Origin of the sequence: Hymenobacter jeongseonensis (assembly GCF_015694725.1) — a bacterium.
GTDB lineage: Bacteria > Bacteroidota > Bacteroidia > Cytophagales > Hymenobacteraceae > Hymenobacter > Hymenobacter jeongseonensis.
In genome coordinates this window covers 1-54,690 of sequence record NZ_JADQDQ010000006.1, presented here as the reverse complement: position 1 = coordinate 54,690, position 54,690 = coordinate 1, and the positions used below count along the sequence as shown (strand labels likewise).

The following is a 54,690-nucleotide window of genomic DNA, read 5'->3' as shown; positions in this document are numbered from 1 at the left end:
AAAGCTGCGTGAGCTGCGCCAGGGAGCGGAGGTTGACCTGCATGAGCAAGTCCCATTTTTCCAGGGGCAGGTCCACGAGGTGCTCGAAGGTCATCATCGCCGCGTCGCATATCAGTACGTCCACGCGGTGGTATTTCGTCACCACCTTCTTCACGGTCGCCGCAATGGCTTTGGGCTTGGCTAAGTCACAAGCTAGGAAAATGGCCGTGCCGCCGGCTTTGGTAATGGTGTCAACCGTTTCGTCCCCGTCGGCCGCATCGCGGCCCAGCACGACAACCGTGGCGCCTTCGGCGCCCAGCCGGATGCAGGTAGCGCGGCCAATGCCCGACGTCCCGCCCGTTACTAGGCATACTTTATCTGTAAATCGCATCGTAAATAAGGTTGGCAAAAAAGCCCCGTGCTCAATTTTCCACCTCTTACGGGAAGCAACTTGCCGAGGCTAGGTTTGCGCCACGCCTATTACCGGCGCCTGCATTTTTTCGCAAACCAATACCACTGGCCGGCCCCGCAGGTCCGTCGTGGCAAAGAGGTACACCTCGCCGCCCTCGCGAATGCCGGTATGTCGGCGGAAGTCTGCCACCGATTCGGGGAAATTCCGGGTTGTGACGTGCGCGCGGGCCTCGGGACCCAAGTGCGCTTTGAGGGTAGCGCCATCGGCTTTCTCCACAGCCTTGACCCGGAAAATACGCCCCGGAAAATCGGTCCGCAACACATCCGAAGTATACAGGTGGCTGTGCTGGTGCAGCTTCAGCAACTCGAATGCGGTGCCGATGCTGCGAAAGGCGCCCGCCTTGAGCACCGCCGCGTTGGGCTCGTAGAGAAACTGCTGGGCCTCGGCGTAGCGGGGCGTGGCCCGCGCTTCGCGGGCGCGGTTGAGACGAAATTCCTGCTGGCTGCCGTCGCGACGCAGGTTCAGGGCGTAGCGTTCGGGGTCGACGGCGGGCTCCTGGCCCAACTCGTACAGCACTTCTTTCACCTCGTTGTCCACGGCCAGCACCCACAGCCGCCGAACGTGGCCCAAGCCTTGAACGGCGTGCTCGATGTCGAGCATTGGTGAGGTTTTGAGCAGGATTTTGTCGGCCTTATGCAGCAGCAGCGGCAGCAGTTTCACCACGTCGGGCTCGCAGTCGCGTAGCAGGAAAATCTTGCGCGCGGCTGTGTCGCGCCGGGCCGGGTCGAGGTACAGCCAGTCGAAATGGTGGGGCGTGCTTTTGAGAAACGCCAGCGCATCTTCGGCGTGCACGGCCACGTTGGTCACGCCCAGTTGGGTCAGGTTATAGCCAACAATAGCGGCCAGCTTCGGGTCGCGCTCGACGTAGTCGACGTGCGCCACGCGGGCCGCAAAATGCGCCGTATCGGCCCCAAAGCCGCCGGTGAGGTCGGCCAGTCGCTGGCCTTCCACCAAGCTGGCTTTGAAGGCCGCCGTGCGGGCCGACGAGGCCTGCTCCACCGAAAGGGCGGGCGGAAAAACCAAATCGGGGTTATCGGCCCACTCGGGCAGCTTGGTTCGGGCCTTTTGGCGGGCCTGAATCTGGCGTACCAATTCGGGCACGGGCAAGCCGGGATGGCGGCGGGCTTGGAGAGCCAAGTGCGCGGGGTCGTCGTGCAGGTGCGCGGCCACGTAGCGCCTGGCCGCTTCGGGCAAGGGGTAGTCCATGAATAAACCTATACGGAAAAACGGAACCTTTAGCGCACCGTCCAGCGCAGGGCCAGCAACGGTTGCCCCGTAGGCGCGGTGCCCAAGCCAATGGAGGTTGGCCGCAGGCGCGGCAACAGCCTTATTTGGGCGCGGCCCGTGTTATAGGCCGTGACTGCGCGTTGCAAGTGCGTATTGGTGTTGCGGTTGATGAAGACCGTGGCCAGCACGCTCGTCGCAAATATGCCTATGGCAACTTTCTGAGTATTGTTGAAGTATTGCGCCTCCCCGTTGGCAAAAATTTGTTGGCCATACACCCCAAAAGAGCCCACCGCCACCAGCCGGTCAATCAGGAAAATGGTTTTCTGGCGGCGGTACTTATCCAAATAAGCCACGGATTCAGCGTTGCTGGCCAAGTAAGGCCGCAGCCGCTGACCGAAGAACCCAGCGGTTTGATAATTATACCCTTCCACCCCGGGAGCCAGAAAGTCGAAATTGTGCTGGTGACCGTTCAGGCCACGCGTGGCATCTTCGGGACTCAGGCGAATGGTGGCCGGTGCGTTCTGGGCCTGGGCCGCAGAAAAAATGCTACTGGACAAGGCCACTACTGCCACGACGCGGAGCCGCTGCTGTAAAAAACTCAAACTGGGATTCTGGTGCATGGGAGCAAAGGTAAGGCGGCCAGCGAAGCCGAGTTTGGCCGGATTTGTGCAACGATTTCTGGCCTTCGACTCAACAAAGCGAATGCATTACACGTTCAGGCCGGGCCGGCCGGGCATTTTTGGCCGGCATGCTTCACCCATAACCTCTATTTTCTATGAACACATCCTTCATCTTCCGCCGCGCTTTCCAAGCCCTCCTGCCGGCAACCTTGTTATTGGCTGCTTGCGGCAAGGACGACGTGGCCACCCCAATCGTAGACCAGGGCCGCATCAATGCCTACCACATGGCTGCGAGTGCCAACGTGCCCGTGAAAATATTGTTTGATGACGTAGAGAAAGCAACGCTTACTTACGGCCAAAGCTCAGGCTATCAAACTATAAATGCGGGTAGCCGCACCATCAAAGTGAACGTGGCTTCTTCGGGCGCCAGCGCATTTGCTCCTCAGACCGTGACGGTGGAGAAGGACCGCAGCTATTCCTACTTCGCTTATGCCAACACAGCCACCACGGTTGCCGGCTTGCTCGTTCCCGATGACCTGACGGCTCCTGCCGCTGGCAAAGCCAAAATCCGCTTGGTGCATTTGGGCTTGGATTCGCCCTCGCCGCTGAAGCTGTCCACGACGGCCGCCGCCATTTCGGACATCCCCAACACCACCACCAATTTTGCCAGCGCGTCAGCGTTTGTGGAAATTCAGCCCGGCCAGTACAACGTGGCGGTCACCAGCGGGGCCTTGTCGGTGCCGGTGGTGAACGTGGGTGATGGCAGCGGCTCGGGCGCCGGCACCAACAAAACCTACGAGGCCGGCAAAATTTACACCGTGGTGGTTCGCGGAAACAGCAGCCCCTTGGTGTCTGCTGATTTGCAGACCAAAGCCGTGCTCATCCAGAACAACTAGTTCGGCTTCATTTCTTGCTGAAACCTATGCGAAGAAGCCCGCCCCACTTGGGGCGGGCTTCTTCGTGTGATGGGGTGAACAAATCAAGTACCTTTGCAGTTGAACCACGAATACTATAACTAACCCGCATCATGGTGGAAACCACGACGAAAACGTACGTTCCGTACAAAGTAAAGGACATGAGCCTGGCCGAGTGGGGCCGCAAGGAAATCCGCCTCGCCGAAGCCGAAATGCCCGGCCTGATGAGCCTGCGCGAGGAGTTTGGCGCCGCGCAGCCCTTCAAAGGGGCCCGCATTGCCGGCTGCCTGCACATGACCATTCAAACTGCCGTCCTCATCGAAACACTCAAAGCCTTGGGCGCCGAGGTGACGTGGTCGTCGTGCAACATCTTCTCGACCCAGGACCACGCCGCCGCGGCCATTGCCGCCGCCGGCATTCCAGTGTACGCCTGGAAAGGAATGAACGAAGAGGAATTTAACTGGTGCATCGAGCAGACGCTGTATTTCGGCGAAGACCGTCAGCCCCTGAACATGATTCTTGACGACGGTGGCGACCTGACCAACATGGTGTTGGACAAGTACCCCGAGCTAGCCGCCGGCATCAAAGGCGTTTCGGAAGAGACGACAACCGGCGTGTTGCGGCTGTACGAGCGGGTCAAAAACGGCACTTTGTCGTTCCCCGCTATCAACGTAAACGACTCGGTAACAAAGTCGAAGTTCGACAACAAGTACGGCTGCAAAGAGTCGGCGGTAGACGCCATTCGCCGCGCCACTGACGTGATGATGGCCGGCAAAATTGCCGTGGTAGCCGGTTACGGCGACGTAGGAAAAGGCACCGCGGCTTCGCTGAGCGGCGCCGGTGCCCGCGTCATCGTAACCGAAATCGACCCCATCTGCGCGCTGCAGGCAGCCATGGACGGCTACGCCGTGAAAAAGCTGGTGAACGCCGTGAAAGAAGCCGACATCGTGGTGACGGCTACCGGCAACTGCGACATCCTCACCGAGGAGCATTTCCGCAGCCTGAAGGACAAAGCCATTGTCTGCAACATCGGTCACTTCGACGATGAGATTGACATGGCGTGGCTGAACGGCAACTACGGCCACACCAAAGACACGGTGAAGCCCCAGGTGGACATTTACACCATCGACGGCAAAGAGGTAATAATTCTGGCCGAAGGCCGCCTCGTGAACCTAGGCTGCGCCACCGGCCACCCTTCGTTTGTGATGTCGAACTCTTTCACCAACCAGACCCTGGCCCAACTCGAGCTGTGGCAGAACGCCAACCAGTACGACAACCAGGTGTATACCCTGCCCAAGCACTTGGACGAGAAAGTAGCTCGCCTGCACCTCGCCAAAATCGGCGTGGAGCTGGACGAGCTGACGCCCCGTCAGGCAGATTACATCAAGGTGCCGGTAGAAGGTCCGTTCAAATCGGACTTGTACCGCTACTAGTCGCGGACTGTTAACCATCAAAAACGCCGCTGAAGCATTGCTTCAGCGGCGTTTTTGCGTTTGGTGCGTTTGCGCTTAGCTGGAATGCGTGGCCGTAGTTTCCTTTTGTGGCACACCCAGCGCCGCCCGCACGGCGGGCGCTACCTGGGTGCCGAATAGCTCGACGGACCGCAGCACGCTTTGGTGCGGAATGCCCTCCAGCACCAGTTGGGCCAGGAAGCGGGTGTTGTTGAACAGGCCGTGCAGATTCAGCAGCTTTTTCGTGATTTCAGCCGCGGTGCCCACGAATAGCGGCCCTTCGGGACCCCGCAGGAAGTCGAAGTGCCGACGGTCCATCGGCGACCAGCCGCGCTCCCGGCCAATGCGGTTCATGAGCTGCGAATAAGGCGGAAAAAACTCATCAGCCGCTTGCTGCGACGTTTCGGCTACGTGGAAGTGGCAATTGAGGCACAGCGGCAGCTGAGCGGCATCGTGCCCAGCCTGTTGGGCCGATTCGCGATACAATTCGGCAAAGGGAACGTAGCGGTCGGGCGCCCCGCCGAGGACGGCAATGGTCAGGGGCAGGCCTAGCTTGCCCGCCCGCACCGCCGAAGCAGGCGTGCCCCCAATGCCTATCCAAATGGGTAGTTTCGGCTGCACGGGCCGCGGGTATACGCCTTGCCCGGCCAGGGCGGGGCGGTGCTTGCCCTGCCAAGAAACCACTTCACTTTCGTTGATTTTAAGCAGCAGCGTCAGCTTTTCAACGAACAGCTCGTCGTAATCCTTGAGGTCGTAGCCGAACAAAGGGTAGGATTCGATAAACGACCCGCGACCCGCCAGAATCTCGGCGCGGCCACCAGAAATCAGGTCCACCGTCGCAAAGTTCTGGAACACCCGCACCGGGTCGGCCGAACTCAGCACCGTAACAGCACTGGAGAGGCGAATGCGCTGGGTGACCGCCGCGACCGCCGCAAGAATAACCTCCGGCGCCGAAATAATGAAATCGGCCCGGTGGTGCTCGCCCAGAGCCAGCACGTCGAGGCCCACTTCATCGGCTCGCCGGGCCAGGGCCAGCAGTTCTTGCATGCGTTGTTGAGCGGTGCGGTCGTTGCCCGCTACGTGAGCCGGCGCGACTTCGCCGAAGGAGCTAATGCCTAGTTCCATAATGCGGGGGTAGTTGATTTGAGAGAATGAATAATGGGAGCGGGCAACTGATGGACTTTGGTAGGCTTCAGGGAGGGTAAATAGCTAGGCCCGATTAGCGTTTGGCAGGTACTGGTTTCTTTGGCGCTGCCGGTTGCGCTGTGGCAGCGGGCAAGCGGTCCAGGTACTGCTTGACGTACCGATTCTGGGGAAAGAATTTTAGCGTGCGTTGCCCGAAATGGCGACAGAGTTGCTCCTCACCCAAGTTGGCGAAACACTCCGTTTGGTATTGGAGAGCTTGCTCGTAAAGGGCCAGGTTCAACTCTTTGGTGTCAGGTAGAACCTGAAAAACCATCAGGGTTTGCGAAAGATTATACGCGGCACTGGCCCACTGTTCGTGGTCCATTTGCAAAGTGGCTAGCTTGTAGTAGGATTCCTGAAAAGGCAAATACAAGACTCCCGTTGAGCTACTTTCTCCGCCGTATTGATTGAGGAGCGCAACCAGCCGCTGATAGACGGAGTAGCTGCGCGCTTTGCCTCCAGCTACCCGGTACAGAGACCGGGCATACTGATTAAGCACCGCAGGAGCCGCCGATTCTTGGTTGGCTAGCAATTCAAGTTTTTCAGCTGCGACAGCGAAGGCTTCTTCAGCATAGGCTGTTTCCGATTGCGCTACGGCCGCGGCATATTGCCACGGGGCCTGCGGCAAATGCGGCAAATCCGGCATAGCCTCAGCAATGGGCTGGTCATCGGCTACGGTATTAAAGTAGCGTTTACTGGTCGGGTATGCGCAATCGGCGTTGAGCAGCGTCCATTGCGCATGGCCGGTACCAGGGACCAGAAGCAGTCCCAGCAAAGCGGCAATGAGTAGAATGGACGGAGGTAGACGTTTCCACATACCCAAAAGTAGGCGAGAACGTCAAGTTCAGTAGTTTGAAGTAAGTCCTCTGTTGGAACTGTTGCAGCCTAGCTACTTCATTTCCGGTGTCACGCCCATATTCGCGTAGCAGAAGCTCCACACGTCGGCCCATTCGGCTATTTGCAGCTGGGTGCTTTTGCCGGCGCCGTGGCCGGCGTTCACGTCCACGCGGATGAGGGTGGGGTTGGGGCCGTCGTTCACGGCTTGCAGGGCCGCGGCGAACTTGAAGGAGTGGGCGGGCACCACCCGGTCGTCGTGGTCGGCGGTGGTGATGAGGGTGGCGGGGTAGCTGGTATCGGGCTTGAGGTTGTGCAGGGGCGAGAACGTGAGCAGGTTCTTGAACTGCGCTTCGTTGTCGGAGGTGCCGTATTCGGGGGCCCAGTTCCAGCCGATGGTGAATTTCTGGTAGCGCAGCATGTCCAGCACGCCCACGGCGGGCAGGGCCACTTTGCACAGGTCGGGCCGTTGATTCATCACGGCGCCCACCAGCAGGCCGCCGTTCGACCCGCCGGCAATGGCGAGGTGGTCGTAATCGGTGTACTGATTGGTTTTGAGGTATTCGGCGGCGGCAATGAAGTCATCGAACACGTTTTGCTTGTTCGGCGTCATGCCGGCCTGGTGCCAGGCTTCGCCGTATTCGCCGCCGCCGCGCAGGTTGGGAATGGCCAGGATGCCGCCGTTTTCAAGCCACAGCATGCGGGCCACCGAGAAGCCGGGCGTGAGCGAGACATTGAAGCCGCCGTAGGCGTAGAGGTAGGTGGCGTTCTTGCCGTTGCGCTCCACGCCTTTTTTGTGCACGATGAACATGGGAATCTTCGTGCCGTCCTTGCTCGGGTAAAATACCTGCGTTGTCACGTAGTCCTGCGGGTTTACGTCCACTTTGGGGGCTCGGAATACGGTGCTGGTGTTGGTGGCCAGGTCGTATTTGTAAATCGTGGTGGGGTAGGTGAACGAGGTGAAAGCGTAGTACACCACTTTGTCGGTGCGCCGGCCGCCAAAGCCGCTGGCCGTGCCAATGGCCGGCAGTTTCACTTCGTGCCGAAACTGGCCCAGCTCGGAGTACACCTTTACCTGGGAGCTGGCATCGTGCAAATAATCCGCCACGAGGTTGCCGCCCACGTGGCTCACGCTCTCCAGCTTGTGCTTGGTTTCGGGCAGCACGTCGTGCCAGTTGGTTTCATGCGGCTTTTTGGGGTCGATGCGGACGACGCGGTAGTTGGGTGCCTTGTAGTTGGTATGCACCAGCACCTCACCGCCCACGTTGCCGACGACGGTGTTGTTGAATTCGTACGAGGAAATCAGCGTGGTCCAAGCAGTAGCTTGCTTGGGGTCGGTGAGGTCGCGCACTTGCAGGCGGTTGCCGTCCGACTTGCCATCGGTAAGGTAAAGCACGAGAAACCGCTCGTCCTCGGTGGCCCCGGCAATGCGAAAGCCCAGAGCCATTTTCGGGTTCTCGTATACCAGCTTGTCGGCGCTCTGCGGCGTGTTCAGCTGGTGGAAGTACACCTTGTGGAACTCGTTCATGCCAGCCAAGTTGTTTTCGCCCGCGGTGGGCGCATCGTAGCGGCTGTAGTAAAAGCCGTTCTTCGCCCACGAAGTCCCCGACACTTTTACCCAATTCAATTCTTCGGGCAGCAGCTTATTGGTTTTCAGGTCCATAATTCGCACCTTGTGCCAGTCGGAGCCGCCGCCGCTGGTGGCGTAGGCCAGGTAGCGGTGGTCGTTGCTGAACTCGGTGCCGGCCAAGGCCGTGGTGCCTTCTTTCGAGAAGGTATTGGGGTCGAGCAGCACTTGGGGCTCGCCGGCGCCGCGCTGGCGGTAGAGCACGGGCTGGTTTTGCAGGCCGTCGTTTTTGCTGAACATCAGCTCGTCTCCCACCTGCTCGGGCACGCCGTAGCGCTCGTAGTTCCAGATTTTGGTGAGCCGCTCCCGAATTTTGTCCCGAAACAGAATTTGGCTCAGGTAGCCAAACGTGACTTCGTTCTGGGCCGTCACCCAGGCTTTGGTCTCGGGCGAGTCGAGGGCTTCGAGCCAGCGGTAGGGGTCGGGAATGGTGGTGCCGAAGTAGTTGTCGGCAACGTCGGCGCGGCGGGTGTTGGGGTATTTCACGGGGGCGGGAACAAGGACGCCAAGCCCGGACTGGCGGCTGGGCTCGCCGCGTTCGGGACTCGTCATTTCAGTAAGGGGCTGGTTGCTGGGGAGCGTGTTGCGCTCGGGTTTCGTGGTGGCCCGGCAGGCTGCCATGGCGGCCAGAGCGGCCAGCAAAGGAAGGGCAGCTTTCATAACAGATAAGGAGGAATCGAGATAATGCTGGCTGGTGAAGAGACGCGCCAAATGCTGCCGGATTAAAAGCCTATCCAAGCTCCGCATGACGACCTTTTGTGAGAAGGCCATTTTTGGATGGTTTAAAAAAACCTTCTACGCAATTCCGTGCCAGTACCCGCGTCGCAGCGCACTACCGAAAACGGCGCGCTAGTCCAGCTGAACATCATCAGCCACCACTTTGCTTGGGCTGGCAGGGGCAGGCTCCTCAACGGGGGCCGCCGCCGCAGGTTGCGCAATGGCCGCGGCAATGAGTTCGGGCAGATTGGCCCGCAGCCACCGCAGCTCTTCGTCCACGCGCTGACTGACCAAGCGCTCCACCTCCAGGCGCTGGGCTGCGCTGAGGTTATCCGGAGTTTGAGTTGCGCGCGGAGCCGTGGGGTCCGGCGCCGCAGCCAGTACCAGGGCTTCGGCCCGTTTGATGCGGGCGGCCGAGTCGGCCACGGCGGCGCTGGTTTCGGCCGCGGCGGCTTGGGCGGCGGTTGCAGCCTGCTTGGCCGTGAGGGTTTCGCGGCGCTGCTGGCGGCGCCAGTGGCCCAGCGTCACGCGCAGCATGATGTAGAGCACCAAGCTCAGGATGCCCAGAATCAGCGCCAGCGGGGCGGCAAACTGATTCAGGAGGCTGCCCGCGCCCGTGGCGGGTCGCGCCGCTGCGCTGGTTTCGGTGGCGTCGCCTTCGGCAGCGGCCTGTGCTTCGGCGGCTTCGACGGGGCCCAGGGCCGTGCTGGCCGTGGCGATGGTATCGGCCGTTTCGGGCATCATGGCACTGGGCACGTCGCCGGGCGGGGTGCCGCTCACCACGTAGTTGGTGAGAGCGGTTTCGAGGGCGGCTACGCGTTCCATGCGCGCGGGGTCGCGGCGGCGAGCCGGCGAGCTTTTCAGCTTGCCGATAATGGCCTTGGTAAGGGCCGTAAGCCGGGCCTGGTTGTCTTTTTTGCCAGCGTAGATGCTGCCCCGGCCCTCAATAGGCTGGTACAGCACGCTGTACACCCGCAGGCTGTCGGGCCGAATGCTGGCGGCCAGCGCGTCGAGGTTGGCGCCTTCGCAGCGCACCGTGCTTTTGAGGTTGGGCCGGCCGGCGTCGTCGTACACGAAGCGCACGGTGGCGCACCAGATTTGCACCTTGGATTCGTCAATCGAAGGCTGGCCGAGGGGCGTTTGGGCGGAGGCCAGCAGGGGCAGGGCGGTGGCGCAGGCAAAAAGCAGGCGGCGGAAAATCATGCGCAGGGAAAGTGGTTGGAAACCGAAAAGTACGAAATTCACGCCCACTACCGCCGGGCCTAGCTATAATCAATCTCGGTATTGTCCCCGATGTTCAGCGAGTGGTTCATGCCCCGAAACGACGCGTCGGAGCCCACAATGCAGTCGTGCATAACCGCCGAACGCAGCTCCGAGTAGGTGCCGATGATGGAGTCGCTCAGGATGCAGTTTTTGATAATGGTTTTGTCGCCAATGGCCACGTTGGGGCCGATAATGGAGTGCGAAATCTGGCAGCCGCGCCCGATGCTGACCGGCGGAATAATCACCGCGTCCGGAAACTCGGAATAGTCGCGCGGCTCCAGAAACTCGGCCGTGTTGAGCAGCCGGGCGTTGGCTTCGAGCAGGGTATCCTTGCGGCCGCAGTCAAACCAGTTGTCCACCGGGCAGGTGGTCATTACCTCGCCTTCGTCGATGAGGTGCATGAGGGCATCGGTGAGTTGCAGTTCGCCGTGGGTGCGCACGTCGGTGTCGTAGAGCCACTCCAGGGCCTGAGCCAACTTTTCGGGGTAGGCCAGCTTGTAAAGGCCCACCATGGCGTAGTTCGATTTCGGAATTTTCGGCTTTTCCACCACCTTGCTCACCCGGCCGCCGGGCCCGGTTTCGACCAAGCCAAACATGCTAGGCGTTTTCACCTCCTTCACGGCCAGCACTGAGCCGGGCGTGGCAATGAGGGCGGGCAGGTCCACGTCCACAATGGTATCGCCGAGCAGGATGAGCACGCCTTCGGTTTCGTGGCGGAACTCCTCGCGGGCCAGCCACAGCGCGTGGCCGATGCCCTCACGGGGCTCTTGCACCACAAACGTGGCCTTGAGCTGGGGGTAGGTCCGGCGCACGTAGCGCACAATTTTATCGCCCAGGTAGCCCACAATGAAGACAAAATCGCTGATTCCGGCGTTTTGCAGCCGGTCGATGATGTGGCCCAGGATGGTGTTGCCGGCCACCGGCACCAAGCTTTTGGGCTGGGTGTGGGTGTGGGGGCGCAGGCGCGAACCAATGCCGGCGACGGGAATAACAGCTTTCATTGGGGTGGTTGGAAGCGAGGTGGTTTAGGGCGGCGATGGGCCCAGCTAAGTAGCAAGCTACAACCACTGGAGCCAAGCTGCGTACTTTGCGCCAAACCCGACCCAAACCGGCCCGGCCGCTTCAAGGTTTGGGGCCGTTGAAAAATCACCCCTTCTTCACTTCTTACCCTTTCACCTCATCACCCCATCATGAAACGCTTTCTTCTTTATTTCGTGGGCCTGGCCCTGTTGCTCACCCAATCCTCGTGCGGCTTTAACGCCATGACGGAGAAAGAGCAGGCCGTTAAAGGCCAGTGGGCCAACGTGCAAAGTGCCTACCAGCGCCGCGCCGACCTCATTCCGAACCTGGTGAACACCGTGAAAGGCGCCGCCAAGCAGGAGCAAGCCACCCTCACCAGCGTGATGGAAGCCCGGGCCAAAGCCACCAGCGTGCAGCTATCCGCTGACCAGCTCACGCCCGAAAACATCCAAAAATTTCAAGCGGCGCAAAGCCAACTGTCTTCGGGCCTGGGCCGGCTGCTGGCCGTTTCCGAAAACTACCCGGAGCTTAAAACCAACGCCAACTTCCAGGAGCTGCAAGCCCAGATTGAAGGCACTGAGAACCGCATCAACGTGGAACGCAACAAGTTCAACACCGTAACCAACGACTACAACGGCACGGTGAAGTCTTTCCCCAACAACCTGTTCGCCAAAATGTACGGCTTTGCAGAAAAGCCCTACTTCGAAGCCGACCCCGCCGCCAGCAAGGCGCCCACGGTTCAGTTTTAAGCAGCTTGCAGTCAAAACAGGCCGTCATGCCGAGCGCAGCGAAGCATGACGGCCTTTTAGCTTCACATGTACTGATAATGAAAGCTTTCCTCACTCCCGAACAAGATGCAGCTCTGGTTGCAGCCATTCGGAATGCCGAAGTCCAGACCTCGGGCGAAATCCGGGTGCACCTGGAAGACGTTTGCCCCACGCCCGAACCCCTGGACCGCGCGGCGCAGGTATTTGCCGAGCTCAACATGCACAAAACGGCGGCCCGCAACGGCGTGCTGTTTTACCTGGCCTGGGAGAGCCGGCAGTTTGCGGTGATAGGAGATGCGGCCATCAATGCGGCCGTGCCCGACGACTTCTGGGAAACCACCAAGGAGGCGGTGCTGGAGCAGTTTCGGCACGAGAAATACATGCTGGGCCTCGAGCGCGGCATCAACATGGTGGGCGAGCAGCTCCGGCACTATTTCCCCTATAATGCCCACACCGACCAGAACGAACTGGACGATTCTATCTCTTTCGGCGGCCCCAAGCCGTCTCCCGACGCATGAGAAATTCTGTGGCTAACGCCCAGCTGTCAGCGCCGCTTCGCTCGGGTTCCAACGTTACGCTAAGCCTGCGGGCGCGGTGGTGGCCATTGCTACTGGCGTTGCTGTGGCTGCTGCCGGCCGGGCTGGTGGCGGCCCAGGGCCTTCCGCCGCGGCCCAACCCGCCGCGCCTCGTAAACGACCTGGCCAACCTGATGCAGCCCGGCGAAGCCGAGGCGCTGGAACGCAAGCTGGTGGCCTACGACGACAGCACCTCCTCGCAAATTGCGGTGGTGATTGTGCCCAGCCTCGACGGCGAGGAAATAGCCGACTACGCCCAGAAGCTGTACGAAAGCTGGGGCATTGGCCGCAAAGGCAGCAACAACGGCATTCTGGTGCTGGTGGCGCAGCAGGAGCGGGTGGCCCGCATCCAAACCGGCTACGGCCTGGAAGGTGCCGTGCCCGATGCCATTGCCAAGCGCATCATCAGCAACACGCTGGTGCCGGCCTTCCGCCAAAACCAATACTACGCGGGTCTCGACCGGGCCACCGACCAACTCATTGCCCTGGCCAAAGGCGAGTACAAGGCCGACCCGGCGGATAACCAGCGCCGGGAACGGCGCGACACGTCTGGCTCGGGGCCTCCTTTCTGGCTCATCATCGGCATTTTGGTGCTCATCTTTCTCTTCCTGCGCAAGCGCGGCGGTGGGGGAGGGCGCGGCAACCGTGGGTTCGGCGGCGGGTTTGTGCCGCCCATCATCTTCGGCGGGGGCGGTTTTGGGGGCGGCGGAGGCGGTTTTGGTGGTGGATTTGGTGGCGGCGGGGGTGGCGGTTTCGGCGGCTTTGGCGGGGGCAGCAGCGGCGGCGGCGGCGCCAGCGGCAACTGGTAGCCGGAAGTTTGCCCACGTTGTACCCAATGCAAAAAGCCCGTCGTGCACAGCACGACGGGCTTTTTTGGGCTCTGCTTTAACCTTAGTGGTCGCTGCGCACTCCAACCGGAATGGCCACCGAAAGCCGGTTCTCGGCGGGTGGTACCGGGCACGAGTACCCGTGATTGTAAGCGCAGGAAGGATTGTAGGCGCGGTTGAAATCCAGCTGCATCACCGCGGTGCCTTTGGGCGGAATGCGTAGGTCCAGGTAGCGGCCGCCGCCGTAGCTGCCGTGGCCGTTGGTGAGGTCGGTGAAGGGCACAAACAAGTAGTCTTCAAAGCCGGGCCGTTTGAGCAGTGCGGCGCTTTGGTACACGTTCAGGCGCATGGCCCGGCCCTGAAGCACAAAGCGCAACTCCCCGTATTTGCGGTACAGCGGCCGGCGGTCGGTGCTGGTTTCCATGGCAAAAGGCTGCGAGGTGGAATCCCGCACCAGTTGCGCCGCCACGTAGTAGCTGTAGCGGCTAGGGTAGTACGGCAGCGATTTGAACGCCTGCCGCTCCGCCGCCGTCAGCGGCGACTCCTCGGGGTTGCTAAACTCCTTGTTCAGCTTTTGCTGAAATTCAAGTACTGTTTGCTGGTGAGCCAGGCTATCCAAGTGGCCGGGTGCTACTTGGGCTTGCCCGGCGCGGCTCAACAACACCAGAAGCAGGGCAAAGAGGATGGATTGATTCATGCCCTAAAATTACGCGCACCTGCCGCTTGGCCACGGAAAGCAGTTTGGGGTGGGAGCGCCGGCTTAACCTTTTGGGCGCGGCCTCAGTATCAGCAGGTATCCGGCAGTGCCCGCGCTGCTTGCCATTCTTTCATCCTTCGCTTCAAATCCATGAACACTTCCCGATTTACTCTTTTTCTTTTTCTCGGCGTCCTGGCTACTTCCCTCACGGGCTGCGAGGCCATTGGCACCATCTTTAAGGCTGGCGCCTACACGGGCATCATCGCGGTGGTGGTGATTCTGGCCTTGGTGTTCTTTATTTTCAATAAGGTGCGCGGCCCACGTCGCTAGTCAGCTTCCCAATAAGTGCAAAAGGGCGCCCTCGCAATGAGGGCGCCCTTTTTAGTTGGGTCGGATGCTGGGAAAGCTACTCGGCCTTCTTGCTGGGCATGGTGCCGATAATGTGGTCCCACAGCGTGCTCGATACGCCAAAAGCCACCTCGTCTTGCCGGTAGTGGTGCTGGCTGTGGTGCGTCCACCACACTTTCAGGAAGTTCTTGGGTGGTGCGTAGGCGTGAATGGCGTAGTGCACAAACAAATACATGGCGTAGCCAAACGTGAAGCCCGACAGCAAGCCAAATGCATACGAGCCGAAGCTGAAGCGGAAAATAAAGAACAGCAGCGACGCCACAAACACCGTGATGATGGGCGGCATGGCCAGGCGGGTTTTGTCCTTGGGGTACTCGTGGTGTACGCCGTGCATGGTGTACTGGAACTTGGCCCGGCCCGGCGTAGTGGCCGGAATGTGATACACGTAGCGGTGCACCAGGTATTCAACGAACGTGAATGCGAGCAGCCCCGTCAGAAACAACCCCAGTGCCCCCAGGCCCGTCATGAAGCCCCGGGTGAGGCCGTAGTACATGCTCAGGATGCCGGTGACCGCGAAAATGCCCACCGGCAGGGCGATGTGCGTGTGCGAAAGCCGTTCCAGCACAGGATTCTGAAATAGTTGCGCTGAGCCTTTGTGCTTGGGGCGAACAGGTGCCGCCGTGGTAGGAGAGGTTGGGTTAACGTCGGGTTCTTGGGTGGATATGGATTGCATAGAGGTAGCGAACGTCGAACTATAGGGATTAACAAAATTACGCGCCAAGCGGTAATTCACCGGCTTAGCTCACGGCAATGCCGGCAGCGGCCAGCTGCGCCGCTACGGCCTCCGTGTTGCAGGCATCGGCCGCGCAACGCAACTGGGCCTGCTGGTAAAACTGCGTGCGCGTGCTAAGGGTTTCGCGCAGCCATTTTTCGGTGGGGCCGCTGGTGGCCAGCAGGGGGCGGCTTTTCTTTTCGGCCGCCACGGCCAGGCGGGCCGTGAGCACGGGCACCGGCACGTCGAGCCAGAGGGTTACGCCCGTGGCATTCAGCACCGTCAGGTTGTCGTGAAAGCAGGGTGTGCCGCCGCCCGTAGCCAGCACCATCGGGCCCGGTTGGGCCGAAATGTCCCGCAGTGTATCGGCTTCCAACTGGCGGAAATGAGCTTCGCCATGCTGCAGGAAAATGGCAGAAATGACTTGGCCAGCCCGGGCCACAATCTCAGCATCCAGGTCTAGGAAGGGCACGCCAAAATGAGCGGCCAGCTCGCGGCCCAGCGTGGTTTTGCCCGAGCCCGGCATGCCGATGAGGAAGAGTTTCACGGGTGGTCTAACTAAGTTTTACGCGAGGGTCGAGCAGGGCATACAAAACATCGACCACAATATTTATCAACACAAAAAGCGCGGCCACAAACAAGGTGGCGCCCATCACCACCGGAAAATCCAGGTTCTCGACGGCGCGCAGCGTCACGGTGCCCAGGCCCTTCCAGTTGAAGATGTATTCGATGAAAAAGGCCCCGGCCATGAGCGAGGCCAGCCAGCCCGATACGGCCGTCACTACCGGGTTCAGGGCGTTGCGCAGGGCGTGGTGCAGCACCGTGGCCGACTGGCTCAGTCCCTTGGCCCGCGCCGTGCGGATGTAGTCCTGGCTGAGTACGTCGAGCATACTGGAGCGCGTGAGCTGTGTGATGATGGCCAGCGGCCGAATGCCCAGCGCAATAGCGGGCAGCAGCAAGTTGCGCAGCACCAAGTGGCTTTGGCCCGTAAACGGGTCGGTTTCGTACAGTTGCCCGGTCAGGCTTAGGCCCGTCCAGTGGCTCCAGTAGAAGCCGAACGTGACGGCAATGGCTATGGCGGCCACAAACGACGGTACCGAAATACCAAACACCGAAGTCGTCACCAGCGTGCGGTCCAGCACCGATTGCGGCTTCAGCGCCGCCACTACCCCAAACGCAATGCCGCCCAGGCTGGCTATCAGCATAGCGGCCAGGGCCAGCCACATGGTGCCCGGGAAATAATCAAGCAGGATGCGCAAAACATCCTTGTTGCTCTGGAAGGAGCGGCGCAGGTAAGGCGTTTTGAGCACCAGGGCCTGCTGGCCCAGCGGCAGCAGGGCCATGCCGCCGTAGCGGGCCCGGCCAGCCGAGTCGCGCGGGTGCAGGCCCAGGGGAGAAATATCGTTGAGGTAGCCAGCTAGGCGCGCCGGCAAGGGCTGGTCGAGGCCCAAATCGGCGGTGATGGCGGCTTTGGTGGCCACGTCGGTGCGCTGGCCGGCCAGCAGGGCCGCCGGGTCGCCGGGTAGCACATTAAACAGCAAAAACACCGTGCACGCCACGCCCACGAGAACCAGCAGGCCCTGAGCCAGGCGACGGAGAATGAAAGCGAACATGAAGCGAATTAAGCAGGCGTATTAAACAAAGAACGTCATGCTGAGCGTAGCCGAAGCATCTCGCGTGTGGTAGTAAACCAATCGTAAGGATTAGTTACAGCACGCGAGATGCTTCGGCTACGCTCAGCATGACGTTCTGATTTCTTCCGACCATCAATTATTGCAGCGTCTCTTCTACTTTGCCAATGCTGGGAATGTCGTGGTAGTGGTATTTGGCCTTCACAACGCCGTTTTTCAGCAGCACAAAGCCGGGGTTGGAGCGAATGATGGACTTGAGCACCGTCGCGTCGGCATAGTAGAAGGGCACCTCGTAATTGGCATTGTGGCGAAACACGTCGAACTCGGCCGGGCTGCTGCTGGTCACGATGAGCGGCGTAACGTTGGCGCGGGAGGCCTTGGCATCGGCAAATAGCTTGTTGATGATGGCGTGCCGGTCGCGGTCAGCCTTCTCTGTGTTTTGAATGATTAGCACCAGTTTGTTGCCGCGCAGCAGCTCGGGTGTGTAGTCGCCCTCGTCGTTCCACACCCGAAAATCGGTGATTTTGGGGCCGTCTTCGGGGTTGAGCGCCACCATGCTCTTGTAGGTCCAGGTCGAATCGGGGTAGGTGGTGAACTCCTGCGTGGCCCCGTTTTTTTCCATGATGTACTTGTATTGCAACGGCGCGCTGGCTTTCATCAGCTTGCCGATGTCGTTGCCCACTTTGTAGGGCAAGAAATCAAAGTACGGCAAGTGGCCCAGCGACCGCATGCCAATGCCAATGGCGATGGCCGAAGCAAACGTCATGGTCATGATGCCCTGCGTGCCCTGCACAAAGGCGTGGCGTAAAAACCGCTGGTGCGTGAACACAATGCCCCACAGCACGAGCAGAAACACGTCCTTGGCAAACGACGTCCAGGGCGTGAGCTTGATGAAATCGCCGAAGCAGCCGCAGTCGGTTACTTTATTAAAAGCCGCCGAGTAGAAAGTGAGAAAGGTGAAAAACACCAGCAGGCCCAGCAGTATCCACAGGGTGGCCCGCAGGTGCCAGCGCAGCAGCAACGCCACGCCCAGAATAACTTCCAGCGAGCTGAGTACGATGGAAAGCGTGCGGGACATGTCTTTGAAATACAGGAAGAAGGAGCCGAAATCAACGGCAAAAACTTCAAAGTATTCCTCCAGCTTGTAAGCCGTGCCCACCGGGTCGTTGAGCTTGATGAGGCCCGAGAAAATGAACAGCGCGCCCAGCAAAAACCACGACACGCGGGTCAGCGTGCGCAAGGGGTGCGGCGAGGGAGCAGTTTTGGTGCTGAAACTAGGAGTTGGCATAAGACAAAGTAATTCCGTGGCAAACGGCTAGCAACGCGCAAAGTTTGGATTGGTACGAGTTGGCGAAAAGTGAACCGGGCAACTGACAATAAAACAGAACGTCATGCTGAGCTTGTCGAAGCATGACGTTCTGTTTTCTAATTATCTATGCTTCGCCCCGCAATATCAGGGCAAACACGGCGTAGTTCAGCATGTCGCGGTAGCTGCCTTCCACGCTCTCGCTCACCCAAGCGTCGCCCCCGATGTCTTCGAGCTGCTTCACGCGGTGCAGCTTCATCAGAATCAGGTCGGTGATGCTGGCCACGCGCATCTGGCGCCAGGCTTCGCCGTAGTCGTGGTTTTTAGCGAGCAGCAGGCGGCGGTTTTCGGCGGCTTCGTGGTCGTAGGCGGCGGCCACGGCCTCGGGCGTCATGTCCAGGGGCGTGTTGAGCGGCAGGTGCAGCTGCATCAGGGCAATGAGGCAGTAGTTGATGATGGCCACAAACTCTTCGTTCACGTCATCGGCCACGAGCTGCACGCCGGTTTCCTGGATGGTGCGGATGCGGTTGGCCTTGATAAAAATCTGGTCCGTTACCGAAGGCAGGCGCAAAATGCGCCACGCCGTGCCGTAGTCGTGGGTTTTGGCCAGAAACAGGGTGCGGCAGCGGGCCAGTAGCAGGTCGTAGTGGTCGGGAGTAGTCAAGCGGTGCGCGACAACTTAATATTGTCATCCTGAGCGGAGCGAAGACCTTATCACGTTCGCTCTACCTGGTTTAATAATTGCCGAAACGCGCAGCCGTGATAAGTTGCTTCGCGCCGCAGCGTGACAAAGTAAACCCATGCATTCTCAGAATTCCCCCGTCAGCGCCTCCGCCACTTCTCTGTTCAGCCCCCACGGCCGGCTGCTCAGCCTGCACCGGCCGCAGGTAATGGGCATCCTCAACCTCACGCCCGATTCTTTTTTCGCCGGCAGCCGCGTGGTTTCGGAGCGCGACCTGTTCGTACGGGCCGAGGCCATGCTGGCGGCCGGCGCGGCCGTGCTCGATGTGGGGGCCTACAGCACCCGCCCCGGCGCCGACGACATCTCCGAAGAAGAAGAAACCCGCCGGTTGCTGCCCGCCGTGCAGTTCCTGCGCCAGGAGTTTCCGCACGCCTTTGTTTCCGTCGATACCTTCCGGGCCGGCGTGGCCCACGCGGCCGTTTCGGCTGGGGCCGACCTGGTGAACGACGTGGGCGGCGGCCTGCTCGATGCCGCCATGTTTGCCACCGTGGGCCGCCTGCGCGTGCCCTACGTGCTGATGCACCTGCGCGGCACGCCCCAAACCATGGCCCGGCTCACGCACTACGAGGACGACCTCGTGCTGACCTTGTTGCGCTATTTCCGCGATGCCCTCGTGGCCCTGCGCCAGGCCGGCGCGGTAGACGTGGTGCTGGACCCGGGCTTCGGCTTCGCCAAAACGCCCGCCCAGAGCCACGAGCTGCTGCGGCGCCTGGCCGAGCTGCAGCCCCTCGGCCGGCCCCTGTTGGCGGGCCTTTCCCGCAAGAAAATGGTGTACGGCCCCCTCGGCCTCAGCCCCGAAACGGCCCTGAACGGTACCACCGCGCTGCACATGGTGGCCCTGCAGGGCGGCGCCCGCCTGCTGCGCGCCCACGACGTGGCCGAAGCCCACCAAACCATACAATTATTTGCCAATACCTTTCCATTAGGGGAATAAAGGCCGTAATTTGGAAAATGATAGGCCTGCCGTGCAGCGGTTGCTTTTGAGCCCGTCCTTATTGCGACGGAGCTTGGCCTTCTACTTCCTCATTCTCTACGCCCATGTCCGGCCCTTTCCCCATCAATTTCCTGCATTTCGGCTGGATTGACGCGGCCGATGTGCTGTTGGTGACGGTGCTGCTCTATCAGCTCTACAAGCTGCTGCGCGGCTCCGTGGCGCTCAACGTGGCGCTGGGGCTGGTATCCATCTACCTGATTTACCTCGTGGTGAAAGCCACCGGCATGGAGCTGCTCACCAAGATTTTGGGGCAGTTTATGAGCGTGGGCGTGCTGGCCAGCATCATCCTGTTTCAGCAGGAAATCCGGCGGTTTTTGCTAAGCGTGGGCAAGGCCACGGCCCTGGAGCGGGTGCGCGGCTGGGCGCGGGGCCGCTCGGCCGAAGCCGCGCCGCTGGCCGTGGGGCCCTTTGTAGAGGCGGCCAAAAGCCTCGCCAATAAGTACACCGGCGCCCTCATCTGCTTCGCCCAGGCCTCCGACCTGTCGACCTTCGCCGATTCTGGCGACCGGCTCGACGCCGAAATCAGCAAGCGCCTGCTGCTGTCGATTTTCAACAAAACCAGCCCCCTGCACGACGGCGCCGTGATTGTGGCCAACGGTCGCATCTTGGCCGCCCGCTGCATTATCCCGGTTAGCGAAAACCCCGACGTGCCCGCTTCGCTGGGGCTCCGCCACCGCGCCGCCATCGGCCTGAGCGAAGTAACCGATGCCGTGGTGCTGGTGGTGAGCGAGGAAACCGGCGCCATCAGCCTCGTGTACCACGGCGTGCTCTACCGCGACCTGGCCACCGCCGAACTGCGCAGCCGCCTCAACGAATGGCTGTTGAAAACCCCCGCCAGCACGTCATCTGCCGCGTTGAAGCCCGAAGCGGCCGCGTAAGCTGAGACGCAACACGCGCTTTCTCGTTCACCAAAAAAACGTCATGCTGAGCGCAGCCGAAGCATCTCGCGTGTGGCAGTGACCCAATCGTTGAACGATTATGATTACTTCAGCACGCGAGATGCTTCGGCTGCGCTCAGCATGACGTTCTATTTAAATAAAATGTCCTAGCTTAAAATCAGGGCGTGTTTATCACCACCTGTCCGGCAGTTGACTGCGCAGCGTCCGGCGCTTTCAACGTGCCCAACTCCTTGCCTACTTCAATAAAGGCGGCAATGGCCTTGTCCAAGTGCGCGCGGGTGTGGCCGGCGCTCAGCTGCACCCGGATGCGGGCCTGGCCCTGCGGCACCACGGGGTAGTAGAAACCCACCACGTAAATGCCCTTATCGAGCATTTTGGCAGCGAATTCTTGGGCCAGCTTGGCATCGTAGAGCATGACGGGTACGATGGGGTGCTGGCCGGGACGAATGTCGAAACCAGCGGCGGTCATCTTCTCGCGGAAGTACAGCGTATTTTCCTCGAGCTGGTCGCGTAGGGTGGTGCTTTCCGTCAGCAATTCCAGCACGCGTAGCGAGGCGCCCACGATGGCCGGGGCCAGGGTGTTGGAGAACAAATACGGCCGGCTGCGCTGACGCAGCATGTCGATGATTTCCTTGCGGCCCGAGGTGAAACCGCCCATAGCGCCGCCCAGGGCCTTGCCCAGCGTACCGGTGATGATGTCGATGCGGCCCATCACGTCGCGTAGCTCGTGGGTGCCGCGGCCGGTTTTGCCCAAGAAGCCGCTGCTGTGGCATTCATCCACCATCACCAGGGCCTGGTACTTGTCGGCGAGGTCGCAGATTTTATCGAGCTGCGCGATGGTGCCGTCCATGGAGAATGAGCCGTCGGTAACGATGATGCGGTGGCGCGTGCCTTTGGCCTGGGCGTCCTGGAGCTGCTTTTCCAGGTCGGCCATGTCGTTGTGGGCGTAGCGGTAGCGCTGGGCCTTGCACAGGCGCACACCGTCGATGATGCTGGCGTGGTTCAGGGCATCGGAAATGATGGCGTCCTGCTCGTTGAATAGCGGCTCGAATACCCCGCCGTTGGCGTCGAAAGCCGCGGCGTAGAGAATGGTGTCTTCGGTACCCAGAAACTCGGCCAGCTTCTTTTCCAGCTCCTTGTGAATGTCCTGCGTGCCACAGATGAAGCGCACCGACGACATGCCGTAGCCGTGCGAGTCGATGGCGGCTTTAGCGGCTTCAATCACCTCGGGGTGCGAGGAGAGGCCGAGGTAGTTGTTGGCGCAGAAATTCAGCACCTCGCCGGCTTCGTCGGTTTCAATTTCGGCGCCTTGGGGCGAGGTGATGATGCGCTCCTTTTTGAAAAGGCCGGCATCCTTAATTTCCTGAAGCTGCTGCTCGAGGTCGGGCTGGAGAGTGGCGTACATAAGCGGGTGGGGAAGTGGTGAGGTGTAGTGAGGCAAAATTACGCAGGTTACAGCAGCTAAAATTTCAACCCGTCATGCTGAGCGCAGTCGAAGCATCTCTACCGAGGTAGTGATTCAATCGCTGCAACAAAGCGGTAGAGATGCTTCGACTGCGCTCAGCATGACGGTTTTTCCCTTCCCTACTTGGGCTGCCGCGCCAGAAATACTTTCACTCCTTCGCGCCCGCTGTCCATTAGTGCCTTTTTCTCGGCGTCTGTCACGCGCTTGATTTTGGGGCTGAAACCCAGGAAATTGATGCTCACCGTGCGCTTCCAGTCTTCGGGCTGCACGGGGTTGAGGTTTTCGAGGGCCACGGTGTAGAGGGCGCCCATGTAGGTGTTGAAATCCTGAATGTCGTAGGGGGCCAGCTGGCGACGGCCCGTAGTGGGGGTATCCATCGGAATCTGCTCGGCGCGGTCGAGGCGCAGGCCCAGGGTTTCAGGATTGAATACGTTGCCGCGGGCATCGGGCGTGCCCGCGGTACCGGCGGGCAGGTAGCGCGGCTTGTCAAACAAATCGACGGGATAATTCGCCAACAAACCGCCGTCGACCAGCACCTGCACGGGCTGGCCGGGCGTCGGCGTGCCGGTTATGACGTTGTTCTGGGCATCGAGCAATACCGCCCGGAAATACAGCGGAATGCTCATGCTGATGCGCACGGCATCGGCCACGCGCATGGTGGGCGTGGTTTCGTAGCTGAACACCTGCACGCGCTGGGTGGTGAGGTTGGTGCCGGTGGTGTAGAGGTCGCGGAAACGGGTGGGTTGCTGCTGGGCCAGCGTGTGCAGCTCGGCCAGGGTGAGGTTGGGCTGCTGGGTTTTGCGGGCCACCAGTTCGCTCATGTACGTGGCAAATTGGTCGCCGCGGTACCAGCCGTACTGCTTCACTAGGCGGTGGCTGCCACCGAAGAAGATGAAGCGGCCGTCGTTGAGGCGCTGCACGGGGGTGGCATTCACCACGTCGATAATTTCGCTGGCCGAGTAGCCCACCGCTAGCAGCGCCGCCTGAATGGCGCCGGCCGACGTGCCGCCCACTCGCTCGATGCCGCGCAAAATGCCCTGCTGCTCCAGCTCTTGCAAGGCGCCGCCGTAGGCAATGCCGCGGATGCCCCCGCCTTCCATCACCAGGTTGCGGTAGCGGGGTTGGCCAATGGGCTGTTGCGCCCAGGCGGTGGAAACGAGGCTGCTGAGCAGCGCAAAAAGGGCTGCTTGACGAAAGAGAAAATGGGCAAGGTGTGGCATCGGCTCAAATATACCGGCCTCAGCGGGTGCGGTGCGCGGCCAGCTGGCGGGCGCTACTGCTGGGCCGTGTGCGGCGGCCCGGTATCTTTGTGCCCTGACTTACTCCCACCGCCCCACCCAATCCCGACTCCGCGCATGACCCCCACTCCCGGCGATACCGAAACCACTGTTTTACCCGGCTCCGTGCTGGTCATTGGCGCCTGCGGCCAGCTGGGCCTGGAGCTGGTAGCGGCCCTGCGCCAGCGCTACGAGCCCAACTGCGTGGTAGCCGCCGACGTGCGCCCCCCCAAGAACCCCGAACTGCTGGCCGGCGGGCCCTTCGAGCTGCTCGACGTGCTCGACCGCTCGCGCCTTGACAAGCTCATCCGGCAGTACCGCCCCAAGCAGATTTATCACCTCGCGGCCCTGCTGTCGGCCACGGCGGAGAAGAACCCGCTCTTCGGCTGGCAGCTGAACATGGACGGCTTGCTCATTGTGCTGGAAGCCGCCGTGGCCCACGGCGTGGCCCAGGTGTACTGGCCCAGCTCCATTGCCGTGTTTGGCCCCGATACGCCGCGTGAGAATACGCCGCAGGTCACCATCATGAACCCCAACACGGTGTACGGCATCAGCAAGCTGGCCGGCGAGCAGTGGTGCGAGTGGTACCACCGCAAGCACGGCCTCGACGTGCGCAGCCTGCGCTACCCCGGCCTCATCGGCTACAAGAGCCTTCCCGGCGGCGGCACCACCGACTACGCCGTGGACATCTACCACAAGGCCATTGCCGGCGAAAACTACGAGTGCTTTCTGGAAGAAGACACGTACCTGCCGATGATGTACATGCCCGACGCCTTGAAAGCCACGCTGGACCTGATGCATGCCCCCGCCGAGCAAATCAAGGTGCGCACCAGTTACAACCTGGGCGCCATGAGTTTCTCGCCCGCCGAAATAACGGCCGCCATCCAGCAGCACGTGCCCGATTTTAAGGTGAGCTACAAGCCCGATGGCCGCCAGCAAATCGCCAACTCCTGGCCCGCCAGCATCGACGACTCGAAGGCCCGCCAGGACTGGGGCTGGCAACCCGATTTCGACCTGGAAAAAATGACCGCAGACATGCTGGTGCACCTGAAGGAGCTGCAGCCGGCCTAATGGCCTGATTGTCTTTTGCAAAGCAGCGGCCTCGTTTCGACCCTCCAGAATTGGGGGCGAAGCGAGGCCGCTGCTTTTGAGGAAGAATAGGTAGCCGGCACGCCGGTAGCGCAGTTGCCCTGAGCCACACAAGTGGGATTCTGCTGCTGGTCCTTGGCCTTCCGGCGCCGAGGGGCGTATAGGGCTTAACGCCACTATTTCAGCCCATGCACCAGCCCAACCGTCCGCTTACGCCCGTTTCCTTCGATGCCGATGAGCGGCTGCGCTGGGTTGAGCGCATTGCCCGCCTCATGGACAGCCAGTTCCGGCTGCCGGGCACCCGGTTCCGTTTTGGTCTCGACCCGCTGCTGGGCCTCGTGCCGGTGGTGGGCGACCTTTCCTCGTTGGTGGTATCGGGCGCCTTGCTGCTCACCATGATGCGCCACGGCGCCAGCGGGGCCGTGGTGGTGCGCATGGCCATCAACATCCTGCTCGATACGATTATCGGGGCCATTCCCATCCTGGGCAATCTGTTCGATTTTGCTTACAAAAGCAACGAGCGCAACGTGGCCCTGCTGCGCAGCCACTACGCCGAGGGCCGGCACAGCGGCAGCGGCAAGGGCCTGGTGGCCCTGCTGATATTGGGCTTTGTGGTGGTGTTTGGTTTGGTGGCCTGGGGCTCCATCGCCGTGCTGCGCTGGGTGTGGCAGTATTTTGATGCGAATCCAATTGTGAATGATTGGGCTGGCACGGCAACGGCATTCAGTAGCTGGCTTGCTGGCCTTCCAAGTGCATAACGTCGGTATTCTGGCCATCGAGCAGACGCCGCATTTCGGTTAGAATGGCTTCCCAATTCTCCAAGTAGAGCATGTGGCCTTGCTGAGGCAGCAACTTGATGCGCGCCCGGGCCAGGCGGCTGGCCAAGTAGGGGATATTGTCCGGCGCCCACACACCGTCGTCGGTGCCGTGCCAGAGCACGGTGGGGGCCTGCACGTCTTCCATCATAAATCCCGGCGGGCGGCACCACGCCTGGGCATCGTCGAACACGCCGCGGCCGTGGTGGGCAAAGCCCTGCACCGCCGCATCGCGCAGCAGCTCCCGGAAGCCCGGCTGCCCGGTTACGTCCTGCTCGGCTTGGCGCATGAGGCGAATAAACCAGCCGATGGTGTGGTCGGGGTGACGCGCCCAGAGCCGGCTGAGCCAAAGAAACGTGGTGCGGTTCAGCCACGGAAAGCCAATTTGACCCCAGCGCAGAAATTTCCAGGTGCGGCTGAGGTGCTGGTAGGCCGCCCGCTCGCCCAGGGGCAGGCAGGTGCTGAGCAGCTGCACGGCCGCCACCCGCTCGGGGTAACATGCCGCCTGCGCCAGGGCGTGCACGCCGCCCACCGACCAGCCCATCACGCCCACCGGCCCCGCAATGCCGAGGGCATCGAGGGCGGCGGTCACGTCGTTGGCAAAAGAGGGAAACGTAAGCCGACGGAACACGTCCGACTGGCCCACACCGGGGCGGTCGGGCGCGAGGAGCTGCAACTTCAGGCGGCGGAGCAGGGCCCCGCTGGGCGGCAGTTCGAGGCTGGACGAGCCGAAACCGTGGTGAAAGACTACGGCTTGGTGGGCTGGGTCGCCGTAGCGCGTCAGGCCCAGGCGGCGGCCGTCGGGCAGGCGCACGGTAAGCGGAGTAAACAGGTCGGCGGTAGCGTTGCTCGCACGGGGTTCGGGCATGGGTAAAGTACGGCGGGTGGGCAGCAGAGTTGGACGGCCAGGACCTGAGCCCGGTACGGGTTGGCAGTATGTGGAGGGGAAGGGCCTGAGCGCCAACCGCCCCGCAGATGCCGACAACCTCAACCCATGCTTTGCAGTTGAAAGAAGCCACGCTTGGCCCTTCTCGCCCCATGATAGTCAACTCTACGCCCGCTGGCTGGCAAATTATTTATCAGCAGGCCCACGCCCTGCTGGCCATGCAACTGGCTTGGAACTGGCCCCATACCTTGCCCCCCGACCGCTGGGTGGGCCTACTGGCCGCCATCGCACAGCACGACGACGAGCAGGCGGCCTGGCAGGGCCGCGGCGGCCACTACGGCCTCACGCCCGCCGGTGCCCCGGCCAACTTCACCCAGAAAGAATTTTCGCTGGAGCAGGCTACTGGGGTGCTTGCGGCGGCGCGCTTCCAAGGGCAGTGGCGCAGCTTGCTCACCAGCCTGCATCTGAGTTTTTTGTACGACGGGCTGCGGGGCCAGAATAAAAAAACTGACGCCTTCCTTGACGAGCTACGCGCTGGGCAGGAGCAGGGACGCCGTGCCCTGCACCTCACCAAAAAAGAAGCCCAGCACGCCTACGATTTGCTGCACTGGTGCGACCGTCTTTCGCTTATTCTCTGCCGGCACGAAATCCCGGAGATGGGCCGGGCGGTCGAAATCCACCCCGGGCCCGACGGCACCATGCACACGCTGGAACAGCCCGAGCCGGCCGGCCCGGTGGTCATCCGGCCGTGGCCCTTCCGCGATAAAGAGGTGCGGGTGAGCGTGGAAGCCAGCATCCTGACCCAGCTTCAGTTCCACGACGATGCCGAGTTGGCCGCCGCCCTGCGCGCCGCGCCCATCGAAACGCTGTGCTGGGAGCTGCGGCCGGGCGGGAAATAAGCTTAATATCGGAAAAGCGGCCCGAAGGTCTCTTACTTCAGCTTCGCGACCGGCGTGGTGCTGGTCATTACTCCTGCCGGTATGGTTTGGAGCTGGGCAATGTTGTCGAGACTGGAAGGTTTGGTGGCGTCGCTGCGGCCCGAGGCCAGGAGTAGGTTGCCGTGCTTGCGGTACTCGTTCCAGCGGCGGCGGAAAGCCGGTTGCGGGTCAGTGGCGTTGGCAAAGTAGGCCCATTCTTCTACCAGGCCCGTGGCGCGGTTCACCAGCACTTCGTAGCGGTTCTGGGGCGTGACGCCCACGTTTTTGAACGTCATTTGGAGCACGTCGGCCGCGGCACCGTCCATGGTTTTGCCGTCGCCTTTGTGCGTGAGCGTGACGCCCGAATCCTTCAGCTTGAAGGGCATGAGCAGCCAGTAGGAGTTATTTATCCAGATGCCGTTCATCCGGTCCAGCACTTTCTGGCCGGTGGGCGAGGCCGAAATGTCCTGGCCGCGGCTGTACACGCGGCCCTGCTTGGTGTTGAGGTTGTAGTTGGCCACCAAGGTGTCTTTTTCCCAATGAAAGTCGCCGGTGTATTTGTCCCAAATCTGGTACTGGCCGCCGAAGAAGCTCCAGGCGAAGTAGCGGGCGTTTTTCCAGTTTTCGTAGCCGCCCATTTCGCGCATCACGCGGTCGGCAATGGCCACGGCTTTGGCATCGGAACCGGCCGCGTCGAAGCCTTCGGCGGCGGGGTAGGAAGCCGACGCTCCGCCTTTTGATTTGGTTTTCTGTTTTTGGGCTTGGGCTGGCCCGGCCAGCAGCAGGACGCCAAAAACGAGGGGCAGCAGCGCACGCACAACGCGGAAAACAGGACGCATAATCAGGGGGATTGAGAGAAGCCGAAGTGGCGGGAAAGATACGGCCCCGCAGGGCGGAAGTTGGGCGGCCGAAGCCGCGAAAAGCAAGCGCGTTCAGGGAGCCGGGCCGCCCGTGAAACCCAGGCGGGCGGCAATTTATCGGGCCGGGCCGCCAACGCGGACCCGAGCCGGCCGTAGTAGTGACGGCAACTCCGCGCAATCCGCCGCTCACTTTTCCCGCAGCATGGCACAATACAAGTTTACCGATGTCTTGGCCGTCCTCAAGTCGTCCGCTGGTGAATTCAGCAACAACAACTCGTTTCGGCACTCGGCCGCGCTCTCGTACTACACCATTTTCTCGCTGCCGCCGCTGCTGCTCATCGTTATCACGGTGGCCAGTGCCGTGTACGGCGGCGAGGCCATTACGGGGCAGATATATGGCCAACTGAAGGGCTTGGTGGGGCCCGATTCGGCCAAATTCCTGCAGGACAGCATCGCCAAATTCACCTTGCAGCAGCGCGGCCCCGTGGCCACGGCCATCGGCCTGGCCACGCTCATCTTTGCCGCCACCACCTTTTTCGTCACGCTGCAGGAGAGCATTAACGACATCTGGAACCTGAAGGTGAAAACCAACGGCATCGGCATTGGGGCCTTCATCAAGCAGCGGTTTCTGTCGTTTGGGCTGATACTGAGCGTGGCGCTGCTGCTGCTCATTTCCTTTGTGGTGAGTGCCGTGCTCAGCGCCTTCACGGGCTGGCTGCAGCAGCAAATTCCGCAGGTGGGGGTCATTGCCATTCGGGTGGTGGATTTTGCCTTGTCGCTGGGCATTACCACGCTGCTGTTTGCCCTGATTTATCGGTTTCTGCCCGATGCCATCATCCGCTGGAACGACGTGCTGATTGGCGCGTTCATCACGGCGCTGCTCTTCGTTATCGGCAAGTTTCTCATTGCCTTCTATATCGCGCAGTCCGACCCGGGCTCGGCTTTTGGGGCGGCTGGCTCGGCCATTGTGCTGCTGCTGTGGGTCAATTATTCCTCGCTCATCATCTTCTTCGGCGCCGAGTTCACGCAGGAGTTTGCCGATGCCTTTGGGCAGAAGGTGCAGCCCAAGGCCCACGCCGTGCGGGTGCGTCTGGAAGAATACGCGCCCGGCGAATCGGACGAGGAAAAGGCCACCGGCCGCCCCCGCTCCACCGGCAGCTGGCGGAAATAGAGCAAGATGCTGATTCGAAACGTCCCTTTATTCTTAGGAGATAAATAAAATGAATGCATATAACTATTTGATATCGAGCAATAAATTTTCCTCATTATCATGACCAGATGTGTTTTTCATTGATATACAAAGTCTAATCTCTTTACATATTAGTTTGCAACGAAACGGGGGGAATAACGCATCTTTGAGGAAACTTACTTCCTCAATGAATACACCCCTACGTTCCATTTGCCAGGTTTCTGCACTGGCGTTATTTAGCCTTCCCGTTTTCGCTCAAAACCCCAAAGAGCGGGTGCTGGTGGTGAGCCCGGCTGTGGGCGAAGTCATCGACGGCACCGAAAAAGCTCGCTACGGGCTGTTTCCACTTTACGCCGCCGATACATACCAGGAAGCCCAGTTTGTGCGCGCCTTATCGCCGGACAGCACCATTACCCTGCGCATCCGGCTGCGCGACGGCCGCCAGGTGGACCGGCCCAGCATGCTAGCCGAGTTTCTGGCGGTGCGCGATGTGATTGAGCGCCGCATCAAAGAAGTAGGCGAGACCGTGCCAATGGCTGCCCCGGTACAATCACAGAACGGCGCGCCCGAGCCCGGAGCAGCGGTGCCAAGTATGGAAAAATCAGTCAAGCCCAACGCCATTCCCGAAATCCTGGGCCGCACCTACAGCGTTGAACTAGTGACGGGCACTTCTTTCATGGGCGTGCTGCGCGGAGCTACGGCCAAAGAGCTGGAGTTTGAAACCAAAGACTTGGGCGTGTTGCACGTGCAGCGCATCAATATCAAGCGCCTGGAGCTGCTCACGGGCGACCAAGCCCGCAAAGGCTACTCCGATGTGGGCAATGGCACCCGCATGCTGTTTGCGCCCACGGCCCGAAACCTGCGCCGCGGCGAAGGCTACGTGCAGGACATTCTGGTGTACTTCATCGGGGCCAATTACGGCATTACCGATAATATCTCGCTGGGGGTGCTGGTGCCCGTTCTGCCGTTCATCGCGGGTACCGCCTTCGCCCTTACGCCGAAGGTGAGCTTTCCGGTAACTGAAAAATTCAGTGTGGGCGCGGGCGCACTCTACGCCCGTATTTCGGCGTTTGGCGAATCGGCCGGTGGGGGCATTGGCTACGGATTAGGCACCTACGGTACTGCCGACAACAACCTGACCTTTGGCCTAGGCTACGGCTTCACCGACAGCGGCGAAACCAGTAGCAGCCCGGTGGTGGTGCTGGGCGGTGCCAAACGGATTTCTAACTACGTTTCCCTCATCAACGAGACGTACATCTTCGACGGTGGAGTCTTGGGTCTTGTGGGTGGGCGGTATCACGTCAGGCGCTTAAGCGCCAGCCTAGGCTTTGCCTATGGCACCGACGTGGGAGGCATTTACCCAGCCTACCTGGAAGCGGCCTACCGGTTTGGCAGAAAAAAGTAGAACAGCTTACCCACGGCACCTGACAATAAAGCCCGCTTTCCTATCCGGAAAGCGGGCTTTATGATGGCACTTGAGCTGAGCCACGCGGCCTAGTCGACTACTTGGTTTTTCTCCTTCACCGCCAGCTGCCCGCAGGCGGCGTCGATGTCCTTGCCGCGCGAGCGGCGGATGTTGGTTTGCACGCCGCGGTCGGCCAGATACTTGTGGAAGGCGGTGATTTTGTCGTCGGCCGCGTTCTGGTAGTCGGCGTTTTCGATGGGGTTGTACTCAATCAGGTTCACTTTGCAGGGCAGCCACTTCGCAATTTTGAATAGGTTTTCGGCATCGTCCAGCCCGTCGTTGAAGCCGTCGAATACGATGTATTCATACGTGACTTTGCGGCCGGTTTTCTGGTGGTAATACTGGAGGGCTTCCTTCAGCGCGGCCAGCGAATTGGCTTCGTTGATGGGCATGATTTCGTTGCGCTTGGCATCGGTGGGCGCGTGCAGCGAGAGGGCCAGGTTGGCCTTTACGTCGTCGTCGGCCAGCTTTTTAATCATCTTGGCAATGCCCGCCGTGCTGATGGTGATGCGGCGCGGGGCCATGTTCAGGCCATCGGGCGCGGTGATGCGGCGCACGCTTTCCACCACGTTGGCGTAATTGAGCAGCGGCTCGCCCATGCCCATGTACACGATGTTGGTGAGCGGCGTGCCGTATTGGCTTTCGCACTGCTCCCGAATGCGTACTACCTGGTCGTAAATCTCGGCGGCGTCGAGGTTGCGCTTGCGGTCCATGTAGCCCGTGGCGCAAAACTTACACGTGAGCGAGCAGCCCACCTGCGAACTGATGCAGGCCGTCATGCGGGTGTCGTGCGGAATGAGCACGCCTTCCACCACGTTGCCATCGTAGAGCTTGAAGGCCGATTTGATGGTGCCGTCGTTGCTAAGCTGCTTGTTCTGCACCGTCACGCCGTTTATCACGAAGTGCTTATCCAGCAGCTCGCGGGTGGCCAGCGCGATGTTATTCATCTCCTCAAACGTGGCGGCGGTGTTCTTCCACAGCCACTCCGTCACCTGCTTGGCGCGGAAGGGCTTCTCGCCGTGCTCGACCATGAAAGCCTTCAGGTCGTCGGGCGAGGTTTTGCGGATGTCGCGTTTCGTAGGAGTGGGGGCGAGGGGCAGTTCCAGTAACATAGCACAAAGATACAAGCCGACAGGGCGTTGGGTTCCCGCGTCAGGATGCCAGCCGACACATTGTGCTACTTGCCTTTGATGGGCGGTTGCGGCTCCTCTAACCGAAACACGACCGGAACGGTGAATTGTACTGCCACGGCCCGGCCAGCCTGCCGGCCAGGCGTGAACCGGGGCAACTGCTGCACCGCTTTCACTACCGCCGAATCGCAGGACGGCTGAATTCCTTTGACCACCGCCACGTTTTCAACCAAGCCGCTGGCAGCCACTGTGAAGCTGACGAACACCCGGCCTTCGACGTGTGCACGCAGGGCTTGCGGCGGATAAACTACGCGTTGCTGAATAGCCGTCACAATAGCCGCTGAACCTCCCCCAGCTGGAAGTTGGGGCATTTTTTCCACGTAGGTGTACACGGCCTTGGGCCGTGCAGCGGGTCTTTGCGCTAAGGTTGGTCGGCTCAGCGACAAAACAAGCAGGCTTCCCAAAAGATAAATTCCAGGCAAGCGGTTGCAGCGGGTAGATAGCGTCATAAGGTGAATTAATGCAGGGAGTGTTATTGGACCTGTGCCGCCAGCGCCTCGGGCAGCAGCCGTAGCTTGCGGGTGTTGTAGTCGAAACACAGCATGCCGGTTTTGGCGCGGGCTATTTCCTTGCCGGTCTGGTTGTGCACGTGGTACACCACGTCGAAGCCGTACTTATTAGGGTCGGCGGCGGCCATTTTAATGTGCAGCACATCGCCGTGGAAGGCTTCCCCCTTGTATTCCATGGCCACGTCGACCATGATGAGGCCGAGCTTGCTTACGGGGTCGTAGTCATTCTCCATGCCGATTGAGCGCAGGAACTGCACCCGCGCCTCGTGCAAAATTCCCAGTAGGGCGTCGTTGCCGAGGTGGCCGCCATAGTTGAGGTCGGTGATGCGCACGGGGATTTCGGTGGTGCAGGAGAAGGTGTCGGGCAGGGCTACTTTTACACGGGCCATTTCGAGGGGCGAATAGGTGACATCAGTGAACAGGCAAATGAACCAGCAGCCAATAACCAGCCACCAGCCGCCCGCCGCCGAAGAACCAAAGGTAGAAGTGCGCGTGACGCGCGACGGCTCGGCCACGCTCTACGTGCCCGCGCTCGACGAGCATTACCACTCCCACCACGGCGCGCGGCAGGAATCGGAGTATGTTTTTATCCAGGCCGGGCTGCTGCCGCTGCTGGCTGCGGGCGGCGGCCAGTCGGGCCAGCCACTCCTAAACCTGCTCGAAGTAGGCCTGGGCACGGGCCTCAACGCCCTGCTCACCCTGCATGCGGTCCAGCAAGCCGGCGCTGCCGTGGCTTACGATGGGCTGGAAACGCGGCCCCTGCCGACCGACGTCGTGGCGGCCCTGGCTTCCAATTGGAGTGTCCAATCTGCCGAGACCGGGCTATTGTTCCATGCCCTCCACGCGGCGCCCTGGGGCGCCGCGCAGCAGCTAGCACCCGGCTTTCACCTCACCAAGCGGCATCAGGGCTTGCTGGAAGCGGCGTTGTGGCCTGCTCATTATCACCTCATTTACTTCGACGCCTTCGCTCCAGATAAGCAGCCCGAGCTGTGGACGGAAGCAGTTTTCCAGCAGCTTTACGCGGCTGCCGCGCCGGGCGCGGTGCTGGTGAGCTATTGCGCCCAGGGCCAGTTCCGGCGCAACCTGCGAGCCGCCGGTTGGCACACCGAAAAGCTGCCCGGCCCGCCCGGCAAGCGCGAAATGACCCGCGCCCGCAAACCCTAAGCCATTACTTGGCGCTACATTTCGGTCATGAGTCGGAAATTCCTCGAAACCGATGGCCCCGCTTGGGTAGCCGAAGGCCTCATCAGCGAAGCGCAGCGGCAAAAACTACTGGCCCGCTACCCGCCCGAAGCACAGGCCCTGGGCCTGTTGCCGTTGCTGGGCAGCGTGCTGGTGGGCCTCAGCGCCCTGAGCGTGGTAGCGGCCAATTGGCAGGCCCTACCCGATGCCCTGCGGCTGGCCCTGCTGCTGGGCAGCCTCACCGGCGCCTACGCCGCGGGGGCCTACTTCCTGCGGCGCGGCAATGCCGATTTAGGCCACGGGCTCATCGGGCTGGGGCTGATGTTGTTCGGGGCCAGCATCATTCTCACCAGCCAGCTCTACCAGCTGGTGGGCTACGACGTGAGCGGCCTGGTGGCCTGGGTGGTAGCCGGCGTAGCCCTGAGCTACGTGTATGGCTCGCGCCTGCTGGTGCTCCTCACGGTGCTGATTGGGGCGGCCGTGCAAACCTATTGCGTGCAGGCGCTGGGCAGTTTCAGCTACGCCACGGCGGCCATGGTGGCGGGCGGCATGGGCTATTATTGGTGGCGCCGCCCCGATGCCGTGAGCAGCACCGTGCTGGCGGCCGGCCTGCTTTGGCAGGCAGGGTTGCTGATTGTGGTGCTCCAGGCCAAAATCACGTGGTTTTTTGTGCCGGCCATGTTCATTTATGCCGCGGGCGACTGGCAGCCCAACCGGGCCGGGGGCCGGGCGCTGCAAGGGCCGCCGCTAGTGGCCGCGTACCTGTTCATGTTCGGGCTGGCTACGTTTGGCGAAACCGATACCTACGCCAACGTGCTGCGACCGCCGCTGCTGCCGTACCTAGGGGCGCTGGGCGCGGTGCTGGCGCTGTCGGTGGCCGGCAAGCGGGCACGGGGGCGACTCGATACCTTGCCCGACTGGCTGTTGCTCTTGCCGGGGTTTTACCTGCCCGGCGGGCTGCCGCTGGCCGTGGCCACGCTGGTGGTGCTTTATGCCCACGCCGGTTCGGTGCTGGCCCGCGCCCATCGGCAGGAAGACCCCAACCAGCTCACCGTTGGCGCAATCCTCTTTGTGACCGCCACCATGGTTGCTTATTTCAAACTGACTTGGGCTTTCTTGGATAAGTCGTTGTTTTTCTTGCTGGGCGGCGTGCTGCTGCTGGGCCTGAGCTGGTACTTGCGCCGCCGCAATGCCCAAGTGTTGGCGGCCGTCCCGCCGGTGGTGCCGCCCGCCAGTGTGCCCCCAGCCGCGCCTAAGTCATCGTCCACCTCCGAAAACCGGCTGCCCAATGACTGACCTGCTCACCTGGTTTGCCGACCCGGCGCGCCGCCGGCCCTTGCTGCGCCTACTGGTGGCCGCCCAGGTCCTGTATGTGCTGGGGGTGGCCGGCGCGGGCTACGCCACCGCGGCCCTGGGCCAGAACATCATCCTGACGACAACTCCCGTTGACCCGCGCGATTTGCTCTACGGTGACTTTGTGCGCCTCCGCTACACCATCAGCGAGGCGCCCCTGCGCCTGTGGCAAGACCCGGCCAAGCCGCCGCGCCGCCGCCAAAGCGTATTCCTGCTGCTGGCCCCCGGCCCCGATAGCGTGAGCACCACCGTGGGCGTCTACCCCACCGCCCCGCCAGCCGGCCCCAACCAAGCCGTGCTGCGCGGCTGGGTGACCAACGTATACCGCAACTCTTTCGCCCTGCGCTTCAACCTAGAGCGCTACTACGTGCCCGAAGGCAGCGGCCTGCGCCTAGAAAAAGCCGGCCGCCTGCATCCGCTCAAGGTGCGCGTCAGCATTGCCCCGTGGGGCCAGGCCCGCATTGCTAAAGTCGAAGAGCCACTAAAAACCCCCAAACCCAAGCGCTAAGCCGGATTTGGGGGTGATTTAAAACCCTGCTATTGGGACCGGCTTATTGAATTTTGTAGGTGACGGGCACCGTGAATGACACGCTTACCTCGCGACCGTTTTGCTTGCCGGGAATGAACCGGGGCAGAGAATTAATGGCGCGCATGGTTTCTTCATCCAAGCCAGAGCCCAATCCCTTTACAATGGCTACGTTGACCACTTCGCCCTTCGGATTTACGGTAAAGCTCACGAATACGCGGCCTTCCACTCCATTACGCAGCGCAAGGCTTGGGTATTTTACGGCCCGCTGAATAGCAGCTACAATAGCTGTTGTGCCGCCGCCGCCCGGTAACTCCGGCATTTGCTCGACGGAGACATAAATCCTTTCCTTAACGATGTCAGCGGCCGGACCTTTCCCAAGTCCAGGTTCTAAGTCCACCGGACCGGCATCAGGCGCGGCATTGGGGTCGCCCTCAGTAGTTACGAAGCCCGATGCTTTTTCTAGCAACTGGTTACGCTCTGGTACTTCGCTTTCTGCAGGGGCATCTTTTTCCTTCACCACCACCGGCACAAGGTCTTTAATAGTAGCGGGGCGCGGCGGCTGCACCGGTGGCTTGGCGGCGGCAGGCTCGGGCGGGGTCACCACATCGGGCCCCAGTGGCGGAGCAATCAGTTCATTGACAGCGGGGGCTTTGGGCAACACAGCGGGCGCTTTGTCCTCCAGCATCCGCGCTACCACGGGAACGGCTATCAGCAGCGCAAAAACGGCCGTGGCGATAACCAAAGCCCGCGAAACGTGGCGCTGGTAGGCGGCGCGGAGCTGGTAGGCTCCGTAGTGGCGGTTGCGACCATCAAAAACGATGTCGTCGAGGCTGGCCGTGGCCAGCTGGGAATTGGTCATCATAAGGCGGCGGGTTTGCTGGTTTTGAGAAGGTTGATGTCGTCTTGGGTAATCTTGACGAGGGCGTATTTCTTCTGCTTGGTGATGTTCATCTCGTCGAGAATGTCCACCATATCCTGGTACTTGGAATCGGCACTGGGCTTGATGAGGACTACCAGGCCGGGCTGCTGCTGCAGGCGGGTGGTCAGGGCTTGGCGGATGCCGTCGGCGGCGAAGCTGGTGGTTTGCAGCAGGGCCGGGGCCACGGCCTTGTCCTTCGGCGCGTTCAGCCCGAAGAAGTAGTGCACTCTGTGGTCTTTGCCCAGGATGATGGTCATGGCTTTGGAGAGGGCCACGTCCGTGGGGTCGTTGCTTTTCACCGGCATGTTCAGCTCCAGGGTGTAGGGCTTGGCGAAGGTGGTGGTGAGCATGAAAAAGGTGAGCAGCAAGAACGCCAGGTCCACCATCGGGGTCATGTCGATGCGGGTCGACATCTTCTTTGCTCGTCGCTTGCCGGGCCGGCCGGCCCGGGCCGCATTCTGCTGAATTTCTGCCATGATTTCTAACCGTATGAGGTGAAAGATATCCGGCTAACGCAATGCTTTATTTCCTTATTGTGAGAATGTTATGCCTAAAAAATAAGTTTTTATTGACATACTAATATGCCGTTGTGCTGCGTTCCCTCAGGATGGGCTAGAAGCGCCACACGGCGGCCGCCATTAGGCAGGCGTGCAGGGGCACATCGGTCGGCAGCACGTCGCCGATGCGAGCCACCGGTGCGTCATCCAGGATGCTCAGGCCAATAAATAGGGTGGCGGGGCCACATTGGGCCAGGAACCGGTCGTAGAAACCTCCACCGTAACCCACGCGATGGCCGGCCTCGTCCACGGCCAGTAGGGGCACCAGCACGGCATCGAACTGGGCGGGCAGGATTTCGACAGTCGCGGAAGGTATGGGCTCGGGAATGCCCCAGCGGTTTTCGGCAAGGGGCGTGCCGGGCGTAAGCTCATGGTGTTTTAGCGAAACCCCATCTGGCTGCACCACCGGCGCAGCCAGACGCACAGCCAGTTCCTCTGCCCAGATGCGGTGGATAATGCGCCAAGTGTCGGGCTCGTTCTGCTTGGCCAGCGGCAGGAACAAGTGCAGCCAGCGCCACTGCGCTACCGGGAAATGCTGGAATAGCTGCTCGCAAAGCGCCTCGCTGCGGCGTTCTACCTCCTCGGCCGGTAATGCAGCGCGGCCAGCTAGCGCCGCGCGACGGAGAGTGGCTTTGGTATCGTTGTCCATCCGCAGGTGAATATTACTATTGCAATCGGCTTAATTTGCGTACAGCGGCTGGGGTATCAAGGCCAAAATAAGCCCATGGATAAAAAGTAATGCTCGGGCCTACGTGAAGTAGGAAAGAGTTGCGCTCGCTCACATTGCCTAGCGCATGGTGCAAGCAGGCCGCGTAATTATTGTAATAAATGGCTAGTAGTGAATCTGCTGATAGGGGCTTTAATTCCGGTAATAATTGGTTGATGCGGCGGCTGTATGCTGCCTGCAGTTGGTCCTTGGCCGGGAGAAGATTGTCCAAATCAAAATCACTGTATCGTTCTACTAAAAAATTAGCCTGCAGCAACTGCCGTAGCGTAGTTGTCGGCGCTTCGTCGGCAAACTCCGCGAGTACTGCAGCATCGCCGAACCACCGTGGAGCAGCCAGCTTGAAATAATTCATATAACCCAACAAGTGGTCCTCGACAAGTTCGCGGCAAGCGAAAAAAGCCTGTTGCGCATCTTGGGGCTCATTTAGGCCCATATGCACCCGAATGAGCCTGGCGTGGGCTTCCACTTGGTAGTGGTGATTTTTAAAGGAACGGTCAAGATGGATAATGGCTTGAGCGAGGTAGTGAGCAAAGCCATTAATTTGTTTTTCTGTAAGCTCCTGCGCAACGACTTTGCTACGGGCCTCCCACGCGAGAAAGGTGTCGTGAATGCCCGCCATAAGGTGCTGCAACTCCGACTCGCCCGCTTCTTGGTAGTGGTACAGCTCACGCGTATAATTAGGGGTAGCGCACAAGCCGTCGAGCAACCGGGTTAGCTCGTCGGTCGGCAGCGCTGCCACTGTGGCTTCAAAAGCCATCCATTGGCGGTTCCGCAATAACTCATCAACTTTTAACGAATGAATTAAGCCAAACGAAGAGTCGCTGGTGTGGTCAGATGTTGGCTTCGAAAGAAGCGTGCGGAAAAATTGGCTGATTTTCAAACGGCAAAATAGCTAACGCACCGGCTCTAACTAGCCAGAACAAAGGGGAGGATAATCCCCCAAATCTATAGCGGCTTTGCCCACTTGCCTTTTTCCACGTCCTTCTACAGGTGCCCCTACTCTTCCAGTACCGTAAACTCCAGCTTCAGCGGCTCAAAAGCTTCGAGCAAGTCCCGGATAAATGCCGGGTTGTTGATGAGGATGCTGAGCACGTTCTCGCTGCGCTCCTGCAGGCTACCGCCCGGAAATAGCTTTTCCTTCAGCGAGGCGAGCTGCGTATAGGCGGTTTCGTGCTTGGTTTCGGCGGCCTTGCTCAGGCGCTTTTCGAGGCCGGCGAGGCCGGCGGCGGCTTTCTGGGCTTCGGCGGCCACTGTTTTTACCAGCGTGGGGTCGAGGCGCTGGGCCACGTCCTGCACCTGCTGGAAAGCGGCAGCCAAAGCATGCTGCTGCTCTTTCAGACTGATTTCTTCCTGGCCAAGCGCGGCCCCTACTTGCTTCTTGAGCTCGGACAGCGGCTTGAAAATCTCGCGCCAGGTCAGGCCCAGCTTCTTCAGCTTGCCGGCATTGGCCCGGCTGATGTACTCGGCCGAGTTGCGGGGCAGCACAATGGGCATGGGCACCTTAAAGGCCGCAAACACATCTTTCAGCTGAAACCAGTATGCCACTTCGGCCGCACCGCCGATGTACACCAAGTTGGGCAGTAGTAGTTCCTGATACACCGGCCGCAGCACCACGTTGGGGCTGAACTGCTCGGGGTGCTGCTTGGCCAGGGCCAGAAGCTCGGCTTGGCTGTGGCAGCGGGCCGTGTTGCGGATGGTTACCTCCACGCAGTCGGCGCCGCTGGCATCCGGCTCCAGCCGCTCGCGCTTGCCTTCGTCGGTGATGAAAAACAGGTTGATGGGCCGTGAATACACCTGCGGCTTGTAGCCGGCGGCCGTGAGCTGAGCATTGGTGGCCTGCACGGCGGCGTTGGATACCTGCTCCTTGATTTCCTTCTCTAGCAGCGGCACCAACGCTTGCTTCAGGCCGGGCCGGTCGGCGTCTAGGGTCACCAGCCCGAATTCGCCAAATAGCGCATCGGCCAGCTTGCGCGTGGCTTCCGCCAGTGTTTTCGATTCGGAATAGGCCCGGTGGAATGCGGCCGGCACCTCGGGCGGCAGCTGGCTCAACAGCTGCTCGGCAAAGCCGTCGAGCGGCAGCCGGCCCACGGGCCCGCCGGTGTTGGCCGCCTCCCAGGAGTAGGTTTTGCCAAACAATGAGAAGTGGTTGATTTCGGCGAAATCGTGGTCTTCGGTGGCCATCCAGTACACCGGCACAAAATCATACTGGGGGTACTTATCCTTCAAATCCCGGCTCAATTTAATGGCCGACACGATTTTGTAGATGAAATACAGCGGCCCGGTGAGCACATTGAGCTGGTGCCCCGTCGTCACGGTGAAAGTGGTGGGCTCGGCCAGCAGCAGCAAGCTGTTTTCGATGGCTGGCTCCGGGTCGGGCGCAAAACCGTACTGGTCGCGCAGGGCGGATACCAAGCGTTTGCGGGCCTTGGGCGTATAAGCAGCTTTTTTCTCCTCTATCTGGGCCGCAAAATTTTCCAGCGACGGCCAGCGGTTGTAAAAAGGAGCCAGGGCCGGTTTCTGGGTAATGTAATCGGTCAGGAGACCGGAAAAGGAGCCGGTTTCGGCGTAAGAGATTGTCTGAACCACGGATTCGCTCGGATTTAGCGGGTAATCGGATTTCGTGCCAGGAGCGACTGTAGTAGCGCTTCGTGCCGCGAAGGTCGGGGTTAAACAAAAAAGGCAGCCTTTCGGCTGCCTTTTGAGGGGTTAAATATTGTGCAAGTCGCCTGAAGTTGCGCTGTTGCCCCTGTGGAGGCCCTTTGCAAAATCCGGCAAATCTGATTGAGCTAACTAATTTTTTAAATTAAACAAGGTGCCCGTACAAATCGAAGTCCGTGGCCGAGGTGATTTTTACGTTGGCAAAGTCGCCGAGGCGCACAAACGTGTCTTTTTCCACCGGCACCAGCACTTCGTTGTCCACTTCGGGGGAGTCGAACTCGGTGCGGCCCACGAAATGGCCGCTTTCCTTGCGGTCGAACAGCACCTTGTAGGTCTGGCCCACGCGGGCTTCGTTCAGCTCCATCGAAATGCCCTGTTGAAGCTCCATGATGGCGTCGGCGCGCTCCTGCTTCAGTTCGGCGGGCACATCGTCCACGAGGGTGTGCGAGTGCGTGTTTTCTTCGTGCGAATAAGTGAAAATGCCCAGGCGCTCAAAGCGGGTCTGCTCCACAAAATCATACATCTCGCGGAAGTCCTGCTCAGTTTCGCCGGGGTGGCCGGCGATGAGCGTGGTGCGCAGAGCAATGCCCGGCACCCGCTGGCGGATGGTGTCAACCAGCTCAATCGTGCGGCGCTTGGTGATGCCGCGGCGCATGCTCTTGAGCATGTTGTCGGAGCCGTGCTGCAGGGGCATGTCGAGGTACTTGCAGATGTTCTCGCGCTCGGCCATCACGTCCAGCGCATCCAGCGGGAACTGCGAGGGGTAGGCGTACTGCAGGCGAATCCAGTCGATGCCGTTCACGTCGGACAGGTTGCGCAGCAGGTCAGCCAGCTTGCGTTCGCCGTAGGCTTGCAGGCCGTAGTAAGTCAGGTCTTGGGCAATGAGAATCAGCTCTTTGGTGCCCATGCTGGCCAGACGCTTGGCTTCCTTCACCAGGTCCTCGATGGGCCGGTCCACGTGCTTGCCGCGCATCAGCGGGATAGCGCAGAACGAGCAGGGGCGGTTGCAGCCCTCGGCAATTTTGAAGTAGGCGTAGTGGCGCGGCGTAGTAATCAAACGCTCGCCAATCAGCTCGTGCTTGTAGTCGGCATTGAGCACTTTCAGCATCTGGGGCAGCTCCAGGGTGCCGAAATAGGCATCTACCTGCGGAATTTCGACCTCCAGCTCGTCCTTGTAGCGCTGCGAAAGGCAGCCCGTCACGTACAGTTTATCCAACCGGCCAGCTTCCTTCTCATCCGCGTAGCGCAGAATGGTGTCGATGCTTTCCTGCTTGGCATTGTCGATAAAGCCGCAGGTATTGATAATAACAATGTTGGCGTCCGACTGCTCGGCCTCGTGAGTTACGTCGAAGTCGTTGGCCTGCAATTGGCCCATCAAAACTTCGCTGTCCACAATGTTCTTGGAGCAGCCCAGGGTGATGACGTTTACTTTATTGGTCGTCTGATTTCTAACCTTCATGAAACACTGATTTATCGATGCCTGCGGATTGCGCAAGCTGTATAGAATGGATTAAGCGGCGGAATGGTTCGGGATGCGCTGATTTACAGCGCTTCGAACTGCCGCAAAAACCGCATGTCGTTTTCCGTGAACAGGCGCAAATCCTTAATCTGGTACTTGAGCATGGCAATGCGCTCAATGCCCATGCCCCAGGCGTAGCCGGAGTATTTGTCGGAGTCAATCTTGGCGTTTTCGAGCACGGCGGGGTCCACCATGCCGCAGCCACCGATTTCCACCCAGCCCGAGTACTTGCAGATGTTGCAGCCCGCGCCCTTGCAAATCAGGCAGGTAATGTCAATCTCGGCGCTGGGCTCCGTGAACGGGAAGAAGCTGGGCCGGAACCGGATGTTGATGTCCTGCCCAAACAGCTCCTGCACGAAGTAGTAAACTGTCTGCTTGAGGTCGGCGAAGCTTACGCCTTCGTCAATAAAAATGCCTTCCACTTGGTGGAACATCATGTGCGCCCGGGCCGAAATGGCCTCGTTGCGGAACACCCGGCCCGGCATTACTTTCCGAATGGGCAGCGGCTCGGTTTCCATCACACGCACCTGCACGGTGCTGGTGTGGGTGCGCAGCAGGTGCGGCTGAGTGCCGGGCTCGGCGCCAGCGGCCGGGGCCACGAAAAACGTGTCCTGCATGTCGCGCGCCGGGTGGTTCTCGGGGAAGTTGAGGGCGGTGAAGTTGTGCCAGTCGTCCTCAATCTCCGGGCCTTCGGCCACGGCGAAGCCGATGCGGGCAAACACGCGCAGCATCTCCTCGCGCACCAAGCTCAGGGGGTGGCGGGTGCCCAGGGCGTTGGGTACTGGGGGCAGGGTATAGTCGAAGTCGGGGTTGGCGGGAGCGTTGTCGGCGGCCGATTCGGCGGCTTGCTGAGCTTCGTCGAAGCGGGCCTGGGCCTGCTGCTTGAGGGCGTTGAGCTGCTGGCCCACGGCGCGTTTTTCTTCGGCGGGCACCGTTTTTAGTTGGTCGAACAAGTCGGCCAAGCGACCTTTGCGGCCGAGGTAGCTGATGCGAAACGCATCGAGGTGGGCGGCGCTGCTCAAGTCAGCTGCCGTAATTTCGGCCGCAAGGCTGGCAATGGATTCCTGCATCATGCCACAAAGTTAGGGAACTAGGTGTCCCCTGACCGAAGGATTTGCGTATGCATTCGGAACTTATCCGTAGGCCTTCCGCTTCCTGTCGATTCCACCCCTCTTCGGTCCTAACTATCCAGATTATTATGAAACGTACCCTGTTCTCGTTGTTTTTTACGGTGGCCATCGCCGCCACGGCCTCAGCGCAAAGCGGATGGGATACTTCTGATTCGTGGGGAGCCCCCAAAAAAACCACGAAAAAGAAAACCACCACTTCCAGCGGGCAAGCCACCGGCCAAACCCGGGCCACTGGCAACGAAAAGACCCCTCAGAACGACGGCCGCACCGTGTCGCCCTACCCCAGCGCGGCAGCGCAGCCCGACGTCAATCCCGGCAACACCGCTTCGACCCCGCCCGATAACAGCTTCACGCCCGGCACCACGAGTAGCGGTAGCGGCAACGGTGGCAACGACCGCCAAGGCATGTCGGTAGCACCCGGTTCGCCCATGATACTGCAAAGCGGCCGTACTGTGATGGCGAATGACGCCGCCGCTGCCCGCGAGCGTCGTCTCAACCGCATGAACAAGGCAAAGCGCGTTCCCGCCACTCCCACGCAAGTAAACGGCGCCAGCATGATGGAAAGCCAGGCTACGGGTGCCGGTGCTGGCATGACCGCGCCCGCCGCCAGCCCTGCGGCTCCAGTGGCCGCGCCCGCCGCGCAGTCCAAGACCGCGCCCACCAAGGCTGCTCCGGCCAAACCCAAGAAGAAAGCTCCCGCCGCGCCTTCTGGCTGGTAGCCCGGAGGGACGAATTAATTAGAAACGCAGAATAGCAAACGGCCCGGCTACCCAGTAAAATGGGCTTGCCGGGCCGTTTTGCGTGGTTTTAGAAGTGAATTGAACTTTCGGCACGGTTTTCGTTTTTGTGCCATCCAACTACTCACTTATTCTTTTCTCCGCTATGTTCCGTTCCTTGTTTACGCTCGCCCTGTCCCTGTTTTTGGTAGCTGAAGCCAGCGCCCAAACCGCTTCCACTACCAAGGCCAAATCGGCGAAAGCCACGGCCCGCACACAAGCCCGCGTTGCTAAAAAGGAGCGCAAGGTGACCCTGAAAACCCTGCCGGCTGCTCCCGTAGTGAACGACGGCTGGCCTCCCCTCGATGACACGCAAACGGCCGTTGCTACTACCTCTGCCACCAACGACGGCTGGGGCTACGAAAACACCGCGGCAACCACCTCGCGCGGCGAACTTGACAATGCCAACGTGTACGCTGCTCCGGGCATGCCCATCCACATCCGCACCAGCAAGGTGCCCGTGCCGTATAGCGTGCGGCCTCCCCGTAAGGCTGCCGCTGTTCAAACCACATTAGGCAACTAAATAAAACGGCCCTGGCTTAGCTGGGGCCGTTTTTTGGGTTTTGCATATCCTTTCCCCATTGGCTTCCGTTATCTGCCGACACCGCCGCCAGGCGTTGTTTGTATGACGGAAGCCAAAAGCTTTTGGCCCAGCTTCCGTCGACAAGGGCCCATTATCCACCCTTTATTTTGTATCGGTATGCTTCGTTACATTTTCGCCTCCTTGGTCGTGGTTGGTTTTGCCGCCGCCGATGCCAGTGCCCAGACCACGCCCCGCGCGGCCCGCAAAAAAATCGCTCCCTATTCCAGCCGAGGCGCCGCCAAACCGAAGGTCAAAATCAACCCGCATACGGGCAAACCCTATGGGGCAGGAGTGCCGCAGGACCTCAAGGACGGCTCGTACTACCTGGCTCCCAGCATGCAGATGCGCAAGCAGGAAGGCTACCACGCCAACGGCCAATACAACGATAACCGCGCCCGGCGCCCCGCTACCAAGAAGGCCGCCAACAGCTCCCTGAGCCGCGACAGCAACGCCCCCGCCGCTGTTCCGGCCAAAACACGGAAGTAAAAACATTTCAAAAGAATTGAACGACCGGAAATAAAAAAGGCCCGCAAAGCGGGCCTTTTTTATTTCCGGTCGTCGGTATTTACACCGCCTCGTAGTAGAGGGTGCTGCAGTTTTCAGGGCGCAAAATAGATTCCGCCGCGGTGCGTACATCGGCCACGGTCACGGCCTGAATCCGGCGGCTCTCGTCGTTCACCAAGTGAGCATCGCCTTGCAGCTTGCTGTAGGCCAAATTTAAGGCCCGGTTCAGCAAGTCAATTTCGCCAAAAACCAGGCTGCTTTCGGCCTGGTTTTTCACTTTTTCGAGCTCCTGCGCGTCCACGTCCTGCGCGGTGAACTCGGCCACTATTGCCTCCACGGCCGCATCGGCCGCTTCCAGTGCCACGCCCGCATTCAGCTTGCCACTGATGACGAGCAGGCCGGGGTCGAGGGAGCCGGTGAGGGAGGCGGAAATGTTGTTGAACAAAGCCAATTCCTTCACCAACCGCTGGTGCAAGCGGGCCGATTTGCCGCGGCCCAGCACGTCGCTCAGCAAATCCACGGCGTGGTAGCCTTCGTCGGAGCGGGCGGGCATGTGGTAGGCTTTATACAGGGCGCTCAGGGGCACCGGGGCCGAAGTGCGCAGGTGGCGAGGCTCTTGTTGGGCGGGCTCGGTGGGCAGTTGGCGCTGGTAAGCCGGGCCGCCGGGAATGGGGCCGAACCACTTTTCGGCTAGGCGCCGCACCTCGGCCTCGCTTACGGCGCCGGCTACTACCAGAATGGCGTTTTGGGGCGCATAATGCTTTCGGAAAAAACCGCGCACGTCGTCCATTACCGCGTTTTCGATGTGCGAAATTTCCTTGCCAATGGTATTCCACTGATAGGGGTGGGTCTGGTAGGCGAGGGGCTTGAGCTTTAGCCACACGTCGCCGTAGGGCTGGTTGAGGTAGCTCTGCTTGAATTCTTCGACCACCACTTTGCGCTGCACCTCCAGCCCGTTTTCGGAAAAAGCGAGGTTCAGCATCCGGTCGCTTTCCAGCCAAAAACCGGTTTCGAGGTTGGCAGCGGGTAGCGAGAGGTAGTAATTGGTGACGTCGGAACTGGTGAAGGCGTTGTTTTCGCCTCCCACGCGCTGCAGCGGCTCGTCGTAGCTGGGAATATTGACCGAGCCCGAAAACATGAGGTGCTCAAACAAGTGCGCGAAGCCGGTGTGCTCCGCGTCCTCATCGCGCGAGCCCACGTCGTACATGACGTTGAGCACCGCCATGGGCGTCGAAAAATCTTCGTGGACAATGCAGCGCAGGCCGTTGTCGAGGGTGAATTCCTGGAAGGAAATCATAGATGGAATCAGGAGTGAAGAAAGAGGAAGTACAAATGAACAACAGCGGAAACAGGAATACTTCCCTATTCGTCCCTTCCCGCTAAAACGAAGCTTAAGCGGGCTCCTGCCACTTGTTCGGCCGCGGGCCGGTGAGCAGAGAACTAGCATTACGTGGGAAACTGGGCTCCGATGTCCGACTGTGAGAAAAGAGGGCCGCTCGCTTGCACACTGGTTTCACCAAGCGTGCTGGTTGGAGTTGCCGGCCGATGCCCGTTTGGCAGAAGCCGTTTTTTGCTAGTACGGCTAAGCTCGATATTTAAAGGCAAAGTAGGTACTTTCGTGCATGGTCATGGGCCCGGTTTTCTACCACGATATGCAAAACAAGTTACACTCAACCAGGATGCTAAAGCCGGTCGCTTGCCTCTTGCTGCTGCCGCTGCTCATGAGCTGCGAGGACTCGCTCGATAACCTGTACCCAAAAGTGCAGCCCGTGCAGCTGCCCGCCGCCTCCGAGGCGGGCGCCAATACCTTCGGCTGTCGCGTCAACGGTCAAGTGTGGGAAGCCAACAACGCCCGCACGCTCAACGGCAAAGTAATAACGCCCACCATTCATTACCGGAACGGCGAGCTGCGGCTGGATGCCTTCCGGCGCCTGCAAGTGGCCGGTCCGGTAACTAACTTCCACTTCCGTCTCGACCACGTGACCGGGCCGGGGGTGTATGAATTGGGAACAACCAAAGCGGGCAATTACGCGGCCCTGAAAACATCCCATGACGCTCAGGCTTATATCACCGATGGGCAACACACCGGCACGCTCACCATCACGCGGCTCGATACGGCCGGGGGGCTTGCTTTTATTGCGGGCCATTTTGCGTTGCGGGCGGCGCCTCCCCGCGGGGCCCGCCGTTCGGCCGCTATGCCTGCTGCGATGGAAATAACCGACGGCCGCTTCGATATTCAGTTGAGCCGCTAGGAACGGGGCAAGCGGAGCCCTGCTACCTTTGCCGGATTCCCGTTTGTCTCCATCCCACCCATGACTCCAGTTGCCACTGCGCTGCGGTTCGACCGCCTCGACCACTCCAACGAAACCCTGCTGCACCTCTACCAGCACCTGCTGCGGCCTCGGCTGATTGAGGAAAAAATGCTGATTCTGCTGCGCCAGGGCAAGGTGAGCAAGTGGTTTTCGGGCATTGGGCAGGAAGCTATTTCGGTGGGCAGCACGCTGGCCCTAGAGCCCGACGAGTACATTTTGCCGCTGCACCGCAACCTGGGCGTGTTTACGGGGCGCAACGTGCCGCTGGGCCGTTTGTTTGCGCAGTGGCAAGGCAAGCGCACCGGCTTCACCAAGGGCCGCGACCGCAGCTTTCACTTCGGCAGCAACGAGCACCACATTGTGGGCATGATTTCGCACTTGGGGCCGCAGTTGGCCGTGGCTGGCGGCATTGCCCTGGCCGACGTACTCGACCAAAAGCCCAAAGTGACGCTGACTTATAGCGGCGATGGCGGCGCCAGCGAAGGCGACTTCCACGAGGCCCTGAACGTGGCCGCCGTGTGGCAGCTGCCGGTCATTTTCGTCATCGAAAACAACGGCTACGGCCTGAGCACCCCCAGTAACGAGCAGTTCCGCTTCAAGTCCTTCGTGGACAAAGGCCCTGCCTACGGCATGGAAGCTGTCCAGGTAGACGGCAACAACGTGCTAGAGGTGTACACCACGGTAAAGAAACTGGCCGAGGACCTGCGCCAAAACCCGCGCCCCGTGCTGGTCGAAGCCCTCACCTTCCGGATGCGCGGCCACGAAGAAGCCAGCGGCACCAAGTACGTCCCGCAGTCGCTGATGGAAGAATGGGCCCAGAAGGACCCGGTGGAAAACTACGAAAAGTGGCTCATCGCCGAAGGCATTCTCACCGAAACGGCCAAGCACAGCATCCGCGAAACCATCAAAGCGGCCATCGAAGCCGGTTTGCAGGAAGCCGATGCCGTGCCCATGCCCACGGCCGACGTGCAGGAGGAAATTGCCGACATGTACCAGCCGTTCGAAGCGCCCAAAAATGACGCGCCAGCTGGGGGCGCTGCGCCGGAAAAGCGCTTCATTGATGCCATTCAGGAAGGCCTGCGGCAGAGCATGCAGCGCTACCCCGACCTTGTGCTCATGGGCCAGGACATTGCCGATTACGGCGGGGTGTTCAAGATAACGGAAGGGTTTGTGGCCCAGTTTGGCAAGGCGCGGGTGCGCAACACGCCTTTGTGCGAGTCGGCCATTGTGGGCGCGGGCCTGGGCCTGAGTATCAAGGGCAAGAAAAGCATGGTCGAAATGCAGTTTGCCGACTTCGTAACCTGCGGCTTCAACCAAATTGTGAACAACCTCGCCAAAAGCCACTACCGCTGGGGCCAGAACGCCGACGTGGTGGTGCGCATGCCCACCGGGGCCGGCAGCGCCGCTGGCCCGTTTCACTCCCAAAGCAACGAGGCGTGGTTCACGCACGTGCCTGGCCTGAAAGTGGTGTACCCCAGCAACCCGCACGATGCCAAAGGCCTGCTGTGCGCCGCCATCGAAGACCCCAACCCGGTGATGTATTTCGAGCACAAAATGCTCTACCGCAGCCTCAGTGGTCCGGTGCCGGAGGCCTACTACACCACACCCATCGGCAAGGCCGCGCTGGCTGCCGAAGGCGACGAGTTGAGCATCATCACCTACGGCATGGGCGTGCGTTGGGCGCTGCAAGTGTGCGAGGAGTTGAAGGTGTCGGCCGACATTCTCGACCTGCGCACTCTGCTGCCCTGGGACCAAGAAGCAGTGCGCCGCACCGTGGAGAAAAATGGCCGCGTGCTCGTGCTGCACGAAGACACCCTCACTGGCGGTATCGGCGGCGAAATCGCGGCTTGGATTGGCGAGAATTGCTTTGAGCACTTGGACGCACCCGTGCGCCGGGTGGCCTCGCTCGATACGGCCATACCGTTTGCGCCCCCGCTGGAAGCGGCTTTCCTCCCGCAGCAGCGCCTACGCGAGCAGGTAGAAGCCCTGCGCAATTACTAAATAGGGTCGGGCTGTCTTGGCGCGATTTTCGCGCGCGGGCATCGTATCTTTCTTCTCTTTACTTTCTGACCCTGGCTGCCTTACGGTGAAATACAGTTTACCCTCCACGGTGAAATACAGTTTACCCTCCGTTGTTCTTCGTTGTGTGTTGGGGGTGCTGCTGATAGCAGGACTGGATGGCTGTAGCCTGTACCATAGTATTTTTCATCCCTACCGCCTGCCCACGCCCAAGCCATCGGCCGAATTCAAGGCGCAGCAGAAGGCAGCGGCCAAGGCTCGGAAAAAGAATGAGCCAACGGGCTTTTTCAAGAAAAAAACGGACGTTGAAGACGAAGAAGCGGCCACCGATGTTTCTACTCCCACCGGGGGCGCCATCAAGACGCAAGCGGCCGCTCCCGAAGCCCGCCCGCTACCCGAGAGCCCAACAGTGCATTATGACAAGGCCGGACTGCTGAAAAAGCCGAAGCTGATACGGCGGCGCATCAACAAGCCCGCCCCGAAGCCCTTTAAGCCGTGGCAGTCCATCGTTCATTTTTTCAAATTCAAGTCCCATGGCAAACCCAACTACAGCCCCGACCACCGGCCTGCCGTCAAGGCCCCTGCTGAGCCGGATGCACTGCCCGATGCTGCTCCCGACGCTACCCCGGTTGGCAAGCCGTAGAGCGGGCCTGGGCGCACTGCTGCTGGGCTGGCTGCTGCTGGGCACCCAGCTGGCCAGTGCCCAAATTGCGCACGAAAAGCCCGCTAAAGTGAAGGCGGCCAACCGCCAGGCCCTGCGCGATGCCAAGCGGACCAACTCTCCTTACAAAGACAGCCATCTCGGCGTGAGCTCTGCACGGCTGAAGCGCGGCCAAAGCAATCAACCCGAAGCCCAGGTTATTCGCCGCGACGAAGAAGAATACGACGACAGCGAGGTAGACTACAATAGCGTGGCTACTCCGCCCGTGAAGTCGCCGCCCTTCTTGGGCATCCGCCTCAAGAAAAAGCCCAAGCCGGTTTCGCCGACGGCCGCGAAGAAAAATTGAATGAGCAGTGGAATCAACTGCAGTTGAACTGTTGTAGTAAACGTACTACAAACCCGGAGCAGAAGCCCGCGGGCCTTTTGAATAAATACGCGGCCTTGTGGCGCTCCTTCTTCGGTTAAAGTTTTCACCCATTATTGCTATTATGTCCACCCCCTGGCTTCCCCTCACCCAATCCGACCAGCTAAGCGACTTGGCCCAGGCTTCCCACGAGCAGCCCGTCCTCATTTTCAAGCACAGCACCACTTGCTCCATCAGCGCGGCCGCCAAAAGTAAAATTGAACGCCAATGGGCCGATAGCGGCCTGTCCAACGTGCCCATTTACTACTTGGATTTGCTGCGTTTTCGTCCCCTCTCGGCCCAGGTGGCCGACCAGTTCGGCATCCGCCACGAGTCACCCCAGCTGTTGCTTATCAAAGACGGTGAATGCCAGTACGATGCCTCTCACATGGGGATTCGCCTGAGTGATGTGTCTGCCAAGGTAACCAAGTAATAAAAGGCGGAAAGCACTGAGCAGCTTTCTAGTGCCTTCCGCCGTTTAATACCGGTTTAAGCGTACAAAAACACCACGTTTTGACGGATGTCTGGGTGCAGGCTCAGGGCTACCGGGCAGGTGAGGGCAGTGCGTTCCAGCAAGGCGCGGTCGTTGGCCGACAAAGCGGCGGACAGGCTAAACGTAATGTCTATTTGCGCAATGCGGCGTGGGGCCTCGCTGCTCATGTGCTTCACCACGGCAAAAGTGCTGTCAACCAAGCTCAGCTCGTGGCGGGCGGCCACAATGCCCATCACCGTCATCATGCACGAGCCGAGGGCGGTGCTCACCAAATCGGTCGGCGAAAATGCTTCGCCGCGGCCGTGGTTGTCGGTGGGCGCATCGGTTTGAATAACATTACCCGAGGCAACGTGCGTGGCTTCGGTGCGGAGTTGGCCGGCATAGCGGGCGGTAGCGGTATTCATTAAGACAGGGGGTTACCTTTACAAAGTTGTTTCTTCAATAGCTAATTTACGTACTATGCAGTGCGCCGCGCCTGTGGCGATTGGTCGGGCTCAATTCTGGTTGATTATGCTTCCCTTTCCTTCCCGTTTTTTTGGCTTGTTGGCGGTGGGCGTTTTCGCCGCCGCGCCTGCCTGGGCGCAGGCACCCGTTCGCCCGGTACCCGTGCCCGCCGCCCCGTCCGACGAACAATCGTACAGCAAAGAGTTTGTGTACGGGGTGAATTTCAACACCCAAGGTGGACTGCTTGGGGGCGCTTCGGTGCGTTCCACACGCGTGCTGGACGAGCAGTGGATGCGCTTTTGGAGTATCGAGGGCGTCATGCTTAAAAATAACGCCAAAGAACAGCGCATCAATACCATCGTGGGCGGCAGTTACATTGACCGGAAGACGAATTACGCCTTTGCATTGCGCCCATCGGTAGGCTTGCAACGCATCCTGTTTCGCAAAGCTGCCGATGCCGGTGTGCAAGTGAACGGCCTCGTGAGTGCGGGTCCATCCTTAGGGCTGCTCATGCCGTATTACATTAGCTTCGACCGGACTTACACCCAAACACGGGTTTTTAATGTGGCGACCGACGAAATCGTGAACGAGCAATATAACCCCGTCAAGCACGCCGATGTAGATGCCATTCTGGACCGGGGCCCGCTCTTTAGTGGTATCGGCGAAACGCAGCTGGTGCCTGGCTTTCACCTGCGCGGCGGCCTTAGCTTTGAGTACGGGCGCTACCGCGACGCCGTGACCGGCATGGAAGTGGGCTTTTTAGTAGAGGGCTACACCAAGCGTCTGCTCATTCTCAGCCCCAGCAACAACCCGCGGGAAGTCGACGGCCTGAACCGGCAGTTTTTCCCATCCGTGTACTTGACCCTATTCTTTGGGCAACGCTCTTAAACAAATGCTATGTGCTCTTAGTAACACAATGTCAGAATAAGTTAAAAGTTACCTGTTGCTTGGCGGCATAATACAATCTGCATCTCGTATGACATCTATTGCTTGGCCTTTAACAGCGTCAAAACGTTTAATTGAATTTTTCATATCCCACGCTGACAGAATAAGAATAAGGCCTCATGTTAAGCATGATGGGGATAAAGTGGTTGGATTGTCTTTAACTGCTCAGAACTACCGTTTTTATTACCCGTTGATTCGTCATTTAAGTGATGCTGGGTATGCGTGTTATATACAAATCGATTACAAATTTTTGCATTCTGCAAAATTATTCCTGGATTGGATTTCGAAACTTGACAACGTATATTTTAGCGTTTCATTAGTTGGGAATAAGGATATATCTTTTTTAATTAAGGACAAGTCAAGTCAAACAGATAATAATTCTGATATCAAAGTTGTGATATTGAGTGACGAAGTATATACAATTAATGGGGATTTTAAAAAAGACAATATCATTCCTTTCTCAATGCATCCCGACCAATACGCTCTCTTATCAGAGCCGAAAATTCGAGAATTGAGAAATGCTAATAAAACCATCAGAATTTTCTTCTCAGGTAACACTTCGGGTAAAGGATACAAAGACGAATTCCTGAACGTGCTTCATGGGAAGATGAGTAGGAATCAGATTATCAATGCTGTATTTGAGCGCTTTGGCGAGAAAATACAGCGTCAGCCTACTATCGGAAAAAGTGACAAGCCAATCCACCTTTACGTATCGGATTTTTGGGTGAATGATGAGCTGAAAAACCAAAATGTATCAAAATCAGATTGGTTTTCCCAATTGGCCCAGTGTCAATTTTTCCTGGCCTGTCCGGGTTTCTCACATCCAATGTGTCACAATTTGATAGAGTCAATGGCAGTAGGGTGCATACCTATACTCGAACACGCGGAGTATTTATCGCCGGCATTGGTACACAAAAAAAATTGTATCTCCTTCTCCGGTCAAGACAGCTTGCAGTCAGCCATCGAAGAAGTGCTTATGATGACTGATGCCGATATTTCTATAATGCAATCGAATGTAATTGACTACTACGAGAATTACCTGTCCGGCGTATTTGTAGTAAAGATGTTGGAGCAAGCCAGCGATAACTCGACATTGTATTATTACTCAAGTGCACAAAGTATCGAAGTTTATTATCAGTTGATTGCAAACAGAAAAGCATTGAATGCATAGTATCTATTCGATGATGCTTTGTAGGTGTAAATCATCAGCCATATGGCATTAGAGAGGAATGATTCAAGAGCTACAAATTGGTAGGGGCTAATTTTAAATATCACCTTGCCTCAGAGTTCTCAAGTAATTTTGCCAGTCTCGTTTCTGTAAAACGATTGAGTTCATTATTGCTTTTACATAGCGTTGGTGTTTCCTGCTACGGTCTACATTATTACTGAAAATGATTGATTTGCCTGTTATTCAGCCGGAAATGGCTGCGCCTGCCCGTCCTCGTAAGCCCGACTGGCTGCGCGTGAAGCTGCCCGTTGGAGAAGAATACGCTGCCGTACGTCGTCTCGTGGATGAGCATAAATTGCACACCATTTGCGAAAGCGGCAACTGCCCCAATATGGGCGAGTGTTGGGGGGCTGGCACGGCGACGTTCATGATTTTGGGCAATATCTGCACACGTTCGTGCTCGTTTTGTGCCGTAGCTACCGGCCGACCAACTGAGTACGACCTAGACGAGCCGCGCCGTGTGGCCGAAGCCATCAAACTCATGAAGGTGAAACACGCCGTAATTACCAGTGTGAATCGGGACGAGTTGAAGGACCGGGGCGCCAGCGTGTGGCGCGAGACGGTCGTACTCACAAAGCAACTCAGCCCCGACACGACCATTGAAACCCTGATTCCGGACGTAAAAGCAAACTGGGATGCGTTGGATGTGATGATTTCGGGGGGGCAGGAAGTTATTTCGCATAATGTTGAAACGGTGGGCAGCTTATACCGGCTGGTGCGCCCCCAGGCCCGCTACGACCGGAGCTTGGAGCAAATTCGCCGTACCAAGCTGGCGGGGCACCGCACTAAATCGGGTATCATGTTGGGCTTGGGCGAAAAAGCTGACGAACTGTACCAAGCCATGGACGACTTGGTTGCCAATGGCCTCGACATCCTCACGCTGGGACAGTACTTGCAGCCTACCAAGCGCCACCTCGACGTGGCCGAGTTTATCACGCCCGACCAATTTGCTCACTACAAAGAGGAAGGTCTCAAGCGCGGCCTAAAGTATGTAGAAAGCGGCCCGCTGGTGCGCAGCTCGTATCATGCTGAGCGCCACGTGAACGTGCCGGTCTAAAGCTATAGCGTTGTTCTTTAACAAAAAAAGACCTCTCCGCATATGCGGAGAGGTCTTTTTTTGTTAAAGAACAACGCTAGCGACGAGCGTTGTTTCCCTGGGGAGGGTAAGTGCCGAGAATGCCGTTGACAATGCGCAACGTTTCAGCCTCGTTGATAGAGT

The 54,690-nt window shown here is 59.7% G+C and carries 57 protein-coding genes (1 of these 57 only partly in view); 27 read left to right on the top strand and 30 right to left on the bottom strand.

All coding sequences use genetic code 11. From position 1 onward, the window contains the following. The 3 genes from I2I05_RS13685 to I2I05_RS13675 form a co-directional block, all read right to left on the bottom strand. Nucleotides 1–370: the 5' portion of an SDR family NAD(P)-dependent oxidoreductase gene (locus I2I05_RS13685; RefSeq protein ID WP_196282834.1), read on the bottom strand. The gene continues 365 nt to the left of window position 1, outside the view; only the first 370 of its 735 coding nucleotides appear in the window; its start codon is at nt 368–370; its stop codon lies beyond the left edge, outside the window. A 69-nt stretch (nt 371–439) separates the two neighbouring features. Continuing rightward, on the bottom strand, nt 440–1,657 hold the full coding sequence (locus I2I05_RS13680) for a class I SAM-dependent methyltransferase (protein WP_196282833.1): 1,218 nt from the start codon (nt 1,655–1,657) through the stop codon (nt 440–442). A gap of 29 nt (nt 1,658–1,686) precedes the next feature. Then, entirely contained in the window at nt 1,687–2,298 is a 612-nt protein-coding gene (locus I2I05_RS13675; RefSeq protein WP_196282832.1) for a hypothetical protein, read from the bottom strand. Nucleotides 2,299–2,453: 155 nt separating this feature from the next. On the opposite strand from I2I05_RS13675, the gene I2I05_RS13670 reads away from it, so the two are divergent. Further along, a complete protein-coding gene (locus tag I2I05_RS13670; protein WP_196282831.1) occupies nt 2,454–3,194 on the top strand; it encodes a DUF4397 domain-containing protein in 741 nt (246 codons plus the stop codon). Between the two features lie 131 nt (nt 3,195–3,325). After that, a complete protein-coding gene (gene ahcY / locus I2I05_RS13665; protein ID WP_196282830.1) occupies nt 3,326–4,645 on the top strand; it encodes an adenosylhomocysteinase in 1,320 nt (439 codons plus the stop codon). Nucleotides 4,646–4,720: 75 nt separating this feature from the next. On the opposite strand, the gene I2I05_RS13660 is transcribed toward ahcY, so the two are convergent. From I2I05_RS13660 to I2I05_RS13640, 5 genes are all read right to left on the bottom strand, one after another. Then, the gene (locus tag I2I05_RS13660; protein WP_196282829.1) at nt 4,721–5,788 is read right to left on the bottom strand and encodes an LLM class flavin-dependent oxidoreductase; all 1,068 of its coding nucleotides are present in this window, start codon (nt 5,786–5,788) and stop codon (nt 4,721–4,723) included. A gap of 94 nt (nt 5,789–5,882) precedes the next feature. Then, nucleotides 5,883–6,665, bottom strand: a complete 783-nt coding sequence (locus I2I05_RS13655; protein WP_196282828.1) for a hypothetical protein — start codon at nt 6,663–6,665, stop codon at nt 5,883–5,885. Nucleotides 6,666–6,737: 72 nt separating this feature from the next. Further along, entirely contained in the window at nt 6,738–8,969 is a 2,232-nt protein-coding gene (locus I2I05_RS13650; RefSeq protein ID WP_196282827.1) for a prolyl oligopeptidase family serine peptidase, read from the bottom strand. A 189-nt stretch (nt 8,970–9,158) separates the two neighbouring features. After that, a complete protein-coding gene (locus I2I05_RS13645) occupies nt 9,159–10,229 on the bottom strand; it encodes a hypothetical protein (RefSeq protein WP_196282826.1) in 1,071 nt (356 codons plus the stop codon). A gap of 59 nt (nt 10,230–10,288) precedes the next feature. Next, nucleotides 10,289–11,290, bottom strand: a complete 1,002-nt coding sequence (locus I2I05_RS13640; RefSeq protein ID WP_196282825.1) for a sugar phosphate nucleotidyltransferase — start codon at nt 11,288–11,290, stop codon at nt 10,289–10,291. A gap of 189 nt (nt 11,291–11,479) precedes the next feature. Between I2I05_RS13640 and I2I05_RS13635 the strand changes: the two genes are divergently transcribed. The 3 genes from I2I05_RS13635 to I2I05_RS13625 all read left to right on the top strand — a co-directional run bounded on the left by I2I05_RS13635 (nt 11,480) and on the right by I2I05_RS13625 (nt 13,460). After that, nucleotides 11,480–12,058: a LemA family protein gene (locus tag I2I05_RS13635; protein WP_196282824.1), complete on the top strand. Its 579-nt coding sequence runs from the start codon at nt 11,480–11,482 to the stop codon at nt 12,056–12,058. 77 nt (nt 12,059–12,135) lie between these two features. Further along, nucleotides 12,136–12,594: a TPM domain-containing protein gene (locus I2I05_RS13630; RefSeq protein ID WP_196282823.1), complete on the top strand. Its 459-nt coding sequence runs from the start codon at nt 12,136–12,138 to the stop codon at nt 12,592–12,594. Beyond that, on the top strand, nt 12,591–13,460 hold the full coding sequence (locus I2I05_RS13625; protein ID WP_196282822.1) for a TPM domain-containing protein: 870 nt from the start codon (nt 12,591–12,593) through the stop codon (nt 13,458–13,460). The genes I2I05_RS13630 and I2I05_RS13625 overlap by 4 nt, the downstream gene beginning before the upstream one ends. Before the next feature lie 82 nt (nt 13,461–13,542). On the opposite strand, the gene I2I05_RS13620 is transcribed toward I2I05_RS13625, so the two are convergent. Then, nucleotides 13,543–14,175 (bottom strand): DUF1684 domain-containing protein, encoded by a 633-nt coding sequence (locus I2I05_RS13620; RefSeq protein WP_196282821.1) that lies wholly within the window; start codon nt 14,173–14,175, stop codon nt 13,543–13,545. A gap of 150 nt (nt 14,176–14,325) precedes the next feature. On the opposite strand from I2I05_RS13620, the gene I2I05_RS13615 reads away from it, so the two are divergent. Then, nucleotides 14,326–14,505: a hypothetical protein gene (locus I2I05_RS13615; RefSeq protein ID WP_196282820.1), complete on the top strand. Its 180-nt coding sequence runs from the start codon at nt 14,326–14,328 to the stop codon at nt 14,503–14,505. Between the two features lie 76 nt (nt 14,506–14,581). On the opposite strand, the gene I2I05_RS13610 is transcribed toward I2I05_RS13615, so the two are convergent. From I2I05_RS13610 to I2I05_RS13590, 5 genes are all read right to left on the bottom strand, one after another. Then, a complete protein-coding gene (locus tag I2I05_RS13610; protein WP_196282819.1) occupies nt 14,582–15,256 on the bottom strand; it encodes a sterol desaturase family protein in 675 nt (224 codons plus the stop codon). Nucleotides 15,257–15,320: 64 nt separating this feature from the next. Then, a complete protein-coding gene (locus tag I2I05_RS13605; RefSeq protein ID WP_196282818.1) occupies nt 15,321–15,842 on the bottom strand; it encodes a shikimate kinase in 522 nt (173 codons plus the stop codon). A 7-nt stretch (nt 15,843–15,849) separates the two neighbouring features. Beyond that, nucleotides 15,850–16,908, bottom strand: a complete 1,059-nt coding sequence (locus I2I05_RS13600) for an ABC transporter permease (protein WP_196282817.1) — start codon at nt 16,906–16,908, stop codon at nt 15,850–15,852. A gap of 157 nt (nt 16,909–17,065) precedes the next feature. After that, entirely contained in the window at nt 17,066–18,214 is a 1,149-nt protein-coding gene (locus tag I2I05_RS13595) for a BT_3928 family protein (RefSeq protein WP_230688338.1), read from the bottom strand. Nucleotides 18,215–18,359: 145 nt separating this feature from the next. Beyond that, nucleotides 18,360–18,896, bottom strand: coding sequence for a DUF1599 domain-containing protein (locus tag I2I05_RS13590; RefSeq protein WP_196282816.1), 537 nt, complete (start codon nt 18,894–18,896; stop codon nt 18,360–18,362). Between the two features lie 136 nt (nt 18,897–19,032). Between I2I05_RS13590 and folP the strand changes: the two genes are divergently transcribed. Beyond that, on the top strand, nt 19,033–19,908 hold the full coding sequence (folP, locus tag I2I05_RS13585) for a dihydropteroate synthase (RefSeq protein WP_196282815.1): 876 nt from the start codon (nt 19,033–19,035) through the stop codon (nt 19,906–19,908). A 104-nt stretch (nt 19,909–20,012) separates the two neighbouring features. Further along, the gene (gene cdaA / locus I2I05_RS13580; protein WP_196282814.1) at nt 20,013–20,846 is read left to right on the top strand and encodes a diadenylate cyclase CdaA; all 834 of its coding nucleotides are present in this window, start codon (nt 20,013–20,015) and stop codon (nt 20,844–20,846) included. A 178-nt stretch (nt 20,847–21,024) separates the two neighbouring features. On the opposite strand, the gene kbl is transcribed toward cdaA, so the two are convergent. Both kbl and I2I05_RS13570 read right to left on the bottom strand, forming a co-directional pair. Continuing rightward, complete coding sequence (kbl, locus tag I2I05_RS13575; RefSeq protein ID WP_196282813.1) at nt 21,025–22,272, bottom strand: glycine C-acetyltransferase; 1,248 nt, start codon at nt 22,270–22,272, stop codon at nt 21,025–21,027. Nucleotides 22,273–22,451: 179 nt separating this feature from the next. After that, nucleotides 22,452–23,552, bottom strand: a complete 1,101-nt coding sequence (locus tag I2I05_RS13570) for a patatin-like phospholipase family protein (RefSeq protein ID WP_196282812.1) — start codon at nt 23,550–23,552, stop codon at nt 22,452–22,454. A gap of 135 nt (nt 23,553–23,687) precedes the next feature. Here I2I05_RS13570 and I2I05_RS13565 point away from each other — a divergent pair, with 135 nt between their 5' ends. Together I2I05_RS13565 and I2I05_RS13560 are read left to right on the top strand one after the other, a co-directional pair. After that, nucleotides 23,688–24,680, top strand: coding sequence for an NAD-dependent epimerase/dehydratase family protein (locus tag I2I05_RS13565; RefSeq protein WP_196282811.1), 993 nt, complete (start codon nt 23,688–23,690; stop codon nt 24,678–24,680). A gap of 206 nt (nt 24,681–24,886) precedes the next feature. Beyond that, entirely contained in the window at nt 24,887–25,456 is a 570-nt protein-coding gene (locus tag I2I05_RS13560) for a DUF4112 domain-containing protein (RefSeq protein WP_196282810.1), read from the top strand. Here the strand turns inward: I2I05_RS13560 and I2I05_RS13555 are convergent. Further along, complete coding sequence (locus I2I05_RS13555; protein WP_196282809.1) at nt 25,422–26,381, bottom strand: alpha/beta fold hydrolase; 960 nt, start codon at nt 26,379–26,381, stop codon at nt 25,422–25,424. The genes I2I05_RS13560 and I2I05_RS13555 overlap by 35 nt on opposite strands. Nucleotides 26,382–26,551: 170 nt before the next feature. Here I2I05_RS13555 and I2I05_RS13550 point away from each other — a divergent pair, with 170 nt between their 5' ends. Beyond that, nucleotides 26,552–27,298, top strand: a complete 747-nt coding sequence (locus I2I05_RS13550; protein WP_196282808.1) for a DUF3891 family protein — start codon at nt 26,552–26,554, stop codon at nt 27,296–27,298. Nucleotides 27,299–27,330: 32 nt separating this feature from the next. Here I2I05_RS13550 and I2I05_RS13545 read toward each other — a convergent pair whose 3' ends face one another. Continuing rightward, nucleotides 27,331–28,155: a hypothetical protein gene (locus I2I05_RS13545; RefSeq protein ID WP_196282807.1), complete on the bottom strand. Its 825-nt coding sequence runs from the start codon at nt 28,153–28,155 to the stop codon at nt 27,331–27,333. Nucleotides 28,156–28,378: 223 nt separating this feature from the next. Here I2I05_RS13545 and I2I05_RS13540 point away from each other — a divergent pair, with 223 nt between their 5' ends. Together I2I05_RS13540 and I2I05_RS13535 are read left to right on the top strand one after the other, a co-directional pair. Beyond that, nucleotides 28,379–29,347 carry a YihY/virulence factor BrkB family protein gene (locus I2I05_RS13540; RefSeq protein ID WP_196282806.1) on the top strand — a complete coding sequence of 323 codons (969 nt, stop codon included), beginning with the start codon at nt 28,379–28,381 and terminating at the stop codon, nt 29,345–29,347. 205 nt (nt 29,348–29,552) lie between these two features. Then, the gene (locus I2I05_RS13535) at nt 29,553–30,770 is read left to right on the top strand and encodes a hypothetical protein (RefSeq protein WP_196282805.1); all 1,218 of its coding nucleotides are present in this window, start codon (nt 29,553–29,555) and stop codon (nt 30,768–30,770) included. Nucleotides 30,771–30,859: 89 nt separating this feature from the next. On the opposite strand, the gene rlmN is transcribed toward I2I05_RS13535, so the two are convergent. The 3 genes from rlmN to I2I05_RS13520 form a co-directional block, all read right to left on the bottom strand. Then, nucleotides 30,860–31,942, bottom strand: a complete 1,083-nt coding sequence (gene rlmN, locus I2I05_RS13530; protein ID WP_196282804.1) for a 23S rRNA (adenine(2503)-C(2))-methyltransferase RlmN — start codon at nt 31,940–31,942, stop codon at nt 30,860–30,862. A gap of 65 nt (nt 31,943–32,007) precedes the next feature. Further along, on the bottom strand, nt 32,008–32,331 hold the full coding sequence (locus I2I05_RS13525; protein ID WP_196282803.1) for an energy transducer TonB: 324 nt from the start codon (nt 32,329–32,331) through the stop codon (nt 32,008–32,010). Between the two features lie 161 nt (nt 32,332–32,492). Next, nucleotides 32,493–32,918 carry a thioesterase family protein gene (locus tag I2I05_RS13520; RefSeq protein ID WP_196282802.1) on the bottom strand — a complete coding sequence of 142 codons (426 nt, stop codon included), beginning with the start codon at nt 32,916–32,918 and terminating at the stop codon, nt 32,493–32,495. A gap of 37 nt (nt 32,919–32,955) precedes the next feature. Here I2I05_RS13520 and mnmD point away from each other — a divergent pair, with 37 nt between their 5' ends. From mnmD to I2I05_RS13505, 3 genes are read left to right on the top strand one after another with little or no spacing between them, the layout of a single operon-like run. Then, nucleotides 32,956–33,693: a tRNA (5-methylaminomethyl-2-thiouridine)(34)-methyltransferase MnmD gene (gene mnmD, locus I2I05_RS13515; RefSeq protein ID WP_196282801.1), complete on the top strand. Its 738-nt coding sequence runs from the start codon at nt 32,956–32,958 to the stop codon at nt 33,691–33,693. A 27-nt stretch (nt 33,694–33,720) separates the two neighbouring features. Beyond that, nucleotides 33,721–35,007: a DUF2157 domain-containing protein gene (locus tag I2I05_RS13510; protein ID WP_196282800.1), complete on the top strand. Its 1,287-nt coding sequence runs from the start codon at nt 33,721–33,723 to the stop codon at nt 35,005–35,007. Continuing rightward, nucleotides 35,000–35,572 carry a GDYXXLXY domain-containing protein gene (locus tag I2I05_RS13505; RefSeq protein ID WP_196282799.1) on the top strand — a complete coding sequence of 191 codons (573 nt, stop codon included), beginning with the start codon at nt 35,000–35,002 and terminating at the stop codon, nt 35,570–35,572. The genes I2I05_RS13510 and I2I05_RS13505 overlap by 8 nt, the downstream gene beginning before the upstream one ends. 43 nt (nt 35,573–35,615) lie before the next feature. Here the strand turns inward: I2I05_RS13505 and I2I05_RS13500 are convergent, their stop codons facing one another. From I2I05_RS13500 to pheS, 7 genes are all read right to left on the bottom strand, one after another. Continuing rightward, a complete protein-coding gene (locus I2I05_RS13500; RefSeq protein WP_230688337.1) occupies nt 35,616–36,455 on the bottom strand; it encodes an energy transducer TonB in 840 nt (279 codons plus the stop codon). Next, nucleotides 36,452–36,988 (bottom strand): ExbD/TolR family protein, encoded by a 537-nt coding sequence (locus I2I05_RS13495; RefSeq protein ID WP_196282798.1) that lies wholly within the window; start codon nt 36,986–36,988, stop codon nt 36,452–36,454. Before I2I05_RS13495 ends, I2I05_RS13500 begins: the two co-directional genes overlap by 4 nt. 136 nt (nt 36,989–37,124) lie before the next feature. After that, nucleotides 37,125–37,718: a 5-formyltetrahydrofolate cyclo-ligase gene (locus tag I2I05_RS13490; protein ID WP_196282797.1), complete on the bottom strand. Its 594-nt coding sequence runs from the start codon at nt 37,716–37,718 to the stop codon at nt 37,125–37,127. A 16-nt stretch (nt 37,719–37,734) separates the two neighbouring features. Further along, a complete protein-coding gene (locus tag I2I05_RS13485; protein ID WP_196282796.1) occupies nt 37,735–38,676 on the bottom strand; it encodes a hypothetical protein in 942 nt (313 codons plus the stop codon). Nucleotides 38,677–38,792: 116 nt separating this feature from the next. Continuing rightward, complete coding sequence (bshC, locus tag I2I05_RS13480; RefSeq protein ID WP_196282795.1) at nt 38,793–40,382, bottom strand: bacillithiol biosynthesis cysteine-adding enzyme BshC; 1,590 nt, start codon at nt 40,380–40,382, stop codon at nt 38,793–38,795. A 217-nt stretch (nt 40,383–40,599) separates the two neighbouring features. After that, nucleotides 40,600–41,913, bottom strand: a complete 1,314-nt coding sequence (gene rimO / locus I2I05_RS13475; protein ID WP_196282794.1) for a 30S ribosomal protein S12 methylthiotransferase RimO — start codon at nt 41,911–41,913, stop codon at nt 40,600–40,602. A gap of 83 nt (nt 41,914–41,996) precedes the next feature. Beyond that, nucleotides 41,997–43,043: a phenylalanine--tRNA ligase subunit alpha gene (gene pheS / locus I2I05_RS13470; protein WP_394368734.1), complete on the bottom strand. Its 1,047-nt coding sequence runs from the start codon at nt 43,041–43,043 to the stop codon at nt 41,997–41,999. A gap of 128 nt (nt 43,044–43,171) precedes the next feature. On the opposite strand from pheS, the gene I2I05_RS13465 reads away from it, so the two are divergent. From I2I05_RS13465 to I2I05_RS13455, 3 genes are all read left to right on the top strand, one after another. Beyond that, nucleotides 43,172–43,822, top strand: coding sequence for a hypothetical protein (locus I2I05_RS13465; protein WP_196282792.1), 651 nt, complete (start codon nt 43,172–43,174; stop codon nt 43,820–43,822). A 163-nt stretch (nt 43,823–43,985) separates the two neighbouring features. Beyond that, on the top strand, nt 43,986–44,402 hold the full coding sequence (locus I2I05_RS13460; RefSeq protein WP_196282791.1) for a hypothetical protein: 417 nt from the start codon (nt 43,986–43,988) through the stop codon (nt 44,400–44,402). 177 nt (nt 44,403–44,579) lie between these two features. Continuing rightward, nucleotides 44,580–44,948: a hypothetical protein gene (locus tag I2I05_RS13455; protein ID WP_196282790.1), complete on the top strand. Its 369-nt coding sequence runs from the start codon at nt 44,580–44,582 to the stop codon at nt 44,946–44,948. Between the two features lie 79 nt (nt 44,949–45,027). Here the strand turns inward: I2I05_RS13455 and I2I05_RS13450 are convergent, their stop codons facing one another. Further along, on the bottom strand, nt 45,028–46,263 hold the full coding sequence (locus tag I2I05_RS13450; protein ID WP_196282789.1) for a M16 family metallopeptidase: 1,236 nt from the start codon (nt 46,261–46,263) through the stop codon (nt 45,028–45,030). Between the two features lie 382 nt (nt 46,264–46,645). Here I2I05_RS13450 and I2I05_RS13445 point away from each other — a divergent pair, with 382 nt between their 5' ends. From I2I05_RS13445 to ytxJ, 5 genes are all read left to right on the top strand, one after another. Then, nucleotides 46,646–47,218 carry a hypothetical protein gene (locus I2I05_RS13445; protein ID WP_196282788.1) on the top strand — a complete coding sequence of 191 codons (573 nt, stop codon included), beginning with the start codon at nt 46,646–46,648 and terminating at the stop codon, nt 47,216–47,218. A gap of 60 nt (nt 47,219–47,278) precedes the next feature. After that, complete coding sequence (locus I2I05_RS13440) at nt 47,279–49,279, top strand: alpha-ketoacid dehydrogenase subunit alpha/beta (protein WP_196282787.1); 2,001 nt, start codon at nt 47,279–47,281, stop codon at nt 49,277–49,279. Between the two features lie 109 nt (nt 49,280–49,388). After that, entirely contained in the window at nt 49,389–49,940 is a 552-nt protein-coding gene (locus tag I2I05_RS13435) for a hypothetical protein (protein WP_196282786.1), read from the top strand. Next, nucleotides 49,927–50,304, top strand: a complete 378-nt coding sequence (locus I2I05_RS13430) for a hypothetical protein (RefSeq protein WP_196282785.1) — start codon at nt 49,927–49,929, stop codon at nt 50,302–50,304. Before I2I05_RS13435 ends, I2I05_RS13430 begins: the two co-directional genes overlap by 14 nt. 142 nt (nt 50,305–50,446) lie before the next feature. Continuing rightward, the gene (ytxJ, locus tag I2I05_RS13425; RefSeq protein ID WP_196282784.1) at nt 50,447–50,794 is read left to right on the top strand and encodes a bacillithiol system redox-active protein YtxJ; all 348 of its coding nucleotides are present in this window, start codon (nt 50,447–50,449) and stop codon (nt 50,792–50,794) included. Nucleotides 50,795–50,850: 56 nt separating this feature from the next. Here ytxJ and I2I05_RS13420 read toward each other — a convergent pair whose 3' ends face one another. Further along, nucleotides 50,851–51,258, bottom strand: a complete 408-nt coding sequence (locus I2I05_RS13420) for an OsmC family protein (protein ID WP_196282783.1) — start codon at nt 51,256–51,258, stop codon at nt 50,851–50,853. 106 nt (nt 51,259–51,364) lie between these two features. On the opposite strand from I2I05_RS13420, the gene I2I05_RS13415 reads away from it, so the two are divergent. The 3 genes from I2I05_RS13415 to lipA all read left to right on the top strand — a co-directional run bounded on the left by I2I05_RS13415 (nt 51,365) and on the right by lipA (nt 54,528). Then, nucleotides 51,365–52,186 (top strand): hypothetical protein, encoded by an 822-nt coding sequence (locus I2I05_RS13415; protein ID WP_196282782.1) that lies wholly within the window; start codon nt 51,365–51,367, stop codon nt 52,184–52,186. An 88-nt stretch (nt 52,187–52,274) separates the two neighbouring features. After that, a complete protein-coding gene (locus I2I05_RS13410; RefSeq protein WP_196282781.1) occupies nt 52,275–53,414 on the top strand; it encodes a hypothetical protein in 1,140 nt (379 codons plus the stop codon). Between the two features lie 220 nt (nt 53,415–53,634). Further along, nucleotides 53,635–54,528, top strand: coding sequence for a lipoyl synthase (gene lipA / locus I2I05_RS13405; protein WP_196282780.1), 894 nt, complete (start codon nt 53,635–53,637; stop codon nt 54,526–54,528). Nucleotides 54,529–54,690: the final 162 nt, after the last annotated feature.

Excerpts from the sequence above, each read along its gene's own strand:
- I2I05_RS13510 (WP_196282800.1), top strand. The coding sequence starts at position 33,721 with ATGAGTCGGAAATTCCTCGAAACCGATGGCCCCGCTTGGGTAGCCGAA.
- kbl (WP_196282813.1), bottom strand. The coding sequence starts at position 22,272 with ATGTACGCCACTCTCCAGCCCGACCTCGAGCAGCAGCTTCAGGAAATT.
- I2I05_RS13535 (WP_196282805.1), top strand. The coding sequence starts at position 29,553 with ATGAATACACCCCTACGTTCCATTTGCCAGGTTTCTGCACTGGCGTTA.
- I2I05_RS13655 (WP_196282828.1), bottom strand. The coding sequence starts at position 6,665 with ATGTGGAAACGTCTACCTCCGTCCATTCTACTCATTGCCGCTTTGCTG.
- I2I05_RS13675 (WP_196282832.1), bottom strand. The coding sequence starts at position 2,298 with ATGCACCAGAATCCCAGTTTGAGTTTTTTACAGCAGCGGCTCCGCGTC.
- I2I05_RS13410 (WP_196282781.1), top strand. The coding sequence starts at position 52,275 with ATGACATCTATTGCTTGGCCTTTAACAGCGTCAAAACGTTTAATTGAA.
- I2I05_RS13640 (WP_196282825.1), bottom strand. The coding sequence starts at position 11,290 with ATGAAAGCTGTTATTCCCGTCGCCGGCATTGGTTCGCGCCTGCGCCCC.
- I2I05_RS13490 (WP_196282797.1), bottom strand. The coding sequence starts at position 37,718 with ATGGACAACGATACCAAAGCCACTCTCCGTCGCGCGGCGCTAGCTGGC.
- cdaA (WP_196282814.1), top strand. The coding sequence starts at position 20,013 with ATGTCCGGCCCTTTCCCCATCAATTTCCTGCATTTCGGCTGGATTGAC.
- I2I05_RS13645 (WP_196282826.1), bottom strand. The coding sequence starts at position 10,229 with ATGATTTTCCGCCGCCTGCTTTTTGCCTGCGCCACCGCCCTGCCCCTG.
- I2I05_RS13460 (WP_196282791.1), top strand. The coding sequence starts at position 43,986 with ATGTTCCGTTCCTTGTTTACGCTCGCCCTGTCCCTGTTTTTGGTAGCT.
- I2I05_RS13440 (WP_196282787.1), top strand. The coding sequence starts at position 47,279 with ATGACTCCAGTTGCCACTGCGCTGCGGTTCGACCGCCTCGACCACTCC.
- I2I05_RS13570 (WP_196282812.1), bottom strand. The coding sequence starts at position 23,552 with ATGCCACACCTTGCCCATTTTCTCTTTCGTCAAGCAGCCCTTTTTGCG.
- I2I05_RS13500 (WP_230688337.1), bottom strand. The coding sequence starts at position 36,455 with ATGATGACCAATTCCCAGCTGGCCACGGCCAGCCTCGACGACATCGTT.
- I2I05_RS13565 (WP_196282811.1), top strand. The coding sequence starts at position 23,688 with ATGACCCCCACTCCCGGCGATACCGAAACCACTGTTTTACCCGGCTCC.
- rlmN (WP_196282804.1), bottom strand. The coding sequence starts at position 31,942 with ATGTTACTGGAACTGCCCCTCGCCCCCACTCCTACGAAACGCGACATC.
- pheS (WP_394368734.1), bottom strand. The coding sequence starts at position 43,043 with ATGCAGGAATCCATTGCCAGCCTTGCGGCCGAAATTACGGCAGCTGAC.
- I2I05_RS13520 (WP_196282802.1), bottom strand. The coding sequence starts at position 32,918 with ATGGCCCGTGTAAAAGTAGCCCTGCCCGACACCTTCTCCTGCACCACC.
- I2I05_RS13610 (WP_196282819.1), bottom strand. The coding sequence starts at position 15,256 with ATGCAATCCATATCCACCCAAGAACCCGACGTTAACCCAACCTCTCCT.
- ahcY (WP_196282830.1), top strand. The coding sequence starts at position 3,326 with ATGGTGGAAACCACGACGAAAACGTACGTTCCGTACAAAGTAAAGGAC.
- lipA (WP_196282780.1), top strand. The coding sequence starts at position 53,635 with ATGATTGATTTGCCTGTTATTCAGCCGGAAATGGCTGCGCCTGCCCGT.
- I2I05_RS13625 (WP_196282822.1), top strand. The coding sequence starts at position 12,591 with ATGAGAAATTCTGTGGCTAACGCCCAGCTGTCAGCGCCGCTTCGCTCG.
- ytxJ (WP_196282784.1), top strand. The coding sequence starts at position 50,447 with ATGTCCACCCCCTGGCTTCCCCTCACCCAATCCGACCAGCTAAGCGAC.
- I2I05_RS13505 (WP_196282799.1), top strand. The coding sequence starts at position 35,000 with ATGACTGACCTGCTCACCTGGTTTGCCGACCCGGCGCGCCGCCGGCCC.
- I2I05_RS13465 (WP_196282792.1), top strand. The coding sequence starts at position 43,172 with ATGAAACGTACCCTGTTCTCGTTGTTTTTTACGGTGGCCATCGCCGCC.
- I2I05_RS13680 (WP_196282833.1), bottom strand. The coding sequence starts at position 1,657 with ATGGACTACCCCTTGCCCGAAGCGGCCAGGCGCTACGTGGCCGCGCAC.
- I2I05_RS13495 (WP_196282798.1), bottom strand. The coding sequence starts at position 36,988 with ATGGCAGAAATTCAGCAGAATGCGGCCCGGGCCGGCCGGCCCGGCAAG.
- I2I05_RS13620 (WP_196282821.1), bottom strand. The coding sequence starts at position 14,175 with ATGAATCAATCCATCCTCTTTGCCCTGCTTCTGGTGTTGTTGAGCCGC.
- I2I05_RS13450 (WP_196282789.1), bottom strand. The coding sequence starts at position 46,263 with ATGATTTCCTTCCAGGAATTCACCCTCGACAACGGCCTGCGCTGCATT.
- I2I05_RS13550 (WP_196282808.1), top strand. The coding sequence starts at position 26,552 with ATGATAGTCAACTCTACGCCCGCTGGCTGGCAAATTATTTATCAGCAG.
- I2I05_RS13660 (WP_196282829.1), bottom strand. The coding sequence starts at position 5,788 with ATGGAACTAGGCATTAGCTCCTTCGGCGAAGTCGCGCCGGCTCACGTA.
- I2I05_RS13670 (WP_196282831.1), top strand. The coding sequence starts at position 2,454 with ATGAACACATCCTTCATCTTCCGCCGCGCTTTCCAAGCCCTCCTGCCG.
- I2I05_RS13420 (WP_196282783.1), bottom strand. The coding sequence starts at position 51,258 with ATGAATACCGCTACCGCCCGCTATGCCGGCCAACTCCGCACCGAAGCC.
- I2I05_RS13635 (WP_196282824.1), top strand. The coding sequence starts at position 11,480 with ATGAAACGCTTTCTTCTTTATTTCGTGGGCCTGGCCCTGTTGCTCACC.
- I2I05_RS13455 (WP_196282790.1), top strand. The coding sequence starts at position 44,580 with ATGCTTCGTTACATTTTCGCCTCCTTGGTCGTGGTTGGTTTTGCCGCC.
- mnmD (WP_196282801.1), top strand. The coding sequence starts at position 32,956 with ATGAACCAGCAGCCAATAACCAGCCACCAGCCGCCCGCCGCCGAAGAA.
- I2I05_RS13415 (WP_196282782.1), top strand. The coding sequence starts at position 51,365 with ATGCTTCCCTTTCCTTCCCGTTTTTTTGGCTTGTTGGCGGTGGGCGTT.
- I2I05_RS13600 (WP_196282817.1), bottom strand. The coding sequence starts at position 16,908 with ATGTTCGCTTTCATTCTCCGTCGCCTGGCTCAGGGCCTGCTGGTTCTC.
- I2I05_RS13445 (WP_196282788.1), top strand. The coding sequence starts at position 46,646 with ATGCTAAAGCCGGTCGCTTGCCTCTTGCTGCTGCCGCTGCTCATGAGC.
- I2I05_RS13630 (WP_196282823.1), top strand. The coding sequence starts at position 12,136 with ATGAAAGCTTTCCTCACTCCCGAACAAGATGCAGCTCTGGTTGCAGCC.
- I2I05_RS13650 (WP_196282827.1), bottom strand. The coding sequence starts at position 8,969 with ATGAAAGCTGCCCTTCCTTTGCTGGCCGCTCTGGCCGCCATGGCAGCC.
- I2I05_RS13540 (WP_196282806.1), top strand. The coding sequence starts at position 28,379 with ATGGCACAATACAAGTTTACCGATGTCTTGGCCGTCCTCAAGTCGTCC.
- I2I05_RS13545 (WP_196282807.1), bottom strand. The coding sequence starts at position 28,155 with ATGCGTCCTGTTTTCCGCGTTGTGCGTGCGCTGCTGCCCCTCGTTTTT.
- I2I05_RS13555 (WP_196282809.1), bottom strand. The coding sequence starts at position 26,381 with ATGCCCGAACCCCGTGCGAGCAACGCTACCGCCGACCTGTTTACTCCG.
- rimO (WP_196282794.1), bottom strand. The coding sequence starts at position 41,913 with ATGAAGGTTAGAAATCAGACGACCAATAAAGTAAACGTCATCACCCTG.
- I2I05_RS13525 (WP_196282803.1), bottom strand. The coding sequence starts at position 32,331 with ATGCCCCAACTTCCAGCTGGGGGAGGTTCAGCGGCTATTGTGACGGCT.
- I2I05_RS13615 (WP_196282820.1), top strand. The coding sequence starts at position 14,326 with ATGAACACTTCCCGATTTACTCTTTTTCTTTTTCTCGGCGTCCTGGCT.
- I2I05_RS13595 (WP_230688338.1), bottom strand. The coding sequence starts at position 18,214 with ATGCCAACTCCTAGTTTCAGCACCAAAACTGCTCCCTCGCCGCACCCC.
- folP (WP_196282815.1), top strand. The coding sequence starts at position 19,033 with ATGCATTCTCAGAATTCCCCCGTCAGCGCCTCCGCCACTTCTCTGTTC.
- I2I05_RS13560 (WP_196282810.1), top strand. The coding sequence starts at position 24,887 with ATGCACCAGCCCAACCGTCCGCTTACGCCCGTTTCCTTCGATGCCGAT.